Origin of the sequence: Zhaonella formicivorans (assembly GCF_004353525.1) — a bacterium.
GTDB classification, from domain to species: domain Bacteria; phylum Bacillota; class DUOV01; order DUOV01; family Zhaonellaceae; genus Zhaonella; species Zhaonella formicivorans.
This window is the reverse complement of record NZ_CP085524.1, coordinates 2787672-2845342: the sequence shown is the minus strand read 5'-3', so window position 1 is coordinate 2845342 and position 57671 is coordinate 2787672. Positions and strand designations below refer to the sequence as shown.

The following is a 57671-nucleotide window of genomic DNA, read 5'->3' as shown; positions in this document are numbered from 1 at the left end:
TTGGCCCGGACATGGCTGTCATGGCAATGGATATAGCTGCTTCAATAGCGGCTTGCTCGTCAGGAATGCAGGAATCGGTGCAGCCTGCGGTGCCGAACATGGGCAGCTTCAGGTAGTGGGCCATATCGGCCAGAGCCGACATCAGCAGGTTGAATTCGGGAGAACCATAGGAGAAAATGGTAGTTCCCATATCCATAATGGTAAAGACGCCGCCCATGATAAAGGGAGCCCCTTCGCGGGTGTTTTGGTGCAGCACCAGTCCGCTCAAACTTTCCGCCAGACCGTTAACTAATACTCCAGCCATAGTAGCAGGAACAGTGCCTCCGGCCATAACGCAAGGTGTATAGACTACCGGCAGGGCTTTCTTAGCAGCCAAAATCAATTTGGAAGCTGCTTCCCAGGCATGCTGCAGCGGTGAAATAGGTTCGGCATAAAGGGTCATAAATGGATTCTTGCGCAGTTCTTCCTCGCCGCCGGCAATGATTTCACACATTTCAATGATGTCTGCAAAGCCGTAGATGTCATGGGCAGTTGTGACAATAGGTTTGCCGGTGTTTAAGACCTGCACTTCAAATTGGTGCCTGTCGGAGATTAAGAGGGGCACATCCTGCACGATACCCAGTGACATTACAAAGTCCAGGTTGGGCAGCGCATCGATGACTTTGCAGGCCCAGCCCACCGATTCTTTAGTTGAGCGCTTTCTTTCACCGGTAAAGGGGTCATAGAAAAACGGAGTATCGGAACCTGTGCCAAAGTAGGCATTATGTCCTTCTAACAGCACATCCCGGGAACCGGTGCGGCTGTTGCAAAGTGTCACCCGGTGCGGTACTGTTCTCAAGGCCCGGTCCACCAGGTAGGACGGAATTCTGACACGAATACCGTCTACGTAGCAGCCGGCTTTCTTTAAAATTTCCAACGCCTCGTCATCGTGGAAAGTAACACCGGTACGCTCCAGCACTTCTTCTGCAGCCAAAAATATTTCTTCGCACTGGCTGGGGGAAAGAATGCTTAACATGGTGCTGGCGTTTGCTTTATAATTACTTCTGGTTCTCATTTATAATCGCTCCTTTCTATTCCTAATGCCTCACTTTAGAGAGTTTATACTTATTTCTTTTTTCGGGTAGCTTCCCTGGATTCGGCCCTTTCCACAATTGCTTTAATCTCCGCTAATGTTTTTTCCGGCAAAGGCTCAGGCCGGTGGTTATTGATAATATTCTGAGTCTTTTCCTTAACACGCTGCGCCATGGTCTTGCCGCCATTTGCTTTCCATTCATCGTAACGGAACCTGTTCATCAGTGTAGGCCTCCAAAACTCAGTCCTAAAATATTTCATGGTATGTTCTTCACCTAAGAAATGACCCCCTGGACCTACACAATCTATCACATCAACTGCCATTGTCTCATCATTAACCTGTATTCCCCTTAGAATTCTTTTGACCATTCCAATAGTTTCATCGTTCATAACAATCAGCTCTAGAGAGCCGGTAGCACCATATTCTAATTTGCCGCTTTTTTGAATAATGTTGGAGCCGCTTAAACCCCCTACTAAGAGTGAGGATGCTGCTTCCAGTCCCATCTGGGCATCAAAACATTTTGAATCGGAACAGCCAGCTATGCTGCTGCATAGCAGTCCCAAATAACTTGCTACGTTAGAAAATCCCGCCGCCAATAAGCTGGCTTCAGGAGCTCCGTAAGAGGGCATACCATCGGAAATATCTACAGTCGAAACAATACCTCCCATGATAAAAGGAGCACCTTCTCGTGCTAATTGGCTTACCACTAACCCAACCAAATTATCTGCCAACGCAATTAAAATTGTTCCTGCCAAAGTGACGGGAGCTACGCCACCGGCAAAGGTACTCGGAGCGTAGATATTAGGGATGCTATTCTTGGCCGCAAAAATTGTCTTATCAAGGGCTTCTTCAAAATGGCGCAAAGGGGAACTAGTTTCGGTATAGAAAATAATAAAAGGGTTCTGTTGCAGATCCTTTAAGCTTCCTGCAACAGCCGCAGCCATATCCAATATGTCCTGGCATTGTTTTACCCCATAGGCCGGTTGAATAATGGGCTTAGTTGTATTCCTGACCAGCGCCTCAAAAGCATGTACATCGGCCAAGGTTGGAGTAACGTCCATACAGGTGCCCAGTTCCATGGCAAAATCCATGTTTGGCATCGCATCAACTATCCGGCCAACTAGTTCAACATCTGATTTTTGCGGTCTTCGCCTTTCCCCGTTGAAAAAATCTATAATAAATTCGCTGCCCGAACCAGGACCATAGTAAATGTTATGATCTTCCAAGAACATGGTGCGCACCCCGTTACGATCGCTGATGACAATACGGGAAGGGACTGACCTAATAGCTTTTTCAACCACATATGAGGGAAAACGCACTCTAGTTCCGTCTACCCAGCAACCACCTTTAGCCAAGAGTTCCAGTGCTTCTTTACTATACACATCAGCACCAGTCCTTTCCAAAGTCTCCAGTGCACCTAAATATATCTCTTCACACTGGTCATCGCTCAACACTTTAAACTGAGGAGTCTGATTCACTTCGTAATTTGCCCGGACGTATAAACTTTTTGCAGTCATCAGTTACCACCCTTTCTGGTCTCTAAATTTTACTATTGTGTACCTATACACTAAGCTTTTTCCCACTATTTCTCCTATATGTCCACCTCCCGAAACTTACCTTAATTAAAAATGTTGCATTTTTTTACCAAATATTTTCATTCTACTGAAGTAGCAAGTTCTGTGCCAAAAATACAGTGAAAAACAAATTACCTCTAAAGCCAGAAAATACCGTAAAAAAAAGAAAGTTGCTCTTTATGCGGGCAACTTTAAAAAAGCAATAATACAAAATTTTTTGATTAAAATTAATAATTTTTTAAGCCTTAGCTAAAATTACAAAAATCATCATATTTCCTTACGTTTTTAGGAGCATCTATTTCGTCAAATACAATATGGCGTACATATAAAACTCCACAAATCAATAAACAAATTGCAAATAAATGCTCTAAAATATATATTGCTGTTAGGCCCATTAAATAGTCACCTCTTTAAGCACTTGTATTATTTTTATCTTCTTCTGCCTTGCTAAGATAAACTGATTCAACTTTACAGTATTTAAATTTAATAACATTGAATAACTAGGACTATATAGCTACAATTATATAAATCTCTCCCAATACTATACAGAGGCCTCGCGTTCTATCTCATGATATTGAGATAAATTTAAAGTAACAGCTATTTTATCAAGTACAGTATAAGCAATAACAGAGGCCACAATCCCGTTAATAGGCGGTACGCCCGGACTAAACTTTGCAACTAATGCACCAATTATATACGCAGATATTCCTACATAGTTAAATTTCTTAAATTTTACCTGAGAAAGCTTTGGATATTGCCTTTTATTCTTGATAAAGAAATCTGCCATGATCACGCCGCCAATAGGCGGAATAAATGTCCCCAGGAGAATAATATACGGGACTAGCCAGTTATACATGCCGGCAATAGCAAGCATAGTACCGATTGCAGCACCACCCAGGTTAAAAAGCCGGCGATTTTCTGTCCTAAACATATTGCATCCTGCAACTGAAAAGTTATAAATAGTATTATCCTGCGTTGTCCATACATTCAAAAAAAGCATTACTAAGGCAGGAAGCCATAGACCCTGTAGCAGCAGTACTTCCACAATATCAGGCTGCTGATAGACATATCCCCCAAAAGCACCTGCAAATATCATCAGCCCATTTCCCACAAAGAATGCTGCAAGACTAGATATTATTGCAATTTTTGCGCTTTTAGAAAACCTACTCCAGTTAGTAGACTGCGTTCCGCCACTGACAAATGTGCCAAATACTATCGTCAATGCTTGAGCAAAAGTTAAGTGCTCTTTTGGTACGATTTTAACTAAGCCTTCTAGTCCACCGACATCCCTGACAGAAATAATAAAACTCCAGATTATCAAAATGGTCATTGCCGGGACTGCCACTACCGATAATGCCTCTAATCCGCGGTACCCAATGTACGCTGTCCAGCAAAAGGCAAACCCAAAAAAAATCATAAAAGGTATTAATAAACTTTCACTTAGCCCCAGCATTTTAACAAAAACCATGGCTATGGTAGCTGTCCCCCAAGCATACCACCCTATCTGAGTAATTCCAAATACAAAGTCGGGCCACTTGCTGCCCCAATCGCCAAAACTGTAGCGTGAAAGAACCACAGAATTGTAGCCGGTTTTATATGCTATATATCCAAGTATGGCTACATAAATCCCAAGCAAAAAGTTTCCTATGAGCATAACTCCAACCAAATCAGGCCAAAATTTATAAGATACGCCCAATTTTCCACCGGCCCACATGGTAGAAGTAAAAAATGTAAAACCCAGTAATACAGTAGCCATAGAGTACATTCCCTTACGGGCATGTTCTGGCACTTCGCCTAATGGAAAATCTTGCCCTTCAGCATCACCTTGAGTTATCATCTTTTTTACAATTTCAGTGCTCATTTGCAACCCTCCTATTTTTAAAATTATATTATTGTTCTCATTTTTCTGATTTATTGGTCAAATTCTAAGACAATTCACTAAATTCTTTTGTCAGAAAAGAACTTATTTTTTCTACGACATTGTCTACAATAATTTTTCCTTTATCAGCAGAGCTAGACCTAGCAGTGTAGAGAGAACCAGAAGATGGCAATAATGAATCATGCAAAGGGAAACACTGGTAAGTCGGTGGATTAAAACTTTCATCAATGCTTAATTCTTGATGGACCAGTTCAGGTGCAAAATACATCATCAAAGAAGTTTCAGTAATGGCAGCATGCTCTAAGGCCCAACCGCGGAATTCAACTTCATCGAATATTTTCGCCAATAAATCAGGGTCTATATTGTCCCACCAGTTGCCAAGCAATACTTTAGGAAAAGCGTTTTTTGGGTTACGTAAAATCAAATCACAGGCTTCGGCTATAAAAGCTTCGTTTTCATAATGTGCATCCAGAATAAAGATCTTTTGCCAGCCATCAGCTAAAAACTCCGTTAATATATCTTTGACTAAAGATGTAAAAGTGGCGCCATTCAGATCAATGGTTCCAGGGAAAAGGGGCCCGCCGCCGCTGCTAGGCTGGGATTTATAGCCATAAGTTAGAGTTGGTGCGACAACTCCACCTACTTTTTCTGCAACCCGTAAAGCAAAGTTTGAAGCTATTATAGCATCTACACCGAGCGGCAGGTGAAAACCATGCTGTTCAGTGGAACCGGCAGGAATTATTAAAATACCATCTTTGGCTTTGGCTTGGTATTCTTTCCAGGTTAAGTTTTGGATTAAATAAGCATTCAAATTAGATATCCCTCCCCTTAATTAACATAATATAAAATAAAGCCTGACAAGACTTAATAAGATTTTCTGCGTTCCAGGTCTGCCGCGCTCCTGATGTAAACATAGAAGTCATTGTCAGGCTATGAAAACTGCAACTTGCAGCTCAACTCACTTTACAGAAATTATTTTTTCACAATATTATGCTCTGGGCCAACGGGGAAGCCGGTAATATTTTCTGCTCCGTTTTCTGTAATTACTAGGATGTCATGCTCGCGGTATCCACCTGCCCCTGGTTGTCCCTCAGGAATCATAATCATAGGTTCCATGGAAATGACCATGCCTGGTTCTAAGACAGTTTCAATGTCTTCGCGCAGTTCAAGCCCTGCTTCACGACCATAATAGTGACTGAGTACTCCGAAGGAATGGCCGTAGCCGAAAGTACGATACGGCAATAAGTTGTATTCACGATAGATTTCGTTTAATTCAGCGCAGACGTCTTTACATTTGATGCCGGGCTTAAGAATTTCAAGGCCACGCTTATATACAGCTATATTTATTTCCCAATATTTCATATGGGCATCAGATACATTCCCAAAGAACATAGTCCGCTCCAGAGCAGTATAGTAACCGGCAATCATAGAAAAAGTGTTGAGACTTAAGATATCTCCGTTTTGAATTTTTCTGGTAGTAGCCCAGTTGTGAGCACCATCAGTATTGATGCCCGACTGGAACCATACCCAGGTATCTCTTAATTCTGCATGGGGGTAGAGCTTGGCAATTTCACGGGTCATAGCCGCTGTGCCGACAAGGGCCAGTTCATATTCAGGCACCCCTTCGGCAATGGCTTCTTTAATTGCAAATCCTCCCACATCACATACATGCGCGCCGTTTTTAATATGTTGAATTTCCTCGGGGGATTTAATCATCCGGTGTTTCATTACCGCTTGGGCTACATCAACCAGTTCAAAATCAGGGAATGCATCCTGGATTTTTCTCCGCAGGTCTATTGTCATGTGATCCTCTTCAATTCCCAGACGACCCTTTTTAATACCAGCCTCCTCGCAAATGATTTTTTTGCAGGCATACTGGAAATTGTCCCGCTGCCAGTCGGTATAAACGATATTGTCGTCATAACTGCGACGCCAAGGCATGCCGGCATCAATATTTGCACTAACCGTTACATGTTTGTCTTGAGTGACAATAAGGCCGTAGTTCCTACCGAATGCCGTATATAAAAAGTCGCTGTAATAGTTAATGTTATGGTAAGAAGTAAACAATACTGCATCAATATCATTTTCAGCCATAAACTGACGTAGCTTGGCATTGCGCCGGTCCATCTCCGTCCTGGAAAAAGTGGGCTTGACTTTTTCTCCGTTGCGGATAATTTTAGTCCTTTCCAGATCGCTCATTTGCAACATATTGTTTCCTCCCCGGTTAATTTTAATTAATTATTTTGAAAAATGTGATAAATATAGCACCTAGCTTTATCCAGTACCCATCTAACTAACCTCCCCCTATTAAAGTTAATAAATCCCAAAATTTTTCTGTCACGCATAGTAATTAGCAAATCTTGTGCCAAAATAATAATAAACTTAGTCTTTTTTCAATGCTTGTTGTATCAAAGGCAAACAAAAATACCCAAATAAATTGGGTAGCATTTACAAGCTTATTTGTAAAAAATTTTTACTTTAAATTCAAAAAATTTTGCATTTTAGTAAATTATTAAGCTGCTTTAAGTTAAGCCGTACTTTTTTAGCTTATAGTCAAGGTTTTGCCGGCTTAAGCCTAATTTTTTTGCCGTTTTATTTAAATTACCATTACTATCTTTTAATACATTTATAATGGCTTCTTTTTCTACAGCTTCCACAAACGACTTCAGATCCTTCCAACCTCTCTCCCTGGCCAATGCAATATCAACTGCTTGGCCTGGGTCTTGTAAAGAATTTACGTTGACTTTTTCAAAAAGCAGATATGGCAAGTGTTCTTTTGTTATTGTTTCCTCCTTATCAATAAGGTTCATGGCATGTTCTACAGCATGCCTTAATTCCCTGACATTACCAGGCCAGGAGTACTCCAGAAAGATTTGTATGACTTCATCTGAAACACCGCGTACCTTACGTTTAAAAACGCTGTTATAATAATTGATAAAATAGTCGGTCAATAAGGGGATATCTTCCCGCCGCTCCCTTAAAGATGGTATTTTAATTGTAACCACGCCTAAACGGTAAAAAAGGTCCTGCCGGATTAAGCCCTGCTCAATTGCTTTAATTGGGGATATATTCAGCGCGCTGATTATTCTTGCCTTAACAATCCGTTCTTTGGTTTCTCCCACTCTCCTTAACCTGCCAGTTTCCAAGACTCTTAGTAACTTTGACTGCTGGCTAAGATTCATGGAGTTCAACTCATCTAAAAACAAAGTACCGTTTGCAGCTTCTTCATAAAGTCCGGCCCGTTCTATAGAACCAGTAAAAGCTCCTTTAGCAGTGCCGAATAAAATCCCTTCCAATAAATTTTCAGGTATGGCCGCGCAGTTTAGGGATACAAAGGGACCATTGATGCCGCTTTCGTTGTGAATGCTTTGAGCAAATAATTCTTTACCTGTGCCTGTCTCCCCAAAAAGCAAAATGGGGGAATCAGTTTTAGCGGCCTTACGCGCTATATTAATGCTGTTAATTAACAAAGGGCTCTGCCCAATAATCTGCTCAAACGTGTAACGGGCACTGGGGTCTTTGGCCAATGGTACTTCTGCCGACTCGTTATTGATAATATTCAATAGTTTTTTAAATCTAGTTATGTCTTTTGTTATAGTTAATGCCCCTATTAGCTCATTTTTATAAAACATGGGGTATGAACTGCTTACAGAAACTACGCGATGGCCCTGCACTGTGGTGTAGTCCTGAAAAACATCAAGGACCGGTTCACGATTGCGCAAAGCCCGTAAAGTTACGCTGGTATGTTCATTTAATTGAAAACATTCAGTAATATGCCGGCCAATTACAAAGTCCCGTTCAAGTTTGTCGAGTTTTTCATTAGCTCTGTTATAAAAAACCATGTAACCCTTTTGATCCACAATAAAAATACAGTCGTCCAATAAGTCTAGCATTGCTGTAAACGTCTTTGAAAGGTTAAGGCTTTCTACTTCTATCGGCTGACCGCTCACTGGATTCCCCCCTTCAAAGCATATATTAAAAAATTCTACTGATTCCATTAAATTCCTTTCTGTGCTGCTGACCATAGCTAAGACCTGTCACTTCTGTACCCTAGCTTTTATAATTTACTAACTGACACAGATTGATTACTTTAGCAGCTTAAGTAGAATTTCAAGTTTTAATCTATCTATTGGGTCCTCCAAGTCCACATTAATCAGTTCTTTTATCTCGTCTATCCTTTTTCTTACTGTATTTATATGGACAAAAAGCTGTTTTGCCGTAAGACTGTAATTCATCTGGCAGCCAAGATATGTTCTTAACGTTTTTAATAATTCTTTATGCTCATCCTTTATAAACAGCTCATTAAGATCTTTTAGCATAATTTCCATCTCATCTTCTTTAATATCTAGCCACGCAAATACTCCTAAATCAGAGTAGACAAGAAAATCCTCATCAGGGTATAAAAGCCTGCCAATGGCTATGGCCTGCTCGCTTCTTATATAATTCCTTTTTATTTCGTAAATACTGGTGCTTATATCTGCAATACCATACACTAAACTAATATCCTTAAATTTTTGCATTAATTTTTGTTTTAATTTTTTTGCGGCCCCTTTGATCAGCTGCAAATTTTTGTCCATAGAAGTTTTATCATCCGCCTGAATCAGAAAAACACAGCTGTTTTCGTCAATAACAGCCATTCTGGTGCTCAGTTGATTAATACTGTTACTGACAGTATTTTTCAGTTCCTCCATATAGCCTGTCAAATTTACTGCTTCATTTGTCTGCTTCATTTCCAGCAAATAGTAGTTTTTATTTGCGTCAATACCCAACTCTATTGCCCTTTTGACCAGCACCTCATCGTCTTTTATATGCCCTGCTATAATTTCAGATATGAACTTTTCAAATCCCTTGTCGCCTATGTTTTGTGCCACCAGTATTTGCTCATACAGTGACTGCAGCAGCAGAAAACCGATCCGTAAGGCAAACTGATCAAAGTAGTCTATCAGCCCGGTGGCCTCAACTACGACAAAATATGCCTTTACTTTGTCTCCGACGGAAATTGGCACGGTAATCCAGCTGTAAGGTTTCTCGTATTTTGCATCATAAAACCTGTATCTTACCATCTTTAAATTATCACACAACAACTCTTGAGTAATGCTGAATGAAGGATTCCAAAAGTCCTCTGTTTTAAGGCCATCAGCTAAGAATTTAAATTTAGGCGAGCTGTAATACGCCTTTTCACGATCTAAATCGTAGAGCATAGCTGGAAAATTCATTTCTTTTTCAATTTGCGAAAGTATCTTATTTATTTTACGCACCTGGTAAGGTAGATCGGTAAAGCTTTTAGGATTGATTTTGCCAATATTGAACTGCCTTATGTTTTTATTCATAACCAGTACATTAAGCTGGTTCATGATCTCCATCCAGGAAGGCTCCTCAGGTATACTGATAAGAGGTATATCATATTTGTTAAACGCTGCCATAATGTGTTCCGGGATATTTTTTATAAATCTCCGCTTTAGGCCTAGTCCTGAAATTTCCTTAAATTTATCTGTTTCAATATAGCTTTCAAACAATCCAGGGTTTTGTTGAAAAATATAGCCTGAAGATATAACCCACTCTTTGCCCTTGGTCCAGTTAAAACCGTCAGGTGCATCTAGTATCGCCACGCCCTGGACCTGCTTATCCAAACCCCCATGGCCTGCCAATACCTTAAAGCCAATAAAAAAATCTGTTTTTAAAATCTCCCTAAACGACAAGCCCATAATTACCGCCTGCCCTCATTGCCAGTTTATTAAGTACATTATACATCATTATGCATAGTAGCCAAGCCCTGGCTATTACCATCCCAGTAAATTATGGTTAAACATAAATGCACTAAGTTTCTATAGCTTAGTGCATTTGTTTCTTAATATTATTTATTGCTATTTTAACGGGCTAACATACTTTCTTCTTTCCGTCCGCTTATTAAACTCAGCTTTGGCAGCGTTTACTATGCTTGGGTCGTTTAACAAGTCATACATAATGCCGGACAAAACTTTAGCTGCAAAATGCATTCCTTTCATTCCTATAGATGAGCCCGATGAAGCCGTCGCCTGCCAGGAGTGATTAGCTACCCCCAATGGAAAACAAGCAGTAAGAAACAAGTTCATCGGCATGATCCAGGATACGTCCCCGCTGTCTGAGGAACCAGCAACTACCACAGAATTTGCCTTTTCCTTTTCTAATACCCCTTGATGGATATTTGCTTCTTCACCGTTAGCTTCAGGCATAAGTTTTTTTGTTTCACCTGCTACTGCTTGCGGGTCTAATGTCTCTTGAAGAGCTTTGGCAAAGGCCAGTTCTTCCTCAGTATACTTAGGCGCACCTATTTCCAACATGTTTTGATAGGTTAAATCAAATAGCACTTTATTAGGCAGCATTTCATAGCAACCGCTAATCACTTCATAGTCTACCGTGGTTTCTGTCATCATGGCTGCCCCCTTGGCCACCTTGAACAGTCGTTCCGTTATCTCTTCTACGTCCTTTCTGAAAGGTGCCCTTACATAATACCATGACTCAGCTTCCTTTGGCACAATGTTCGGTGCCCCGCCGGCATTGGTAATAGTGTAATGGATGCGGGCTTTTTCTATGACATGTTCCCTTAAATAGTTTGCCCCCACATTCATAAGCTCTACGGCATCCAAAGCGCTCCTCCCTGCCTCCGGTGATTGGCCGGCGTGAGACGATATGCCATGAAACCTGAACTTAATGGAATTCATTGCTAAAAATGCATGTTCCAGCGCAGTGTTTGCAGCCATTGGATGCCAGCTTAAGGCCAAATCACAACCCTCAAAGGCGCCCTTCTTGATCATCTTTACCTTACCTGCTAATGTTTCTTCTTCAGGACAGCCGTAAAACCTGATTGTCCCACTAAGCTTTGTCTCTTCCAAATATTTTTTGACTGCCAGCACTGCGCCTAATGCCGCCGTACCAAGCAAATTATGCCCGCAGCCATGACCAGGGCCGTTTTGCTTTATTGGGTTAAATTTTGTATCAACTGCCTGTGACAGTCCGGGCAGCGCGTCATATTCTCCCAGCACTGCAATGACCGGAGCACCACTGCCGTATTCTGCTATAAAGGCGTGTTCCATGCCCTCAATTTCCTTGACTTCAAAGCCATTTTCCGCCAGTAATATCCTGAATAAGTCAGCAGACTCCTTTTCTTCCCCTGAAACCTCCGGATTGCTCCATATTTTATGGCTTATTTCATTTAATTCATCTTTTTTCTGCTCCAAATAGCATAATACGTCAGCCTTTTGCAATTTTAATCCTCCCATGCAATCCTATAATTTCTTATTCTTATAGAGTGCTGCGGCAATAGCTATAGTACCAAATACTGAGCCTAAAGTGACGATGTAAGTAGGCCGTCCTGGTAAAAAGCCAAATACCCCTGCATTTAAGGCAATCGTAAGCAGTAATCCTATTCCCAATGCTATGGGAGCCAATTTTAGCCTCATCAGGGCAAATTGGACAAAAACAGCTCCAAATAACGATGGCAACAAGTAGTTAAATGCATTAATCACATTTTTAGGCAGCTTGGCTAGAATAGCAGCTCCTGCCAACACCCCAAACGCCAGAATAACAATATTTACAATTACTGATACTGCCATTCCCAGAGTTGAGATAATCGTGCCCTCTTGAGTCCCCGGTTCCACTCCAGCCACTTTTTGCGAAACTGCCGCTGTGGGTATCCTAAGATTTGAGATATTCCCCGTAATAAATGCCATATATGTTCCTGCTACGCCGATTATTGGGAAATATGAAATTGGTTCTATAACCCAGTTAATACCTACCGCACTGGCAATGGCTATAAATCCTGCAATGATTGCGCCTGCCGGCGGCATAATCTTAAATATTACCGCAAGAACCAGGGCAGGGCCAAAGGAAAGCAATACACCCAGCCAATTGGTCAGTTTACCCCATTTATTTATATAAGGTAAATATTCGCTTTCAAATACTTGTTTGTTATTTTCCATGTTGCAATGCCCTCCTTATTATAGGACTAAAATGCCAAAGCTACTAGCATCCCGCCAAACAGCGCTATTGCCAGGGCCCACTCTTTCAGCCATTTGATTTTTTTCTTGTCTGCTAACGGGGACAGAACCAGCATGATCGCCCCTCCTGCCAGTGCCGCAACGGTATTTTTATTTACTGCAGCCAGATGTCCTGATACCAAGGAACCAAAGGAGCCCAGCATAGCTGCAATTGATATTGCCTTAATAAGACCTTGATCGCCTTTGGCTATTTTTGCTTGGACCTTGTCCATTTTGTCGGCAGTCAAGGTCGCAAATATAATCCAGCCTATTGAACCGAGGATCATGGTCCAGACAGCGTTGGCAAAAGCCACGTTTGTCATTTGGTCTATACCCATTTTTACTCCTGCCGCTTCCGTACCAAAGCCTGCTGCCATCAGCTCAAACATTACCGATCCTATGAATGACAACCTCATCCAGGCCATCGGTCCACCTACGGTGACAAGCAGTGACAATAGCCCTGTTAAAATAACAAATGATGGTCCTATGGACGTGATCAGGCTGCTCTTCATGGCACTTTTCATTTGGTCTTCTGTTAAACCGATTCTCTTGCCTGTTTCATAGGATTTCTTGGCAAAGATAACAGCTTGAAATAAGACCAAAATTATTGCCAGGGCAGCTGCCATCCACATAGGAGCGCTATTGGCAATCTTTAAGTAATCCATACCTATTCCTTCCCCCTTAATGTATTGTTTTTGCTTATGTACTAACAGTAATATTTTCAATTATGTCGTTCAATGTAGAAAGTTACATTATTTATTCGAAATTATGAAAAAATTTTCATTGAAAAAGCTTAAATACGGGCTTTTAATACACTTGCACAATAAAACACCCCCTAGAAGCTAGAGGGTGTTTTGTAGAGCCCGCTTTTATAACTGCAATCCTTTTTTACTAAGGCTAATCTTTTCAGCTTCGCCATACCTTCCTCGCTGCCCTTGCTGCGGCAGGAAATTATATAGCCTAAAGGCCAGGGAAAAAACGCAGAGGACCAGGCCAAAGGGCAGCAGGGTTAAAAGATACTCTACCAAGGTAGGTGCATAAGGCCAAAAATTAGCAAAAACCGGCAGCCCTTCCTGGAACTGACCCAGGGCAATAGGGCAAGACCACCCCTCCACTTCCATCCCAGGGAGGGTAATGTTTAGGGGAAACTCGTTAAAAGCAGGGTACATCAGCATCATCCGGTGGACAAAAACCCCGATAAAGAGCAAAATGCTGCCCAGGATGAGAGAATTAAAGGAACCGTTCCCCTTTTTGGTAAAGAAATAAAGCATGGTAAAAGCCGGCAGTACCAGTTCTGCCGAGTAGAGCCATCCATAACGGCCAAAAAGCAGGTGTAAAAGGTTCTTAGCCTCATGGCTGCCCCACCACCAGTGCATCAGCAAATCTACGGAAACAAGGAAGAAATGCACTGCCAAGGCGCCTGCCACAATCCGGGCCAAGGTTTGAAAAGCTCCCCCGTATTGGGCAAAGTTGTCTTTCCCCACCGCCAATAGGGCAATGACCATGACCAGGGCAGTCCCGGAAGCCACCGCCATAGCAATAAAATCCGGGGGTAGGACTGCCGTGTTCCACCAGCCTCGGGAGCCTTGGGTAGCAAAAATCAGGGCGGTGACTGTATGAATTAAAATGGCAACCGGAAGCCCAACTACGGAAATCCTGCGCGCCCACTTGCGGGAGACTTCCTGAACCTGGTCCTGAGAAAGCTTTTTTGTCCAGCCGTTCAGAAAGCCACGGCCCTCTTTTTTCCAGTCCGGCAGCAGCTGGACATAGACGCTTAAGAAAGTCAGAACCATGTAAGTTGTAATCACAATCACGTCCCAAATCAGGGGTGAGCGAAAATTAGGGTGCAAAAGCAAATAGTAAAGCCTGTCTACCCGGCCCATATCAGGCAAAATCATGGCCGCAGCCCCCAATGTGCCGGCAAAGGCGGAAAGAGAGGCAATCCTGGTAAATGGCTTTAACTGTTCGATGTTAAACAAATATACTGAAGAAGATACAATCAAACCGCCGGCAGCAATTCCTACGAAGAAAGCAAAGGTAGCAATGTACAGCCCCCAGCTGAAAGGGTTGCGCATGTTAGTTACAATTAAGCCGTTTAAAAGTTGATATCCCCAGGTAAATAAACTGACCAGCAGCAGTGCTAAACCAATACCCAAAGCAAAATTATTCTTTTTCAACCATTCCACCTCCTATCGCCTCGGTTTGGTAGGTGCAAGATAAAAAACTTTGGGCGATGTGCCCAGTTCTTCCAGCAGCCGAAAGGTATGCCTTTCCCGCACCAGGCGGCTCACTTCTGAATTGGGATCATCCAAGTCCCCGAAAATGCGCGCATTAGCGGGGCACCCCCGTACACAGGCGGGAAATTCCCCCTTTTCCGTATACTGCACGCAGAAAGTGCATTTTTCCACTACACCTTTGGGGCGGTCCTGGGTATAAACCAAGCGGCCTTCCTTATCTCTGTAATCGTCAGGGTGGCCGTAATCATACCCTTGCATATAACCGGCCTTGGCTTTTGCCTTTTTGGCATCCTCCCAGTTAAATTGCCGCACTCCGTAGGGACAAGCGGCCATACAATAACGGCAGCCGATACAGCGCTCATAGTCAACAAGCACTACGCCCAACTCATCGGTATAAGTGGCCCCAACCGGGCATACCTTCTCACAGGGGGCGTTTTCACACATCTGGCAGGAGACAGGCAAAAAGTTCATCTGCAGCCGCCCCTCTTTGCCGACCGCACTCTGGTGCCAGCTGCTGCCAGGCGTGAACACCCGGTTCCACCAGGTGCCGGGCGGCTGGGCATTATGCTGTTTGCAGGATACCGCGCAGGAGCGACAGCCAATACAGCGGTCCAGGTCAATCACCATTCCCAGTTTCATTGCATTCCACCTACCTTTCTCACATCCACGAGACACTCATTCCAGGCCGTATTGGGAGCCCACATCCCCGGGACAAAGTAAGCCTCATGGGTCGGTTTGATGAAAGGGTAAGTCAAAGAGTTGTAGGAAGCCCCCTGCAGGTAGCGGCTCCACCAGCCTTGTTCAAAGACAACTACCTGTCTCCCCACTCCCGGGTCCAGGACAGCATAACCCTGCACTTTACCCCGGTCATTATAGAGTTCTACGGGCTCTCCCTCTTTGATCCCCTTGAAAGCAGCATCCTCGGGATTTAGCCAGACCCTTGGCTTGCCGTCCTGCAGTTCATTCATCCAGATATTGTTGGAATGGGTGGAGTGCACCCGGTAGATGGCATTGCGGGTAATGAGGGAAAACTTATATTTTTCCCTGGCCCCCGGGTTTAACGCATACTCGCTGTCCACAAAGGGCGGCTTATGCACCGGCAAGGCCTCACCCAGTTCCAGCATGATGTCCTCATCTTTGTAAAACTCAATGCGGCCGCTTTTGACAAACTGGGCCGTTTGTTCCAGTTTGGCGGGCAGGCTGACCGGAGGAAAGGGACGCTTAAAGTGTACCTGCTCATAAAAAGGAATTTGGCGGTAACCGGGCACCTCCGATTTTGCCCGCACCGGCCCTTTTTTCAGCTGCTTTAGGGTAATGCCTTCCACAGTAGGACCGCCGGTCTCGAGGAGCAGTTCGATTACTTTTTCAGCCGCCTGCTCATGGTCAAGGCCGGGGAAAAAGTGTTTTTCAAATTCCGGGTTAATTCTTTTGGCCAGTTCCCTGGCAATCCAAAATTCCGGCTTTCCTTCATAAACAGGCTTAACTACCGGCTGCTGCAATTGCAGGTAAGGGTGGACCGGAGAAGCTACCAGTTCCGTTTTTTCGTACCAGGAAACACCGGGCAGCACAACATGGCTGTAACGGCAGCTGGTGGACATCTGGAAATCCATGGTGACCACCAGTTCCAGTTCCCCTTCTTCCACCATCTGCCGCAGCCGGTTGGCCATATTGTGCTGGTCAAAGGGGTTACCCCAGCCTATGACGAGAGCCTTAATCCCGTTCTTGGGCCACTGGGCTTTCATCTGCTTCGTTGGACCGTGTAAGATGTACAGCCAAGGAAGCCAATTTTGCTTTTTGCCTTCGGGAACCCACCATGCTCCTAAATTTAAACGTACCCGGTACTGGCCCGCATAAGTGGATATCCCTGCTCCCGGGTTGCCGATGTTGCCGGTCAGGACAGGTAAAAGCGCGATAGCCCGGCCTTTCAAATCGCCGTGATACCACTGGTAATTGCTGGCCCCGTAGACGATATGCAGCGGTTTGGTGGCAGCCATCTCCCGGGCAAGGCGTACAACCGTATCTTTCGGCACGCCGGTTTCCCGCTCCACGTAGTCGGGAGTATAGACGCTCAAGCTTTCTTTTAACAGCTGAAAAGCCGGTTTGGCCTTGACCTTTTGACCGCTCTTTAATTCCACTTCTATTTCGCCTTCCAAGGCTATATTCAGTGGCAAGTCCAGCTTTTCCGGGTGGACAGCCAAAAACTCTCCGTTATACGCCACGTATGATTCACGATAGGGCGGTACGTCTGCCGGTTTTGACAGGCCCTTGACTTCTTCCGCTTTGAGGCGCTTCTGGTTGTCAATCCGCACCAAAAGGGGTAAATCGGTATAGGTCTTAATAAATTCAGCATCGTATAATTGCTCTGCAATGATCACCCGTGCAATTCCCAAAGCCAGAGCAGCGTCACTGCTGGCCTTCAGGGGCACCCACTGGTCGGCCTTGGCTGACGTGGGAGTGAAATTTGGGTCAAAAACAACCAGTTTTGCCCCCCGGTTTCTTGCCTCTACCAAAAAATGGGCGTCTGGCAGGCGTGTAGCCAAAATATTTGAGCCAAAAACGGCTACATAGCGTGAATTAAGCCATTCTAAAGGCTCCAGTTCCTCGGTTTGCACGCCAAAAGTCATGGGCCAGAACATAGGCAGGTCGCCGTTTTGGTCGTAAGGATGGACCAAGTTCCAGCCAGCCAGGGTAGCCAGAGCAACCACAGCCCCTTTATGGACATAGCCGGTCCCCCCTACCTGAAAAATCACTGCCACCGATTCCGGTCCATATTTCCTGGCAATTTCCTGCAAGCGACCGGCGGCGTAATCCAGGGCCTCATTCCAGGATACTTCTTTAAATTCTCCCTTACCGGGCTTTCCTTTGGCAATGAGCGGTTTCTTAATCCGGTCGGGGCCGTAAATCAGGTTCATCATGGAAAGGCCTTTCAGGCAGCCGCGGGGGTTATACTCGGGCTCCGGATAATCTGCTGCCTGAATAATTGTCTTAATTTCCCCGTCCACCACCTGGGCAATCATCCCGCAAGCCCCGGTACAGTTTGGCGAACAGGTGGTCCGGATATATTTCACTTCTTTCGGGGCTTTACCTTCTGCTGCAGCTTTTTGCACAAATTTAGCCGTCCCGGTAGTCGCCAGCAGGGCCCCGGTTGCTGCCGAAGCCTTTAAAAACTGGCGGCGGGTCAGCTTAAATTTCTTTTTGTCCAACTTCAAACACCTCCGATTCTGGTTTTTTGGAGAGCAAGGACAACGTAAAACAGGCTGTTAAAAATTTAACAAAGTTGCTTATCTTACTCTTGTAGCAAAAAACGTGCCAAATCGCTCCCGCTCACAGGTCCCGTCAAATCAATGCTTATGGGCGATTCCCTCACACTCAGTCTCTATAAATCGCGAAAATGTCTCTAAAAAATTAGAACAAAATAAAAAGAGCAGGATTTCCTCCTACTCTTCAACCTTTTCAATTTTACAGGCGGCAATTTTGAAAATGGGCTGTTTGGAAACCGGGTCTACCCAATTTAAGGTCAGGTGATTGGCCGCCTGCTTTAACCCCTGTTCCCCCGGGTCCAAATCCCCAAAATGAAAAGGCATAAACAGCTGGCCGGGGGCCACAGTGTTTTTTAGCAAAGCCTTCACCTCAACCCAGCCGCGCCTGGAAGTAAGGCGTACCTTTTGCCCGTCCCGGATGCCAAGCTTCTCCGCATCGGCAGGGTTGATTTCCACAAACCCCTCCTCCGCCAGGCAGTGCAGTTCGGGAACCCGTTTGGTCTTGGTCCGGGTATGAAAATGTTCAATCATACGACCGGTATTTAGCCAGAAAGGATAGTGCTCATCAGGAACTTCGGGGGGCGCCTCATAGTCCACTGCCCACAGTTTAGCCCTTCCTTCAGGGTCGTTGAAAGGTCCGTAAGCCTGGGCCACATCCGGTCGGGTAGGAAAAAATCCGTCAGCATACAGGCGGGCTGTCCCCGGGTGTTCCTCCGATGGGCAAGGCCACTGCAATCCTCCCTCTTGTTCCAAACGCCGGTAGGTCATGCCTCCCATGTCGTTGGGGCGTCCCCGGGAAAGCAGCTTCCATTCTTCAAAGGCCTCCTCCGTATTTCGCCAGGGGAAAAGCTTGGCGGCGCCCAGCCTCTTGGCCACTTCCAGTAAAATGTCAAAATCCGCTTTGGCCCGACCGGGCGGTTCTACAGCCTTATACCCCACATTGACCCGTCTTTCCGCGTTGGTGTAAGTACCGGTCTTTTCTCCCCACTGGGCGGCAGGCAGGAAAATATCGGCATAAGCGGCTGTTTCCATGGGGTAATAAATATCCTGGACCACCAGGAAAACCTTGTCCAGCATTTCCCGCACATAACCCTGTTGGGGCAGTGAAACGGCAGGGTTGGTACCCATGGTCCAAAGAAATTTCAATTCACCCCGCTCGATCATTTGCATCATCTTCATGATATCGTTGGTTCCGGCAGGAATTTTCCCCGCATCGACCCCCCAAAAGTCAGCTACTTCCTGTCGATGCACAGGGTTGGACTGATTGCGGAAACCCGGCAAGGAACCACTTCCCCCTACCTCCCGGTTGCTCATGGAGGAAGCTTGCCCGGTAAGGGAAAAGGGCGCAGAACCCGGTTTACCGATTTTGCCGGTAATGAGATGCAGGTTGTTGATTAGGGTTACCGTCTCCGCCGCGGCCATGCTCTGGTTAACCCCCTGGCAAAAGACGGTGGTGGCCGCAGGCGAACGGCCAAAGAGCAGGGCCGCCTCTGCAATTTTACCGGCGGGCACCCCCGTCAGTTCCGCAGCCTTCTCCGGCGGGTAGCGCCTGACCACTTCCTGCAGTTCCCCAAAACCGGTGGTGTGCGCAGCAATGTACCTTTCATCTATTAATTTCTCTTCCAGCAGCACATAAGCCATGCTGTTCAACAAAGGAACATTGGTCCCCGGACGCAAGGCCAGGTGCAAATCTGCCACCCGGGCAGGCAAGGTGGTGCGGGGATCGGCCACAAGCAATTTAGCCCCGTTTTTTTGCCGGTTCCGCATGATGCGTCGCCAAAGCTGGGGATGCATTTCGGCCGGGTTCGCGCCGCAAACAAAAATCAAGTCTGCTGCATCCAGGTCCTCGTAACAGCCAGGCGGCCCGTCAGTGCCAAAGGAACGGGCGTAGCCATAGACTGTTGCCGCCATACACAGCCGGGTATTGGAATCGATGTTTGGGGTGCAGAGAACCCCCTTGGCCAGTTTGCCCAGGGTGTAATACTCCTCCAGCAAAAATTGGCCCGTGTGGTAAATGCCAATAGAGGTAGGGCCAAAGGCCCTGAGATTCTGCTGCAGTTTTTCCACCAGCAGCCCCAAAGCCTCATCCCAGCTAACCGGTACCAGCCTGCCTTTTTTGCGTACCATGGGCTCGGTAGCCCGCTCCGGATGGTGCAACACCTTCCATTCGTACAACCCCTTGACACATAGCCTGCCCCGGTTAACGGGATAATTAGTATTACCCTGCACCGCCACAGCTTGGCCCTGGCGAACGCCGATATACAGGCCGCATCCGACCGCGCAGTAGCCGCAGGTGGAATAAACCCAGTGGTCAGGAGTTACGCCGGCTGAGGACCCGGTAGCAGCGCTGCTGTCAAAACATGATCTTATGGCTCTCCTCAGTTCACTGTCCATAACGGCCCTCCTCGCTAACAGTCGGTAATAGCATATTTTTTCAGCTTTTGATATAAGCCGGAGGGGTGAATACCCAGGATTTTGGCCGCTTTCTGCTTATTTCCCCCGGCCAGCTGCAGAGCTCGCCGGATAGCTTCGATTTCCGCGTGGGCAACAGCAGCGCCTAATTCCAGACTACCGGCTTTTGTTCCCTGTTCCAATAAGATGCCGGGCAGGTGATGAGGCCCGATGAGCTGTTCCTCGGGGTCCAAAAAGTTAAAAGCATGTTCCAGGACATTTTCCAGCTCCCGCACATTGCCGGGCCAGGAATAGGATAGAAAAATTTGTTCCACTTCGGGCTCAATGCCAGCCACTTTTTGCCCGTAAGTACGGCCCAGTTTATCGATAATTTCCCGGGTGAGAAGCAAAAGATCATCGCGCCGCTCCCTGAGGGGAGGAATATGCAAATTTATAACCGCCAAACGGTAATAAAGGTCGAGACGAAATTGCTGCTCGTCAATTAACTTTCGCAAGTCCCGATTGGTGGCCGCAATTACCCTGACATCCACTGTAATAGTTTTGCTGCCGCCAACCCGCTCAAAAGTTTTCTCCTGTAGCACCCGCAGGATTTTTGCTTGCATAGCCAGGGGCATGTCTCCTATCTCATCCAGAAAGATAGTGCCGCCGTTAGCCAATTCAAATTTCCCCGGTTTACCTCCGCGAACCGCTCCCGTAAAAGCTCCTTCTTCATAGCCAAAAAGCTCTGACTCCAATAGGTTTTCCGGAATGGCGGCACAGTTGATTTTGATAAAGGGTTCACCGTTCCTGCGGCTGGCGTTATGAATGGCCTGGGCAAAGAGGCCCTTCCCGGTCCCGCTTTCCCCGGTAATAAGGACATTGGCTTCCCCCCGGGCTACCCGCTGGGCCAACTGCACCAGTTTTTTAATTGCGAGGTTTTCCCCGCGAATTGCCTCAAAGGGTGAACGGGAACGCCGCAGTTCTTTCAATTCCTCTTTATAGAACATCAGCTTGCTTTCCAGAAGATGAAAACGTTCCGTCAAATCCTTCAGGTCCTGATCTTCAAGACTTTCTTTGGCTACCAGTTTGCTTAAGCCCCCTAAAACCTCATTCCCGCTTTTGATAGGCACTTCCGATAAAAAAAGGGTGCGTCCCCGGTAGCGGACACCGGTATCAAGAAATGCCTCCCCATGGCGCATTACCTCGGTCATACGGGTAAAAGGCACTACTTTTTCAATGGAAAGACCTGTTGCCTCCTCTTGTGCAATCTCCAACAGCTGAGAATACTGTTTGTTTAACATCACCAACCGGCCCTGGCGATTGACCACTGCGATGCCTAAAGGCAGGTCTGCCAAAATAGCTTCGTAAAGGGAGATCAGGACTTGTAAGGTTTGCACTTCTTCCGCCTCGCCGCCGGCTGCGCCGGCTCCCTGCAAACAAACCAGCACACTATGAAGCTCTCCGTCTTCCAGAACAGGAAGATAAGTGATGTTTATTTTGGCTTCTTCCAGGGTCTGCTCACAGCATAAAGCCTGGCCGGTAGTATAGACCTCCAGAATCCTGGTTTCCGGGAAAAATTCCGTTAACCTGCGTCCGCTGGCTTCCGCCGGCGTAATTTTGAGCAACTGCGCTGCCCCGGGGTCCATAAAAGTAACTATGCCCCGGCGATCAACCAGGATTAACCCCGGATTAAGCAATGACTGCTGTTTTGCGAAAGCCGCGAGCATTGTCTCACCTCCGTCAGAGCCTGTTAAATTTTGCAACATTTAGCCGGCCTTTCCGCTAGTGTAGCATGCAAATTAAACCCTGTCTGTAACCCGCATCACTCCGCCTATGCTTTGGGTAGCGTAAACCAGACTGTAGTCCCTTCCCCTAGTTTGCTTTTAATGCCAATTTTTCCGCCATGATTTTCAATCACATGTTTAACAATGGACAAACCTAAACCGGTGCCGCCCAGTTGGCGGGAGCGTGCTTTGTCAACCCGGTAAAAACGTTCGAAAATCCGGGGCAGGTCCTCCTTGGGGATGCCTATACCGCTATCCTGCACTTCCACCCGTATCTCCTTTTCCTTGGGAACTGCCGATACCAGTATCTTTCCACCCGGCGGAGTATATTTAATTGAATTATCGATTAGGTTTAAAAATACCTGGTAGAGCCAGTCCCGGTCCCCTTTCACCTTAGGAAGATCTTTTGGAACGATAATCTCTAGCTTTAGGTCCCCTTTGTCCAGCCTATGGTTTAATTCCAAAGCAATCTGGGATACAAGCGAGTTCAGTTCTACCGGTTGCATCACCATCTTGACCTTTTTTGATTCAATCCTAGCCAAATCCAGCAGATCTTCCACCAGCCTGTTCAATCTTTCGGCTTCCTGATCAATGATGCTGACAAACCTCTTGCTGGCTACAGGGTCTTGCAAAGCGCCATCAAGCAGAGTTTCGGCAAAGCCTTTGATGGCAGTGAGTGGTGTACGCAGTTCATGGGAAGCATTGGCCACGAATTCGGTCCGCATTTGTTCCAAACGACGCATGGCAGTGATATCATGCAGCACGATCAGCACGCCTTTTGCCCTGCTCTCACCGGGCAAGGGGGCAAAGTAAGCCCGCAAGAATCTCTCCTCAGGAAAAATAGTCTGCAGGTCAGCAGTCACTACCTCTTCTGTTTTCAAGGCCTCCTGCATTTTTTCATTTAAATGATAATTGCGGAGCACTTCCAGGTTATGCTTGCCAGTTGCCTCTTTTGCTTTAATGGCAAAAATAGCTTCCGCAGCCGGGTTGGCCAACAAAATCTCCCCTTTGGCATTTAAAAGCAAAACACCGCTCACCATGTAGTTCAGCACCGTCTCCAAACGGTCTTTGGCAAAGGAGAGCTCAGCCACTTTTTCCCGGATGGTGTTTGCCATTTCATTAATTATGGCCCCCAGCTGTCCAATTTCATCGTGGGAACGGGGGTAAATTTTCAGGCTAAAGTCACCGGCAGTTATCCTGCGGGCCACTCTGGCTATTTCCTGCAAAGGCTCAGTAAGACTTTGCGCAAAACTAATGCTCAGCAAAATTGCCGCGAGAGCCGCCAAAATTGTTCCGGCTAAGAGCAATTTAGTCACGGCGAAAGGCACGAGTCTCGCTTGAGCCAGGGGGACAGCCAGCCGGATTATTCCCAGCACAGTGCCGTCGACAAAGATAGGCTTGGCCACGTAGAGCAGGTTATCATCCATTGTTGCGCTGTGCCTGACATCGGTACCCAGGCCCTTATGCAAAGCTTGTTGTATTTCCGGTCGTTCCAAATGGTTTTCCATAGTCAGGTAAGAGGAACGGGAGTCGGCTAAAACATACCCGTTTTTATCGATTATGGTTACCCTGGCCCCTATATTTTTGTCCAGACTGGAAGCCAAAGGGTTGAGCTCCGCCGGGCCACCGGCCTGGAGCTCCTCTACAACTAATTCACTGATGACTGACGCCTGCTTGATCATTTCCTGCTTTAAACTTTCCCGGTTATAGTCCCGTAAGGAGTACTCCAGAAAACCGCCGGTGATGAAGAGGGTTGTCAAAATCAGCACCAGGTATGTGACAATCAACTTTGAGCGAATGCTGGTGAACATTACTCTTGCTCCTTAAATTTATAGCCAACTCCCCGTACTGTCAAAATGTATTCCGGATTGCCAGGAGTGGGTTCAATCTTTTCCCGCAGGTGTCTGATATGCACATCGATGGTCCTGGTATCGCCGAAATAATCGGCCCCCCATACCGCCTCGAGCAAATAATCCCTGCTGAAAACCCTGCCCGGGGATTTGAGCATCAATTCCAGCAACTGATATTCGGTTAATGTTAAGTCTACTTCCTTGCCTTTAACCAATACCCGGTGCTGCTCGGGGATCAGCGTTAAATCCTTTAACTTCAGCTCACTGCCGGTTTTGCCAGGATTAATTTCTTCTACGCGACGCAATATAGCTTTAACACGGGCCAGCAATTCCCTGGGGCTGAAAGGTTTAGTCAGGTAATCATCTGCCCCCAGTTCCAGCCCCAGCACCCGGTCCAGTTCAGCCGTCCGGGCGCTTAGCATTAAGATGGGCACTTTGCTTCGCTGCCTAATCCGCTTGCAGACTTCCAAACCATCTATACCCGGGAGCATAATGTCCAAAATAACCAAATCAATTTGCTCGGCTGCTACCGTTTCTATAGCATCCAGGCCGTTATCGCAATGTACGGTTTGGTAACCTGCATTCTCCAAGTTGAATTTCACTAATTCCACAATAGTCGGTTCATCGTCCACGATCAAAATTTTATGGGCCATAGCCATCCTCCCTTGCACTCCCATGTACCATGTATAAAGTAAACTTTCAACTTTAGGATATTTTATACCCAATTTACGCTTGTCCACGGTTTTTCTACAGAATAATATTAACATACTTACCAATACTAAACCATATGATGCAGAGGTTGTGGGAAGGCGGGTTAAACATGGGTGAAAATACGCTGCTGGATGCGCTCAACTGGTTCCTGCTGCTGGAGAAAGGACAAGTGGAATTCTACCACCATCTCAGTCAAGCCACGGATGATGCCGAACTGTGCCACGGTTTGCAGAGGTTTAAAAAAGTTGAGGAGGAACATGTAAAAGTAATTGCTGCTAAGATAAACATCCTGGAACTGGACCAAAGTCGTATAAAGAAAGCATTAGGTGCCGTTGCAAGCGCCGGTCTACCAGTCTTTGGTCAAATCGTAGGCAGGGTTTCCAACCTGGCCGGAATGGCAAACATGCTCAAAGCGGGTTATTTGACGGAAAAACTGGCTATCAGGGATTACCGCAAGCTAATCAATGCCGTAGATGATGCGGAAATTCGAGATATGCTCTGGAGCAACCTGATAGACGAAGAAAGCCACTGCCTGTGGCTTTATAAAAAAGCAAAAGAGCTTAAGAAACAACGCCTAAAAACGTGAACTTAGGTTACAACCTATTGCTTCAACGTCTTCACCCAGAAGCCTCCCCGGAAATTTCTGGGCTCGTGGGAGATGATAAAAGCCTTTTCGCTGATGGAATCCACCAATTTAAAAAGGTGGGGCTCAAACTTGCGTTTGGTGAGCACCTCCAAGACCAGCCTGGCTCCGTCTCTCCCTTCAGCCAGCCAGCTGGTCACTCCGTATCCTTGCTCGCGCAGCATCTCCGCTAACTGGCTGTCCTCTTGCCCGGTTATTATTTGGACCGTCACGTAGCCCAGTGCTACCCATTCCTCAATTTTACTGCCTACCAGGACACCTATGGCGTAACCAACGCAGTATGCTGCCAAATTTTTGGGGTCATCGAGATTTTTTAACACTAGGGATAAGCCGGTCATATAGATGAAAACTTCTACGGCGCTAATCATGGAAGCCAGAGTTCTTTGCCCTTTTAAAGTAAATATCATGCGCACCGTGAAAAAAGATACATAGATTATTTGGATTCCCAAAATAATTAAGATCATCATCATTTTTAGATTTCTCCCCTCGATCGTTTTCCTCTGCCATCTTATCACAGATCCGGTGCAAACCGGGTAGAAAAATGCGCATACAGTAAAAGGTAGCTTTTTCAAGCTACCTTTTAAAATTCCAGGCTTCCGTATTATATTTTTCCCGTTCCAACTTTTGGGCCAGTTCCTGTTCTGCCGGCGTTAAGTTTTGCTGTTCCAAGCTAACACCCAAACCTTGGGCAAAGCCCGTGGTAAAAGCTTCCACTGCCTGGCTGTAAGTGACCTCTCTGCCTAAAACCTCATTGACTGCACAAGCCTGGGACTTAAACTTTTCTGCCAGTTTAGCCCTAAGGCCTTCATTGGAAAATTTTAACACAGAAAATAACTTTTCCGCATCCAAACTCAATGGAATAGAACCATGCTGGAGAATAACACCGTGCTTTCTGGTCTGGGCGCTGCCGACCAATTTACGCCCTTCAAAGACAATTTCGTACCACGAGGGGGAATCAAAACAGGCCGCTGTTCCTTTCTCCTTCTTCACATGGGAAGCAATCTCGGCTTGTATACCCAGCTTAGCAAGGCCGGCAACAATCCCCCGGCTGATCTTCAAATAGGATTCTAACACAGTGCCGGAAACCACCGGATTATCTTCCCTGGCCACAATGCTGTAGGTTAATTCCACGTCATGCAGGATGGCCCGCCCACCGGTAAGCCTTCTGACGTAATGGAAGCCTGCTTTTTGGCAGGCTTCCACATCAATTTCCCGTTTCATGTCCTGGAAATAGCCTATGGTAACCGTAGGCGGCTGCCAGGCATAAAAACGCAAGGTGGGCGGTACATTCCCCGCGGCATGTTCCAGGAGGATAGCTTCATCCACCGCCATGTTCCTGAAACCACCGGCATATCCTGTGTCGATAAGTCTCCACTGTTGCATCTTATACCGCCTTCCTCAATAATAAAAAACTAACTTCTCTTGGCTGGTTGGAATGAGTCAGAGAACCGTCCCCTGACTCATTTGGCTTTCTTCCAGCGCAGGTCCGGCTGGCGGGCAGCCCTGACTTCGTCCAACCTGCCCACTACGGTGCTGTGGGGAGCAGTCCGTACCAATTCTGGATTTTCTTTGCACTCCTGGGCAATTTTAGCCATCGCTTCCGCAAAACCATCCAAAGTTTCCTTGCTCTCGGTTTCAGTTGGTTCAAACATCATAGCTTCCTCCACAATTAGCGGGAAGTAGATGGTGGGAGGATGGAAGCCATAATCAAGCAAACGCTTGGCAATATCCAGAGTATGAACGCCATACTCCTTCAGGTTCTTGGGAGTTACAATAAACTCGTGTTTGCAGTGCCTGTCAAAAGGCGAATAATAATATTGCGCCACCAGCTTTTTCAGATAATTGGCGTTAAGCACGGCGTTTTCCGTTGCTTCTTTTAAACCTTCCGCTCCCAGAGCCCGGATATAGGTATAAGCTTTTACCAGCACCCCGAAGTTGCCGTAGAAAGCTTTCATCCGTCCGATGGAATAAGGCAGATCATAGTTTAAATAGTACTTATCTTCATCTGCATTATACTCCACAGTTGGTTTCGGGAGATACTGGGTCAAGAATTCCTTGACACCTACCGGACCTGCTCCCGGTCCGCCTCCGCCGTGCGGTGTAGAGAAGGTTTTGTGCAAATTCAGGTGGACCACGTCAAAGCCCATATCGCCGGGACGAGCATAGCCCATAATAGCATTGGTATTGGCACCATCGTAGTACAAAAGTCCGCCGGCATCGTGCACAATTTTGGCAATCGCTTCAATATTGGTTTCAAACATTCCCAATGTACTGGGGTTAGTAAGCATCAAGGCCGCAGTTTCTTCGTTGACAGCCTGTTTTAAAGCCTCCAGGTCCACATCGCCATCGGCATTAGACTTTATTTCCACGATTTTAAAACCTGCTACTGCAGCTGTTGCTGGGTTTGTACCATGGGAAGAGTCGGGGACAATCACTTTTGTCCTTTTAGTATCGCCACGGTGCTGGTGGTAAGCCTTAATGATCTTCAGGCCCGTCAATTCCCCATGGGCACCTGCTGCCGGCTGCAAAGTCACTTTAGCCATCCCGGTGACTTCCGCCAGGTAACCGGCCAGCTCGTACATCATCTGCAAAGCCCCTTGAACAGTCTCTTCCGGCTGGTAGGGGTGAATCCTGCTGAAACCGGAGAGTCTGGCCATCTCTTCATTGACTTTGGGATTGTATTTCATAGTGCAGGAACCTAAAGGGTAAAACCCTGTATCCACACCGAAATTTTGCTGCGACAGCCTGGTAAAGTGACGCACCACATCCACTTCACTGACTTCAGGGAGTTCCGGTGCTTCCGTTCTCAAATACTCCTGGGGGATAAGGGCCGAAACTTCTTGTTCAGGCACATCAACCGCCGGCAGGGAATAGCCTCTACGTCCCGGCGAAGAAAGCTCAAAAATCAGTTTCTCTTTCACTTACATTCCCCCCAATCTTGCAGCCAAGAGATCGATTTCTTTCTTGGTCCTGAGTTCAGTGACACAGAACAGCACTGCATTATCCATATCCTTATAAAAACGCTTCAGCGGCAGCCCGCCCAAAATCTTATCCTTTAAAAGCTCTTTATTGACTTCATCCGGACATTTCGGCAGTTTTACCACAAATTCCTTGAAAAAGGGCGCCCTAAATACCGGCTCAACCCCGGGAATGGATGTGATTTTGTTAAAAGCATAATGGGCCTTTTGTAAAGATAGGTAGGCCATTTCCCTTAAGCCCTCTTTGCCCAGGGCGCAAAGAGTCATATTGGCCGCCAAAGCGCACAAGGCTTCGTTGGAACAGATGTTGGAAGTGGCCTTTTCCCTGCGGATATGCTGCTCCCGGGCCTGCAGGGTAAGCACAAAAGCCTTTTGTCCTTTATTGTCTATGGTAGCCCCTACAATCCGACCAGGCATACGGCGTACATATTTCTCTTTGGCAGCAAAGAATCCCAGGTATGGCCCGCCAAAGCTGATGCTGTTCCCGAAGCTTTGTCCTTCGCCTACTACAATATCCGCGCCGCATTTGCCCGGGGATTCCAAAATTCCCAGGGACACCGGGTCAACCACTGCCACTACCAGCAGGGCGCCGTTGGCGTGAGCCAGATCTGCCAAACTTCTTAGATCTTCAACATTTCCAAAGAAGTTGGGATACTGGACAATGATGGCTCCGGTATCTTTGGAAACAAGAGGCTCAAAGCTGCTGGCGGGAGAAACCCCTCCGGCGTGCTCCGCCACTCTTATCTCAATACCCTGCCCGGAAGCATAGGTTGCCAAGGTTTCCCGGTATTCAGGGTGAACAGCACTGGAGACAACAACCTGGCTTTTGCGGTCGCAAGCCATGGCCGCAGCTTCAGCCAGCGCGGAGGCGCCATCGTACATGGAGGCGTTAGCCACATCCATGCCGGTCAATTCGCAGATCAGCGTCTGGTACTCGTAAATTGACTGCAGTGTGCCCTGGCTGATTTCCGGCTGATATGGAGTATAAGCCGTGTAAAATTCAGAGCGGAGCAGCAGTTGATCTACAAAGCTGGGTATATAGTGGTCGTATGCGCCGGCGCCCAAGAAACTGATGTAATCGTCTATTGTTTCGTTCTTTTTGCTTAAGCCGGAAACAACTTTTTTCACTTCAGGTTCGGACAGGCCTGCCGGAATAGCCATTGGCTTTTTAAGCCGCAGGCTCTCCGGAATATCGCTAAACAGCTCCTCCACAGAACTGACACCGATAGCGGCGAGCATGGCCTGCCGGTCTTGCTCGGTGTGTGGAACATATTTCATTTTTATTCTGCCTCCTTGAGGAATGCCTCGTACTCTTCGGCGGAGAGCAGGCTTTCAAGCTGTCCTTCATCCTCCACTTCAATAACGATCATCCAGCCTTCACCATATGGGTCGCTGTTAATCAATTCAGGAGAATCAAGCAGTGCTTCGTTGATTTCCACCACTTTTCCACTTACCGGAGCGTATACATCGGAAACAGCTTTTACGGACTCCACCGTGCCGAAAGAATCGTGCTGACTGATTTCATCTCCAACTTCCGGCAGTTCCACAAAAACTACATCGCCCATAGCTTCCTGCGCATGATGCGAAATACCGATTCTAGCCTTGTTTCCTTCTACCTTTACCCATTCATGGTCCTTAGTGTACTTGAGATCGCTTTTAATCATTTTATTTGGCCTCCCTTTTATAAAATGGTGTACGCACAATTTGTGCTTTTACGTCCTTATTTCGGATTTCCACAGTGATGGTTTCGCCAATCTCCGCGTATTTGGTATCGAGAATCGCCAAACCCAAATTCTTCTCCAGGGTAGGAGAGAAACTGCCGGTTGTCACATGACCAATCTGCTGCCCGTCTTTTTTCACGGGATAGCCGGCACGGGCAATGCCGCGCTCGATCATCTCAAAACCGACCACTTTCCTTGGAATACCTGCAGCCTTTTGGGCTACCAAAGCATCCTTGCCGATAAAATCTTCTTTCTCCAAAACAACAAACCTGCCTAAACCTGCTTCCAACGGAGTGACATCCTCCCCTAACTCATGGCCGTAGAGAGGCATTTTAGCCTCAAAACGCAGCGTATCCCTGGCCCCTAAACCACAGGGCAAGATATTATCTCCTCCTGCTGAGAGCATCTTATTCCAAAGCTGGACTGCTTTATCAGGCGGACAGTAAATCTCAAACCCATCCTCGCCGGTGTAACCGGTTCTGGAAATGAGACAATCCACCCCATCTACCTGCCCGTATGTAAACCAGTAATTTTTAATGGCAGACAGATCGGTAGAGGTCAAGCCCTGTAAAATCTGCTCGGCATAAGGTCCTTGAATGGCAATTTGGGCTGTATCTGCTGATTCGTTTACAATTTCCACATTATAACCATCTTTGTGTTGGGCAACCCAAGCGTAATCCTTGTCGGTGTTTGAAGCATTTACAACCAACAAGTATTCGTCATCTGCCACTTTATAGACCAGCAGGTCATCTACAGTGCCGCCGCTGGGCAAACAGAAAACAGCATATTGAATCTGGTTAATGCTTAGTTTGCTGGCATCATTTGTAATCAGCTTTTGTACCAACTTTAAAGCATCAGGTCCTTTTACCCTGATTTCACCCATGTGGCTCACATCGAATAAACCGGCTTTAGTCCGGACGGCCTTGTGCTCTTCTAAAATGCCGCTGTACTGGACCGGCATATCCCAACCACCGAAATCCACCATCTTGGCGCCAAGGGCCCGGTGAACTTCATTTAAAGGGGTTTTTTTCAGTTCGGTCATCCATAAACACCTCCTAAATTTACACTAATCAGTCAGAGGACACATTTCTTCATGTGAAAAATATGTCTCTAAGCAAAATTCTACCCTACTATCATTTAATTATTTATCGCCCCCAAACCGGTGCCTATTTTCTCTTCAACCAAGAATATCTTACCAGAAATGGTAAAGAAAAAGAAAAGGACAAGAGAAAATAGCACAAATTTTAGTTTTGGATTCCTTCACTAATTTGAAGTTCTCCCTTAACCTGTGCTACTTTCCCCTGTCCTTTTACCTGAGAGATTACTCCGGAAAATGCCGGAGTTTCCCCGTTGGTGTCCTACTGGCGTCTTGCCCGCAGCAGGACCTCTCCAGAGGCTGTGTCCGATGACGGTACTTTTGCCTGAGAGTTTCCCCATAAGTTAGCAGCTAATGGGTTGCTCCTTCGGCGCCCCTTGTCAGGGTCTCTCCCGCCACCGTTCATCCACATCTTTCTAACTATAATTATATATCAAATATTTTAAAAATTTACAATGGTATCTATTTAATTTTAGCTAAAAATTTGAGCTAAATTTTAAAAAGAATTGAATAGCAACAGCAAAAATCAACATCGGAAACCGGAGTAATAAAAAATTCTTAGCAAAGCCTTTTTATTAAGTTTTTTTACAATATTCGACAAGATCTTACTATTCCCTTTCGTTTACACAAGTTAATTTTTTCACTAGCTTTTTCCCCCCTGTTTTTGCTCTAAATCTACTGCAGGTTGAATTTTCGGCAGTAAAAATGTCGCGGGAATTTTTATCAGTTCCTGTGGCATACTAAATTAGAATTTTTTTATTACGAGTAGGAAAGTATATTCTTTTTTTCGGAATAGAGAGGAATGGTTAGATGTTCACCAAATCCAAACCTCCTCGTTTAATACCGGGGTCCCTTGGCCTTGGGATAGGTATAGCTGCTGCCGCGCTGGGGGGACTGGGGCTAAAATATCTGGGACGAAAAACAATAGAAAAGTTCAGCCGCAGCGCTATACATACCATTATGACCGATCTTTACAACGAAAATATCTGGGAATTCATTTCTGCTACCACCAGGGTAGGGCCCCAAACCATTGTCGAAGCCAACATGCGGGCAGAAGAAGGCAAAGTTGTTAACCGCCCCCTGGGTACCCCCAGAAAATTTCCTTCGCTGGACAGCCTGATGTTTACTTTCGCCCAACTGGCTAAGCTGCCCACGCCCGGTGATGTCCCCATCGACACTTCGGTAATAATCGGCAAAAAGGCAGCCAAACCTATGTTATTAAAAACCCCGATCATAGTCTCTGGAATGGCTTACGGCTATGCTTTAAGCGAAAAATTTAAAATCGCCTTGGCCAAAGGAGCTGCAATGGCAGGCACAGCCACCAACACCGGCGAAGGTCCCTTTCTTCCTAAAGAACGGAAGGCAGCAAAATATTTAATCCTGCAGTATAACCGCGGCCACTGGAGCAAGTCCATAGAAATCTTAAAACAGGCCGATGCCATCGAAATCCAAATAGGCCAAGGGGCTATCGGGGGTGTTGCTCATACCCTTAGCGCCAACCTTTTGGACAAAAGGTTACGGGCGCAGTTTCAGGTTGCACCTGGTGAAGATGCGGTAGTTCATTCCCGCCAACCAGGCATTAATAGCCCCAAAAAACTGCGGCAACTGGTGAATGAACTGCGGGAAATCACTGAGGGAGTGCCCATTGGAGTAAAAATGGGGGCAGGCAAGAACCTTGAGCATGACCTGGATCTGGCTGTAGAAAGCGGAGTGGACTTCATTGCAGTGGAAGGAGCTGAAGCTGCCACCAAAGGTTCGCCTCCTATCCTGCAGGATGACTTCGGTCTTCCCACCGTGTTTACCATTGCCCGGGCCGGAAAGTTCTTGGCAGAGTCAGATGTAAAAGACAGAGTCAGCCTCATCGCTGCGGGCAAGCTGAATACGCCGGGAGATTTTTTGAAGGCAATCGCCTTGGGAGCCGATGCCGTATATATCGGTACTATGGCTTTGTTTGCCACCGCCCACACTCAGGTTTTAAAGGCGCTGCCTTTCGAGCCTCCCACCCAAGTAGCCTGGTACGACGGCAAAGTGCAGCATAAATTTAACGTTGAAGAAGGCGCTAAGAGCCTGGCCCGATTTATCAATTCCTGTACAGCGGAGATCCAGGAAGGAATTATAGCCTTAGGCAAGACTTCATTGCACCGAGTGAACAAGGAAGATTTAATAGCCCTTGATCCAATTGTGGCCGAGGCTACCGGGGTGGAACCGGCGTATCGACCTAAGTCTGTTTATTAACGGACTTAGGTCGAATCGTCAGTCCTTACTCGTTAGTTTTGGCAACCATAAAGTCACCAGTCCCTGGCAACGACCTTTGGCCGAGTCACTAGTCTCCAGTCATCAGTTACGTGGCTGAATTTCAGGCTACAGCACCGGTGACTAGGGACTAGGAAATGGTGACTGGTGACCGCTAACGACCAACGAGTAAGGACTGACGACGCAGGAGGGGCTTCCAATTAAAGGAAGCCCCTCCTGATACGGCCATTTACCGTCCGGCCGCGGGACCAAATTCAGCAACCCTCTTTGCAATGGGCAGTTTCTCTCAACATCCAGTGCTTGGTAAACATCCTTTTCACCTCTTTTCCCAAGTGAATGTTACCTATCATAAACCATTTTACTACCCCCGTAGGGTATAGTCAAGTTTTGTGTGAACTTTAAAATTAATTTTACTGCCTATTAATTTTACTAACCTGAGAATGCTAAAAAAAAATCCCGATGTAAAAAAAGCAGGAGTTTTTAACTTTATGTCGAAGTAACAGCTTAGCAAATAGCCTGTGAGGTGACCTATGGATATAGGGGCATTAAAACAGCAGGTTATGAAAATCTACAATAACATCAACCAGGAATTATTCAAGACTGGGGTCAAACGCCAGCGGGTAGACATTATCGGTAGGAAAATCGTGATTTTAGCAGAGCACCAAAGGGTGCCTGCCCTCCAATCGCTGGATACAACCCAGCGGCAGCTTACACGGGTTATGGATATGGCCCTGCTAGATTTGTACAAAGAGGAACTGCATAAGCAAATTGAGGCACAATTATCCTTGCCTGTCAAGCTGGTTTTAAAGGACTATGATCCTTTTACCGAAATTGCCGGTACGATTATTGTTTTGGAAGATGACGCGGAATAATTTAATATAGCGTCTTCCGGTCCTCTGCCTGGAGCAGGCACAGGGCTGATCGACTAAACCGCTGCTGGTAGACGGAACTCCTTTGGAGAGCCTTAAAACCGCAGGTTTAAAACACCTAGCCTTATTAAAGGTCTATTAGGTGTTTTAAGCCTGCGGTTTTTTTGTCAGCCGATTTGACGGTCGCGAAAGCCCGGGATCTCGCGGCAGGCCAAATGTTACTGGCTGAATATAATCTTGCTAACAGCATGGAGGTGATTAGTTTTTACTTTTGCTCCCTTTATCACTATTTGTAGGAGGTTATACCATTGACAACACTCGTTAACGACGTACTCGAAGCGCTTAACCACATCACCGGCGGTCGTGTAGTGACCAGCATGGATCAAGTAGCTGCAGCCAGCCATCCTTTCGTGGTGATGAAATCTTCCAATATTCCCGGCAAAAGTGTCATGGAGTTTCCCGGCCTAGTTTTTGGCAACCCCCAAGCTCAGGTCAAGAAACTAGCCGTAACAATGACCCTTACGGAATCAGCCATTGAATTGGCGGGAGCCACCGGCGTGGATGTCATAATCGCCCATCACCCGATTGCCGATGCGGCCAATTCCGGAGGGGTACCTTTAAAATATTATCTTTCCTTATACAACATTGCTGTCATCGAATTGCACGAGGCATTTCACGGTTTGCACCCCGGTATTCCATACCTGCACGGGCATAGGACCCTCCATGTGGACATTGCTTATGCCGGGCTCCCAGGCAATATCCTCTTTGTAGGACAAGCCCTGGAAGAAATCAAGACAGCCGGCGACATCGTCAGCAGGTTAAACCTGCTCATGGACAAAGCCACGGAAGAAAAAATGCTGGAGCGGGAGAAAGAACTGCGGGACAGCTGGGCCATGGAAGAAACCGTGGTGGCTACCGGGCCAAAAATCTTAAACGGCAGCCCTGATTCCCCCGTTAAAAACATCCTGCATATTTTTCCCCATACCGGTTTCAGCCCTGCCCACTTAGAAAAGGCAGTCGGTGAATTCCCGGAAGTCGATACTGTACTTGCCAGCATCAGCAGGGTCCGCCCCGACAGCGCCCTGGTGGCCAAAGCAAAAGAATTGGGTTTAAATTTCATCGTTGGAAATTCCCATGCGGTGGAAATTTTTGAAAACGGCTTGCCTTTAGCGGCAGCGGTACAGATGCTTCTGCCGGAGGTTGAGGTAGTGTTATTCAGGGAAAGGGTTACCGCCATACCGGTCGCCCAGGCGGGAAACCCGAATATCAAACGCTATGCAGCTGAAATAGCAACAAAGTATTTGGTTGAAAAAACATCTTAAAAATAAATCAAGGAGGTAAAAATTATGTCAACACTGGAAAGAGAACTGACCCAAGGCAAAAAAGCAGTTTCCCGGATTGAACTTGTGGGACTTATTATGGTGGCACTTTCAATTTTTGGTCTTTTAGTTAACCCTGGTTTCATAGCCGGTATTTTTAACGCCATGGTTGAGCGCACCGTACCCGTAATTGTGAACGTTTACATTACCGGCACTCTAGGTGTAACCATCATCCTCAGCGTAGTCACCGGGAGGATCCTGGAAAGACTTGGTTTTACCGATGCACTGATCAGAATCTTCACCCCTATCACCAAGTTAATGGGCATCAACCCCACGGTAGTTATTCCTGCAGTTTATAATATCCTCGGTGACATCAACGCCGCTGGGCGTATTACCGGCCCTACTTTAAAAAGGGCTAAAGCTACCAAGGACGAACAAAAAATAGCCATTGCCACCATGATTCAGTCCCAGCAGTCATTTTCCACTTTTATGCTGGGAATGCTGGCCATGACTGCCGCAGGGATCAAAGTCTTCCCGGTCATTGTTATCGCCGTGTTCTTGCCTTTGGTCGTAGTGCCCTGGCTCTTGAGCCGGACAATTTACCGCAATACTGAAGCAAAGTCACTGGTGCACATTGACCGGTTCACGCCTACTACCGGCGCCCTGCCTACTCTGTTTGGCGCCGCCCGGGAAGGTGCAGAGCTCTTATTCCTGCTCCTCATCCCTGCAGCCGCTGCTATTTTTGCTATCATCGGAGCTTTAAACTATATCGGCATCTGGGGACCTATCGAACAGGGCTTAACAGCTGCCTTGACGGCTCTCTCCATCGATCCGCAAACAGGTATTCAGTCTATCCTGGTTTCGCCGACCCTAGCAATGAATACCTTGAAAGATACGGCAGCAACATTAAACCCCAAACTGGTAATCGGCTCCTTTGTATTGGCTTCTTCTGGATTTCCTCTCCAGGTAATAGTTGGACAAGTACCCGCAATCTGGGCCAGCGGATCCGACCTGACAGAGCGGGAAGCTATGGAAGCAGCTGTCTTAGGCGCCGTTATGCGGATTGTTACCGCTTTCATCCTGGCTTTGGTGCTAACCCCACTGGTAAGCTAGGAGCCCTTTTAAAAACAAGCATGGCCGCGCTCGCCATGCTTGTTTATTAATCTTATTTATTTCACCATTTCTCCAGTCGCTCCCTAAGTAACTCAGTCAATTCCACACTGTATCTCCCCGGAGCTGTTTCCATTACCTCTAAAACCGGGCAGCATAGCGGAATATCTAATAAAATCCTTCTGCCTGCAGCAATTAGTCTTAATCCAAAAGAGGCTATAAATGAATCCCTGTCTGGAATTAAGTCAGTGCTTAAAAGTAATCTAAACCGGGCGGATAAAAGTTCTGGTATAACTGCCACCTTTGCTTCTTCCGCTTCCCAGGAACCAAGACCGAAGAGTGTCCCCCTAAAACCATACTCCGCTACTCGCCCGCTGGCTGCAACTCTTTTATTCCGTAGCACAAATCCGGAAAAAGCATATTTATCAAATCCCGAAAAACCTTGTATCAGTTGATGATTACCGGTCAAATCGATCTTGAAGCAGCTATGGGGATAAATCTGCACTGCAGTTTCGGCAATTATTTCTACCCCCACTTTCATCTCCTTCACCCTCTTCCCTGAAGCTTTAGTTTACATTTATGCCGGGAGCTCACAAGACATGATGGTAACAGTTACAAAAACAAGCGTTTCTTCAGGTTGCGTTTGAAACGGCATAAAGGAATCTTCATTTAACCGAAGCAAACCTTTAGCGCTGCTTGACGCACAATGCACATCCTGTTTAGTGCCAGAGCAAATTACATAGGAGCAATATCAGAAGAGGGAAGTGGAGAAATATTCCAACAAAAATATTAGAGCAAGCTATCTGCTTGCTCCAGATGTAAAATCTATGTAAACCCGGCAAAAACCGGGTAGCATTCGCGCCCCGCAAGGAGCGCGTTTATTAGGAGGTATAAAAAAGGAGGTCGAGTATTTCAATTAATAAGTTAGCAATAAAACCTTAAAATAGCCTGAGAACTTTGTTAAGTTTCCGTTAATGTTTAACCCCCACCCTCCGAATGAATAAGCTGTTAGTGAATACATTCGGAAAGAGGTGCTGCAATGAAACGAATTGTCATAGATTTGAACTCCCGCCACTTATCCTGGTATAAGGGCAACTCCCTGATCAAAACCTACCCAGTGGCTATTGGCAAGCCGTCCACCCCTACCCCGACCGGCAGCTACCAGGTGGTAAACAAAATTATCAACCCGGGCGGAGTTTTAGGCACTCGCTGGATGGGGCTTGACATTCCCACCGATGACGGATCTTACGGTATCCACGGCACCAACAACCCCACTTCCATCGGCCAGGCCATTTCCAACGGCTGCATTCGCATGTACAATCACGATGTGGAAGAATTATTCCCCCAGGTAAAAATTGGGACTCCGGTGGACATTACGGGGTCCTACAGCGGCGTCCACTTTAATCCCCCCGGGGACAACTTAACCCCTGGCTTAAACGGCAAAATTTATATCGTCCGCCCTGGCGATTCCCTCTGGAAAATCGCCCAACTTCACGGGGTAACACTAGAGGCATTGATTAACGCAAATAACCTTGCCAGTCCGGATCTTATCTACCCCGGCCAAAGGATTATAATTCCTGCCTACCTTTCTTATTTACCAAAATAGAATTAATGTGTAAAACAACGGTTCCTCCTAAATCGATGCATGCCCCATGAAACCAGTCAGGACTAACTTAATGTATTATTAAAGCAAAAGAACTTGAAAAAATCCCCTGCGCTCAATCACCAATTGATTGCAACGCAGGGGCAAGAGTCAGTCATTTGTTACCTTACTAATTCTTCAAACTGTCCTGCTTCCAGCTTCCTGATTTTGGGCAGGCCAATCAGGTTATTAAAGTCACCAAAAGGAATCATTTGAGGTATTAAATGTTCTGTTGTCCCTTGCCGCTTAAGTTCTTCCATTAAGTTTTTCACCGCTTGAGCTGTAATGTAAGTGGAGGAAGTAGGATAGATTACTATTCCGTAACCTAATTGCTCCAACTCTCTGACATTTAATAAAGGAGTCCGTCCGCCTTCCACCATGTTGGCCAAAACCGGCACTCTAAAACTGGAGGTTATTAATTTCATTTCTTCTACTGATTCAGGAGATTCAACAAATATCACATCGGCGCCTGCTTGTTCGTAGGCTTTACCGCGTTCAATTGCCTCCTCGATGCCGTAGACCGTTCTGGCATCGGTGCGGGCAATAATAACGAAGTCCTTATCCGTTCTGGCTGCTACGGCAGCTTTGATTTTCGCCACCATTTCTTCTTTAGGTATTACTTGCCTTCCGGTCATGTGGCCGCACTTTTTGGGCGCAACCTGATCTTCAAGCTGAATGGCTGCAGCTCCCGCTTTTTCGTATTCCTGTACTGTCCTGATTACATTAACCACGTTGCCGAACCCTGTATCCCCGTCGCAGATCACCGGAATCAGCACAGCACTCGCTATGTTGTTTACCCTCGTCAGCATTTCAGTCATGGTCAACAGCCCCACGTCGGGCTGCCCTAAATGGCTGGCGGCTTGGCCATACCCGGTCATATATACAGCGTCAAAACCAACATGTTCTATTATTTTGGCAGTAAGTGCATCATGGGCGCCTGGCGCCACTAAAATTGAGTCAGCTTCCAATAACTGCCGCAATCTTTTCCGTACATTCACGTTGCTTGCTCCTTTCCGTTTTTACTGGAGGCTAAAATATTCCTTGGCAAATTCGAACGTTTCATTGGGATAAATTTCACCCATTGCACCTATTGCATACATCAAATAATTTTTATCAATGATAATTTGAGGCTTGTGCGGCAACAGAGAAATACCCGGATTGGACAGCGCTTTCTCTATAATTCTGAAAGACTTTTCAAGAGAAGAATGAGTAAATATCCCGCCAACACCTATTACCAATTTGACTTTTCTTAAATCCCTGCCAATAGGAGTCCCTGGCGTCACGCCTAATATGGGGTCGTACTCCCTGGCCAAGTAACCGGCATGACGCTTCAAAGCAATTTCCAAGGCTGTAATAGCCATAGCTTCATCGAACATCTTTTCTTCTTCAGATGTACTGATATGCTCGGGGTTCTTTTCAACGAACGAAGCATAACTTATCAACCTCTGCCAGTTCTCTTTGCCGGAAAGCCCGACTTTCTGCAAAATGGCCTCCGGTCCGGCGGTCTCCACAATTCCCGTAGCGCTGACCCGGAGTCCCAGATTTCCTTCCACCGTGCGGTAGGAAACCTGCTTCTCGTTGTTAATTACCAGGCCTTTTTCCTCATCCGGCAACTCCCCCAAGGAGGGGAGCAAAGAATGGACATCAGTGGTAGCTCCCCCTATGTCCAATACCAATAGATCTCCTAATCCGCCGGCGTTATGGGTCCCGGCAGCTAAAAGCTCGGCACCCAAAAGCACTGCGCCAGGGGTGGGAATTACTTTGCCGTTAGTTACATTCTCTTTTAACTTACCCAGCCCTTTTGCCCGCGTTATCTGGCGGATAAACTGCTCATGGATAGCCTGGCGGGCAGGCTTCACTTTTAATTCATGAATAGTTGGCATTACGTTAGCGACCCTGACATTTTTGATATTGCTGTTGTTTAAAATAGCTTCCACTTTGGGCTGGGCTGCAGAGTTGCCTGCAATAATGACTACGGCGTTAACCTTGCTTTCAACAATCACTTGCGTGTTCTCCAGTATAGATTCTTGATCGCCGCCGTCAGTGCCGCCCGCCAGCAGGATTATATCCGGATTAATCTCACGGAGCACTTGTACTTTAAAACCAGGTTTATCTTCATGGGATAAAATCTCCAAGACTCTTGCGCCGGCGCTCATAGCCACCTCTTTTGCAGCTTTAGCAGTTACTCGGGGCATAAAACCCATGGCAACCATGCGCAGCCCCCCGGCTGCGCTGCTGGCGGCGTAAACTTCATCGGCTGCAAAATCAGGTAGATCAATGGCACAGGTTAAGTTGTATTTGGCGTTTTGTAAACCAACTGTAATATTTTCCACAGTAGTTGGAGTCTGCGCGCGGCCGAGATAAGTCAACTTACCTTTTTCACGAATGTTCGCTCCACATAGAGTCTCTAAACGTCCGCATTAGCGCCAAATCAGCCAGTAAGTTGATGCCGGCCACGTTGATCTGTAGCCCGCTTAGCTCCCTGGGGAGTCCTGCCAAAACAGCCATCCCTTCAGCCAAGAGGCACATGGATAAAGCCATTCCGTCAGTGCCCTCAATATTGTTCAGGTGTTTATGGGAATCTAACTGCACAAAGATGTTGTTTTCCGCACATATTTGCAGCGCTTTATAGCCGTTAAGCACCTTGGTCCGGTAATCGAGAATACCTCTGCCCCCGAAATGTACATGTATAACCGGACCGATATCGGTCCCGTCAAACCAGGGCATTTAAAATCGATAAGTGGACCTATAAAAAATTATCCAAACTGCCAGTGTTCTCCTCTCTTGCTCCTAATGATAAAGGTTAAAATTTTATTTGACTGTAATAGTCAAGCACCATATCTTGACGGCATATACATAACAGCCCCGACGTTCAGCATCTCAACACTATAAAAAATCCAGACCTAAATTGTTTGCATTGCATTTTAGCCATCCTAAAAAAGGCTGTTGGTGATCCAACAGCCCAGACCGTCGACAAAGTATTATTAGACCTCGCAAAATTGTAAACCTTGTACCGCTGCTCCAAAGACTATCGCCAAGAGCGCTTGCTGCTTAAGCGTTTGACTTCCAGCGGCGCGGTGACGCGACATCCTATCGCTCCACCGCTCTCGCGGCGTCCGTGCCGCTCGTCCGCTTCCAGTCAAACTCTTCGCAGAGCGCTCTAGGGCTTGTCATAATGTCGCAGCTACACACAATGGATTACAATTTTTGCATTTGTCTACAAGCTGCCGCTGTTGATGACTCAACAGCCCTGTTAGATCCAATGCCTTGAAGAAAACAACATAAACCTATTATTTACTACTTTTCAGCTTCCAATAAATAACTGTCCCGGCAAATACAATCAGTGTCAGGCTGACCAGCTGGGCCACCCGAATCGGTCCCAGCATCAGGCTGTCGGTGCGCAGCCCCTCGATGAAAAAGCGTCCTACCGAGTACAGAGCCAAATAACTGAGAAAAACGACGCCTTCTGGCAGGTTGTTGCGGCGCCGCAGCCAGAGCAAAAACAGAAAAACAGCTACATTCCACGTAGATTCGTACAAAAATGTAGGATGATAATACTGGCCGCCGATATACATGCCCTCTTGAATAAACTTGGGAAATTTGCTGATAAACTCGTAAGATACGGGTCCCCCGTGGGCCTCCTGGTTAAAAAAGTTGCCCCAGCGACCGATGGCCTGCCCCAGGATGATACTGGGAGCTACTATATCTGCTATCTGCCAAAACTTAAGATGGTGCTTACGGATATAATAATACCCTGCCAGAACACCACCAACCAGCCCTCCATGAATGGCAAGGCCGCCATGCCAAATAGCAAAAATCTCCGCCGGGTTACCGGCATAATCGGTCCAGCTGAAGATCACGTAGTATAACCGGGCGCCGATGATGGCCGCCGGGGCAGCCAATAAGACAAGGTTAAGAATGTGCTCCGGATCAATGCCCTTTCTGGCCGCTTCCCTGTAGGCCAGATAAGTGCCAAAAGCCAGAGCCGAGCTGATTAAAATGCCGTACCACCTGATGGCCAAAGGCCCTATCTCGATAGCAATCGGATTCATTGGATACACCTCACTTATGCTATTTATTATGATTAAGAAGCGCGGTTAAGTCAAGTTCGCAACCGATTAAAGGAAAAAGCGCAAGCACTTGCCAGCGCCTACGCCCTCTTCCTAACCTGTTTCATATATTTTACTACCAGCTCGTCCAACTCACAGCTTTTTTGGTAGACATCCTTATCCAGCAGGGTAACTTTCGGACTCAATGCCAACTTTGTTAATTCCTGCGATTTAAGGCTGATTAATTTAGCAAGTTTATCCCCTTTCACTAGGCACCTCCTCGCTCTCTATTCCTGTCGATAAAACACCATATATCGTTGTATTATATCTACTCTTCGCTATATGTAGTATAGTTCGACATGACCTGGAAATAACCTGCTAAATTGTGACTTTTTATGGAAATTTTTTTATTCTTTATGGAAATAGACGATAAACTGTGAATAATGTTCCTAGCCATATTTGTAGGCAATGCCGAAACCGCCGCGGGGATTGCGCCAGTCGATATTGTCATGGGCGCAGCCATAACGGCAAGTGCCGCATTCCACGCAGCCTTCGTAGGCAGTTTCGATAATCTCGTCTTTGTCATTCCAGGCATAAACTTTGGCCGGGCAGATATAGGTGCACGGTCTAGTCTCACAATACTTGCAAACTTCCCTATCCTTGATCTTAAGATGGCTGTGCTTATCAGCCTGGTAGCGATTTAAAAACAGTTTATCTTCCAGAGATTTCATCCCATCACCCTCCACAGCCGGTAAAAGTCTTTAGCCAGCTGGAATTTGGAACGTTTAGCCGTCACACCCTCCATAATTTTACGCTGTTTTTCCTTTTTCGGCACATTGTCTACAGTGGTAAACTCTCTGGCTACAAAGTTGGCCAGCTTAGGATATAATGTAAAAAGATGGTCATTGGTCTCAAAAAACGCGGAAGCGTTTTGATATTTCTGCAAGTCCTTTAAAATAAAGCTGTCTTTTAATTTTTTCTCGTAGAGGGAAAGAGTGGCACTGCTAAAGTCACCCCGTTCCCTGGCATGAATAACAGTCTCGGCTGCATACTTTCCTGACATCATGGCCATATTTGAACCTTCCCGGTGGATCCCGTTGACCAGCATAGCCGCATCACCCACTACCAGGAGACCGTCCCTATAAAGCTTGGGTATAGCATTATAGCCGCCTTCAGGAATTAAATGTCCCGCATATTCCTTGGTTTCCCCTCCTTCCAGGAGCGGTTTTACCACTGGATGGTTTTTCAGCCTTTCCAGGAGCTCGTTGGGATTCCACCTGTTCCGTACTACCTGGGAAAGCAGCGCGCCGCAGCCAATGGATATGGAATCCTTGTTGGTATAAATAAATCCGGTGCCCACCATGCCCTGAGTCGATTCCCCAACCAACTCGATTGTGGCGCCTTCATTTGGCTCCAGGTTAAACCTGTCCTCAATCTTCTCTTTGGGCAAAGCAATAACTTCCTTAACCGCCACCGCCAATTGGGCGGTGTTTAAACCATCATGCTGCAGGCCAGCTTTCTGAGTCAACATGGAGTTGACGCCTTCTGCCAAGACAACTACATCGGCCCGGACATCGCCGTCGGCTCGCCCGGTACGGACACCTACCACCTTGTTTCCTTCGTAGAGCAGATCTTCTACCACCGTTTCCGTAATGAGCAGCGCTCCAGCTTCCACCGCTTGCTTGGCAAACCAGCGGTCAAATTTAGCCCTTAAGACAGTGAAGTTATTATAAGGTTCCCGACCAAAATGTTTTCCTTTATAACCAAGGGTTACAGCCGAATCCTGGTCCAAAATCCACAGCCGCTGTTCCACCACCGGCCGCTCCAGGGGAGCTTCCCGCCAGAAGCCGGGGATTATTTCCTCCGTAGGATGACGGTAGAGTACCCCGCCCATGACGTTTTTCGAACCGGGGTAATCACCTCTTTCAATTAAGAGAGTATTTATCCCGGCTTTTGCCAAGAGATAGGCTGTAGCTGTCCCTGCCACGCCGGCACCCACTACGATGCAATCAAATTTTTCCACAGCCATATTTATACCTCCCTCCCGGCAGTGCCGTTTAATTTTTGCCTGAATTCCTCAGTTAATGCAGGTACAACCTCCATGTAATCTCCTACTATCCCGAAAGTAGCGACTTTAAAGATTGGGGCTTCCGGGTCTTTGTTAATCGCCACAATCACATCGGAAGTCTGCATCCCAACCAGGTGCTGGATTGCCCCCGAAATACCGATGGCAAAATATACTTTAGGGCGCACAGTTAAACCCGTTTGCCCCACCTGGTATTCCAACCCCAACCATCCGGCCTCCACCGCGGCCCGGGAAGCGCCTAAAGTCCCGCCCAGCACGCCGGCCAGTTCTTCCAGGATTTTAAAGTTTTCTTTGCTGCCGATCCCCCGGCCCCCTGCCACAATGATTTCGGCTTTATCCAAATAGACAGCAGCGCCTTTTTCTTGAACCAGTTGAATGATTTTTGTCCTGATATCTTCTTCTTTTAGTCCCAGTTTTTCTTTGATAACCTCTCCTTTCCGAACTTGGCCTTTTTCCGGCATAGGCATGACCCGGGGACGGACGGTAGCCATCTGGGGCCGGTGGTTTTTACAGACAATGGTAGCCAGGATATTCCCCCCAAAAGCAGGACGGGTTTGCAAGAGCAGCCTGGTACCGGGATCTATGCTCAGCTCAGTGCAGTCGGCTGTAAGGCCGGTCTCCAAGGTAGTAGCCACAGCACCGGATAAGTCCCTGCCCAAAGTGGTGGCCCCCATTAAAAAAATTTCCGGCTTGTATTTTTGTACTAAGTCCACCAGCCCCTTGGCGTAGGGTCCGGTACGGTAATCCCGTAAAACCGGTTCATCGATAACATACACCAGTTCCGCTCCGTAATCAAAAATCTCCTGCGTCAGGTTACCCACTTCATGACCCAGCAGCACGCCTGCCAACCTGCCCCCTGACTGCTCAGCCAATTTCTTTCCTACACCCAAGAGTTCCCAGGACACCGGCGCCACTTCTCCTTGTGCCTGTTCGATGAACACCCAGACATCCTTGTATTCACTTAACTCGGCATTATTTTTTGCTTCAGTTGCACACATCGATAAACACCCGCCTCCAACTGACATATTGGCCATCAGCTTTCAGCTGTCAGCCTGCAGCTTGATTATTAAATTGTTGCACTTCCCAGCAATAGCGGCCATAGCCATCCTTGCAAAGTTTTTTTAAAGTGGCTACATATATGACCAAGCTATAAGCTGATGGCTGGCGGCTGGTAGCTGATAGCTACTTATCCGCTATTATTTTCGTCGTAACCAGCTTCTCCACCAATTCTCGGGCCATTTCCCGGGGAGTGCCTTTCAGCATTTCCCCCTGGGGGCGCTCCGGCGGAGGAAAAATTTTACGTACCGCAGTAGGCGAGCCTTTAAGCCCAATCCTGCTCTCATCCAGTCCTAAATCATCTTTACTCCATATCCTGGGCGTAAAGCGCACCGAACGGAGCAAATCAGGCAAGCTGGCGTAACGCAGTTCGTTGATATCCTTTACTACAGTTAACAAAGCGGGCAAGGTAGCGCTGACTATTTCCCGTTGCCCTTCCAGCTTGCGGTGCACAATAATGGTTTTTTTGTCCAAGTCCAGGGACTCAATTTTCATTACATAAGTTAATTGCGGCCAACCTAAGCGGGCTGCGATCCCCGGCCCTACCTGGGCCGTATCACCGTCAATAGCTTGTTTGCCGCACAGCACCAAATCTACAGGTTGCTCCCGGTGCAATTTCAAAATTCCTTCCGTCAGTATTAAACTTGTTGCCAGCGTATCAGCCCCGGCAAATTTACGATCGCTCAAAAGAATAGCTTCATCGGCGCCAAAAGAAATAGAGCGGCGGAGCACTTCTTCCGCCTGGGGAGGCCCCATGCAAATTACGGTCACCTTACCGCCGTAAATTTCCTTAAGCTGCACCGCAGCTTCCACCGCATGGGCATCATAAGGATTGATAATGGAAGGTACACCTTCACGGACTAGAGTATTGGTTTTCGGGTCGACCCGGACTTCAGCCGTATCGGGGACTTGTTTGACGCAAACAACAAAATGCATTAAGCTTCACCTCATCTATTATTATCTGCACTATCAGCAGTTTAATGTAAAATCTGCGTTTTTTGTATGCTAAAACCAACTTTCCTTGCTTACGCAGGCTTAACCGTTCTAAAAGGCTATGCGCCGGAAAGTAAATTCTGTAAAAAGTCAACTTTTGTACTGTACCTTCATAAGTTAATAGCATAAAGAAAAGTTGGCTTTACGCCCACCTGGCTTCCCGGAAGTGGGAGCCAAAACTAAGCTTGCACTCATTATAAGGAGGTTGACATGGGATTGAATTTAGACGATTTATTTGCCCAGGCCAATAAGTTTAAGGAAAGCATGGCCCAGGCCAAACAGCTGTTGGACAGCAGAACTATTGAGGTATCAGGCGGACATGGAGCAGTAGTTGTGGTTATCTCAGGTTTAGCCAAAATAAAGGTAATACGTCTGGCTCCCGATGCTCTCACTTTGCTTGGTCGGGAGGGGCTGGAGTCTACTCTCGTCAGCACCGTTAACGAAGCTTTCGACCGCTCAAAAGACCTGGCTGCCAAAACCATGTCAGAATTAACCGGCTTTAATCTAGAGAATATTTCCGAATTATTCTAGCAAATTTCACAAAATATCCCCCATACCGGCCCGTTAAGGGCCTTTTTTTTTTTACTAATTCCTCACCCCTCTGCCTGAACCGAATACTAATATACTAAGGTAGATCTTAAAGAGAGGGGAGCGTTAATGGATAGAATAGATAGGCTTTTGCGCAGAAGCCGCTATGACATAATGAGTGTTTCCAATGTGGTGGGCGTAGGCAAAGGTTTAAAAATGGTCAGGGGGGAAACAACAAACGAACATTCCGTAGTTGTCCTGGTCAGCAAAAAGATGCCTGCCAGTGAATTAAAAAGAGGAGAAAAAATCCCCCCTAAAATCTATGACGTGTCTACTGATATTATCGAGGTGGGGGAAATCCGTCTCCTGGGGAGAACCGACTATATGCGGCCCGCTCCTCCCGGCATCAGCATTGGACATTATCTGATCTCCGCCGGGACTTTCGGGGCGGTGGTTAAAGACAGCGCCACCAAGAAACCGCTTATTCTTTCCAACAACCACGTCTTAGCCAACAGCTCCGACGGCAAAGACGGTCGCTGTAAAATAGGGGACCCGATCTATCAGCCGGGACCCTACGACGGAGGAACAAAAGACCAGCTGATCGGCTATTTGGAAAGGTTTGTGCCTATCCAGCGGGAATACGTCCAGTCCGAATGCCCGCAGGCAGCAGCAGTTGAATGGGCGGGCAACAGGATTATCAGGCTGGTTCGCCCCAATTACAGGATGTCGCTACTTAAGAGGTCCGCGTCTGATAATTTGGTTGATGCCGCAGTGGCCACCCCCGTTTCTCCCGCCGCCATAACTCCGGAGATCCTGGAAATAGGTCCGGTGAAAGGGGTAAAAGAGGCCAAACTGGGCATGAAGCTCAAAAAGAGCGGTCGTTCCAGCGGAATTAACACCAGCACAGTGCAAGTGGTAGCCACCACCCTGAAAGTTAGCATGGGTGATAATGACAATGTCTATTTTACCGACCAAATAGTAGCAGGCCCCATGGCCAGCCCTGGCGACAGCGGCTCACTTGTTTTGGACGAAGATAATAACGCCGTGGGCCTCTTATTTGCCGGTTCCGACCAATCAACAGTGATTAACCGCATCCAAAATGTAATGGAACTGCTGCAGATTGAATTCTAACGACCTGCTCCAGTTGCTGCAATAAGCAAAAGGGCCGCCATTAGGCGGCACTTTTACTATATTGCCAAGTTCCCTTCCGGCTGGTTAATAACCTTGAGGATCTGTTCTTCATCACCTGTTAAAGCATTGATATATATTAAGTAGAGTTCATTCCCCAGCTTGCCTTTAACCTCGTAGGTGAAGGCCTCTTTGCCGTTGTCCAGGGGAATTATTGCCTTGCGTATATTTTCGATTTTTACCCTGGGGTTGATTTTATTTTTAACTTCGGCCTCGGTTAATTTTGCTTTTGGTATATCCCGCTGGCGGTGGGACATAAGGTAGTTAAAAGCTTCAAACCCTACTACTTCGCCGTTGTCGAGAGCGACTTTCACCTTAACTAAATCAGGATAGACTACCACCCCTTGCTGGCGGTAAGCATAAGAAATCACCTGGGTATTGCCCTGCCGGATTGTGTAAGTAGCAAGCATATCGGGATAGCCGTTTGCTTCAAGAAAACGGGCTGCCTTGGCTTCTGCTTCAGCGGCGGACAAGGTCGCTTTGTTAACTGTCCTGCTGTTAATCATCGTAATGGGGTGTCCACCTTTTTTGCTTAGGTCTACAGTGATGAGGCCCGGCGCATCGGCAGGATCAAAGGTAAAAGTATAGGCAGCTATTTTGCCCCGTACTGTGCCGGAGTGAACAACATTGTACCCCTGTTTTTTCCCTTTGTTTAAAAAACTCCTGGCTAATCCGGCCGCCTGGCTGGAAGTTACCTCCTTTCCGGTCAACCCCTTGGGTTCAATCTTTTCCAGGTGATCCGAGAAGGGACCGTCGTAAATCAGCGCCGGTAAACCCTGAATTCGCTTTTCAATCTCCACGAAATTGGACAAATCGTTGGGCGCTTGCGGCTCCGCGCTGGCGGGCCGCAGCCAGTCCCCGGTGAGACCCCTGGTCCACCTGAAACCTTTCTGGTTAAAACGGCTCTCCATCTGGTGCAGGTCCGCGCTGAACCTGCCCACTTCCTCGTAAAGCTTGGTCAGGCGGTTGTAATCTTCATTGGTAAGCTGTTTGCCGTTGGCTCCTGCCCGCGCCAGGGAAAAAGCATAATCGCCCAGTTGGGCCAGAAACTTACGGCTGGCTGAGAGATTGATGTCGGTAAAAGGCAGCTGTGCCAATGAAACTTGGGCATCTGCAGCCCTATTCCAAATTTCGGTTAAGTACAGGATGTTATGCCGGGGGGAACCTGAAACAAGACTTTTGCCCAACAGCACCCGAGTTTGTTCTACGTGGCTAATCACATTATAAAATTCCCTTTGATAATCTGCTTCCAGTGCATTGGCCAGCCTTTCCTTATTAGCTCTTTCCCAGAACCCCCAGCTGACCAAGCCTGCCAGCACCAGCACCGCCAGAATGCCAAACAACATCTTCCGCATTAAATTAACCCCCTCCTCTTATATACCGAAAACGTGTTTTCCGATTTGCCTTACTATTTTCCGTGTCCAGATCCAGCCGCTCACCGGTTTGTAAGGGTTCCAGAAATACAGGGCGCCATAGGTCGGATCCCAGCCGTTTAAAGCATCTATGGCGGCTCTCCTGGCAGTGTTCAGGTCGCTGACCCGCCAAATAAGGCCGTTGGAAACACTTTCAAAGGCATGGGGCTGGAAAATAACCCCGCTGATGGTATTTGGAAAAGATGCATGCCGGACTCTGTTTAACAGCACTGCAGCTACAGCCACCTGGCCTTCATAGGGTTCTCCGGTTGCTTCCGCCGCTACTAACCTGGTCAAGAGATTCACCTCGTCGTTCCTTTTGACTAAGGACCAACCACCCTGGGTAGGAATAACGTCTGGAAATTGTTCCTCCTCAAAGACTGAATCCGTCACTGAAGATTTGCCCTCCTGCCTCGAAGGATTTTCTTCCTGACCTTTGCTCAATAATGGAACGGACAGGATTATCCCGGCCAGCAGGATAAATACCGCAACTGTTTTCCAGGAAAGATATTTCCGCAAATTTATCCCCCTCATCCAAGAATTTTTTTAGCCAACTTTACGTTTATTTTGGTTTTGTTGGCAGGAAATTATTCTATCCCTGAAAAGAAAAACGGCTTTGTCACCAGTTTTTGTCATTCACCGCAAACTCCACAGGCACATAGTATGGATTAGAAAACCATGCGGAGGAAGGAGGCTGAAAATTACGTGATGTTTAACCCCGATTTTCTCAATTTATTACAAAGCGTCGAACCTTTTCTAGGTCCCACAGGTAAAACTGTTACTCAACTAACGGGCCATTTTGCCGAGCTACTTAGCAGCCAAACGGGACAAAAGGCTTTACAGAGCTTCTCGGCCATTAAACCTAAGGCCCAAGTAAGCATTATGCCTGCAGATACCGATCCCGCCCAGTTGGAGGGAACAAATCCCTTTGCTTTGTTTTTAATTCTCATTTTACTTATCTTTGCCACCCAGGGCCCTGAACCCGCCGGCCCGCCCGGCGATGCTAGGGGGGATTTAAGTGCAGACGGAGCTGAATCAATCCCAGGAAAACATGGAGATGGTTCGCCCTGTTTAGAGTAATTTGCATACAGCCACACCCAGTGTGGCTAGTTTTATGTTTTGAAAAGTTTTTGTCAACATCTGTTAGGTCGGTGAATATATTAACTACAAGCCATCAAAAGATCATTACAAGGAGGTACGGACTTTGGAAAAGAAAAAAGATGAAGGAGTTGATCTGGTCGCCGGTCTGTTCAGCTTACTGGAACAACATCCCAAGCTCTCTACGGATAACCTGCTGGCCCTGTTGAGCTTATTAACTCTCTTAAGCATAGTGAATCTTATTAAGCCGGTAACTATCCAGCTGCCCGCCACAGGTCAGGGGCAGCCTTTGAATTTGGATAACACACTAATGAATACCTTGACCGGACTCTTACATAACAAAGGACAAGGAGGACTTAACCCGAGCGACTTGGCCGGAATGCTGGCTAAAAACCCTAACGCCATCGCAGCCTTAATGAACATGCTTTCCATGATCAAAGAACAAAAAACAACCCCTAAGAGCGAAGAAGCAGGCAAAAAAATTGCGCACGATGATACGCACAACATAACAATAAAAGATAAGAGTTAAGCCGTGCAAGTGTGCACGGCTTAATTCGTTATGTTTGCTAAAGATATATGTTGTTAACGCCAAGAGTTGCTGAATAATAAAAGAATTAAAATAAGAAATACCACAAATGCTGTCCTCTTGCGATAGTTTATACTGCTTCCGGGGATTGTCCCGGCAGGTTTTGGCTCTGAACCCTCTCCCTCTGCCGGTACCTCTCGGGGGTCACTTGCGGTGGGACCGACTTTCCCGGCCCCCAGCTTTGGTTCTTCCTTGGGATGTACCTCGGCAGCAGCATGCCCGTTAGCTTCTATCTGCTGTAAAAGCTTCTCCAAATCACTGCTCATCTAAAATTCCCTCCTTCTTCCCAGTTACTATATACTATTAGCCCCAAAAGAGCATTGCCACAGGTAAATTAAGTAAAGAGAACTTGGTCTGCGCAACCAGCAACAGGTAAAATTACGGTGGCATTTTGACCGTTGAAGCGAACTAGCAGTGAGTCGCCAGTTCCTAGTCGCAGTAGCAGCCTACGGCTGCGTCATTAGTCATTAGTTTTTAGTACTTAGTTGCATGTATGACTTTTGCAGAAAAGCCAATGGCTAATTGCTGAGGGCTGATAGCTGGCGGCTGAAAGCTAACGACTAACGACGGCGTTAGCCTGCTGATGGCTGGCAACTGGTGACTAAAACTGTTGGCGACTGATGACTGATGACTGGGGACTAACGGCGCCAGGGACGCCGCAGGGAATTTTCATTATAGTGCCAATTTGAAGGTTTTGCGGATCAAGGCAAGGGTTAAGCTCCATAATTGCCTCCACCGTGGTGCCGTAACGCTCTGCCAGTTTCCAGAAAGTATCCCCCGGCTGAATCTTATAAAACCTGATGCTGGGACGGTCCACCACTGCCCGCACATATTCTTCGGCTGGTAAAACGGCAGCCTCGCCGGTTACATCCAATATAATGCCGATTTCCCTTGTCTGTGTTACTTTGGCCTTTACTTCCACCACCGCCGCCTGATCCCAGGAATACTTTTCCGGTTCAAAATTCTCGCAGCATTTTTCCGGGTAATCGGGCGGTATCAAATCCACATTTTCCACCCTGCCCTTTACCGCCACATTCATGCCCGGTTGGGCGCCGGGGATATCGACAAAAGTTGAAAAAGGCTCATCCAGTGATTTCTCCCAAACCGCATCATCACACAGACCAACAAAAAAGATCTGCTTATGTAGGATGCCTTCCACAACTACCTGATCGGGCACCACCCTGGTATCTTTTCTTTTGAACTTCACTTTGGCATCGGCACTCATTATTTTTTTGACGGGCTGCTGGAAAGTTATGTCTCTCTGGATATCCACCTGACTGGTGGCCGAACCCACCACATTTTCACACTTCAGAACACCTTTGACTGTCCTGATGTTGGGGCCGGTTACATCCTTGACAAATTCCAGAGGCAGATCCGCCATGGCTTTAACGGCTATTTTAATAATTGCTGTCCGACGGGCTTGATTTTTGATATCGGGTTTCAGTTCAACTTCCGCGCACTCCACCATAGCGTCCGCTGTCACATCCATGCCGGGCCGGGCTCCCGGCAGTTCGATTGGTGCAGTCCACTCTTCGTCGACACTGGTTTCAAACATCCGTCCAGTGCCCTCTTCGATATAGAAAATCTGCTGATGCAGTTGCCCTGAAACTTCTATCCTATCCGCCACGACTTCTGTAGCTATATCTTTCACCTTGGCCTGTACAACTTTTATTTTGGCTACTTCCCGCGGGAATTCAATATCGGCCACTGCCTTAACCTGCTTAGACGCCTGGCCAACCACACTTTCCACGATACACTTGTCTTTGACAATATTCAGAGCCATTCCCGGCGCTAACACGTCGGTAATTACATGGGCATTGCTAACCCTGCTAACTCGTACAAACAGTTCAATGGTAACATCCTGCCTCCAAACCGTAGGGCTATCGTCCCCCCCTTCGGTTTTTTCCGCCTGATCAACAAACTCCACCCTGGCGTCAACGGTTACAGCACATTCCGGTGTACACCCGGAAAAATCCATAAAGTGGGAAAAAGTTTCAACCACCGGCAGGTCGTACACTCCCCCGGCCTCATATTCCACTCCGTCGTGGCGCCCGCCGGCCTCGGGTACCCAGGTAACCTGCTTATGTAATTTCCCCTCAATAAGTAGTTTGTCCTTAAGCGGCTTGGCCGCTAAATTTGTGATCTCAGCATGGACATCTTTTATTTTCTTTACTTCAACCGGAAATGTAAGTTCTCCTTTTAAAGTAACCTGGCTGGTATATTCGCCCACAACTGTTTCAACCTGTACTCTTTTTTTTACCAGTTTCAGGTTAACAGCCAATTTTACCCCTCCTTCCAATTGTTTATCACAATATATGCGAAAAGGAGAAAATTGTGCTTGCCTTACTCCGGAAATTGCCGAAAAATTCCCGCCACCGGCGGGTTAACTTATCCTCAGGTGCCGCAGTATTTTTTCAGTTCACTCCTTAATTCCGCCACGCTGGAAAGAATACTTTCAGCCATCCTGAGAAAGATTTTTGCGGCTTGCTCATTGCCTGCTTCCCTAGCAAAAATCTCACAGCTCCTGGCCAAATCTTCCCCGCTCCTGATAGCTTTGCGTAAATTATCCTTTAACGCCATACCTTCACCTTCTATCAGAGTTTTAGCCTAAATCCTTTGCTTAAGGGATCAGGGGCTAAAGTTAACTCCAGTTCTTTAATCTCACCGGATCCCAAAGTAATCTCTAGGGTTTGGGCTATGTATCCCCTTTTCATTGCTGTCAATTCGTAGGTGTCGGGGTAAAGGGGCAAGAGAAAAAAGCCTTTATAATTGGTACGGGCCCTGAACTGCTGTTTCCCGTCGCTGGCAATTATTCTGGCCATGAACAGCCCGTTGCCGTTTTCATCCATCAACCTGCCCTTAATTGCTCCCGGCGATGTGGGCATATCCCGGTCTCTATTAGGGCTCCCTTGGAGCGCAGGTAAAAGCGCCGCGCCGGGTGAGGAGGATGCATCCTCTTTCGGCTTTTCCTGGAGAGGAGGGCATACGTCACAAACATCCGCCTTTTGGACTTCGTCCTGAGTACAGAGTTTTGGGCATACCGTGGGGTTGACAAAAGGCTGGCACACTTCACCCGAGGACCCTTCTAAGGGATGGGGGGCAAACTTGCGCACACACCGGGCAACGCATAACCTCTGCAAACCATGTTCAAAAACTAGAAACTCTTTTTCCACAATCACTTTTAAGCGGGTATTCCATCCCTGGCAGACGGTCTCGCGCTTCTCAGCTTCCAAAGCCGCCTCCACCACTTCCAGCTTCAGGTTGGTTGCGCAAAGCTTAGTTTCCAGCCTGATGCCCTCTTCACAAACAATCTCCTGACAACCGGCAGCCACGTCGGCCAAGGGAATATGAACCCTAAAAGGGATAGCGGTGCGCTCTGCCTCAGCAATTGCATGACCATTGTTATAAGTGAACCACACCCGTACATCGTAAGTACCTGTAATTCCGGCACATTCACCGGCCCTGGTAAGCGAGGCTATGTAAAGGTTGGAGACCAGCGCCTGAAAAGGACAGGCATCGGCCGGAATACAAGCTCCCCTTGTAGTATGGCAGAGGTAATGAATGTTATGAAAGCATTTTTGCCCCATCCGGCAGACAACATCCTCCACATCGGACCCGCATCGCACCTGGAATTTGCCTGTTTTGTTGTCCACTTCCGCCCCTCCTTCAACAGCCCGCACTGCTGGCTCAAATACTACTATATTATATGTGGGAGCGGAAAGCTGTGACTTTGCATAGTGTAAAAAATAAAGAAAACTTGGCTTGCGCCAAGCCAGACTACCCTCAAAATGTTAACCCTTGTGTCTGCTGCTCCGGGATGACTTCGCCAAGAGCGCTGCTTCTGCTCATCGTTTGACTTCCAGCGGCACGCGCTGACGCGGCGTCCATGCCACTCCAGCGCTCTCGCAGCGTCCATGCTGCTCGGCCGCTTACAGTCAAACTCTTCACAGAGCGCTCTATGGCTTGTTATATGTCGCAGCTACACACAATGGGTTACAATTTTTCATACTTATGATGGTGTTGCGACAGCAGCATGGACGTCTGTCGACAAACTATTATCAGCCCGCATCAGAAAGTCGATAAACTTTCTGATTGGCCAAAAAAAGTTCTCATCTTCGCCCATATACCTGCCGTAAGTGAGCACTGTCCCCATTCCCAGTGAGAGCTTAAAAAACGATAATCCCAAGGCTGTTAAAATAGTCGTCCCGGTTATTTTGGAAAAATCAGGCTTAAATAAGAATTCCAGGCCTTCCATAGCATTAGAGAGCGTCAAAGTCATATCCTGGACCTGACGGAATATAGTAATTGTAGTAAAATCGTTAGGTTGGGATGATTAATGTCTAATAGGTTAAAAGCTGCCGGTGCAAGTCTCCTGGGAGCGGTCATCCTTGTCGCTCTATTGTTTTTATTGAGGACAAATAATCAGACAGCACCAACAGCTGTTGTTGGTATCACCGGTTTAAATACAAGCCTACCAATCGAGGACAAACACCTCTTACATGATTTAGAGCATACCTTTAAGCGAGCCTCTCCCTCTACCAGGCGGTCAGGTTATGTGGTCGCTGGTAGATATGTGTTACTCTCCACTTCCGGCAAAACTGAGAAACTTTACTATCTCAACAACAAATTAGTACATGGAACTAAACCAATTATTCTTGAACTGAAGCCCCATACCTCAGCTGCATTAGAAAAATATTTTAAAATTTTAGGGGTGGAATATTATGGAGAATACCTTCCCTGGTCTGAAGCAAGGAAATTATTACCCAAAAATGGTACAGCCACTGTAATCGATTTTGAAACCGGCCTTAAGTTTCGGGTCCAGCGCAGGGCCGGAAGCGAGCATGCCGATGTGCAGCCATTAACCGCCCTGGACACCATGACCATGAAAAAGATTTATAATGGCAAGTGGTCCTGGCGCCGCCGAGCGATTATTATTCAGATTAACGACCGCCGAATAGCCGCATCTATGAATGGTATGCCCCATGGAGCCGGGGCTATCAATGATAATGATTTTCCAGGACATTTCTGTATTCATTTTCAAGGCAGCAAAGTTCACAAAAGCAGGAACCAAGATCTTGCCCACCAGTTGATGATTGCAAAAGCAGCAGGTGTTCTAGAAGAAAAAATATGGCAGGCCTCTCCCCGGGAACTAATTGCAATCTTTTATACTGCCCTGAAACAACACGATTGGGGCATGGCCAGCCTAACACTGCGTTTTACCAGTCCAGAAGAATTTGCCGAAATAAAAACAAATTTAGGCCGTATCGACGATATTAATACTTTTACGATTGACACAGCTGACTCAAGCATTGATGATCTGTTTTTACCGGTAGCGACAACCGTAACCTGGCGCAAACCGGAAGAAAAAGCTTTTACCAAAGCCAGTTTATTACTGCTTCTCACCAGAGATGACTTTACAGACCGATGGTATATAAGCGCGACTACCACCAAATTACCTCTTTAAGAGAACAAAAAGGACGGCCCTCTTTGCATCGCATACAAGAGCCGTCTTTTCTGTAGCCAGGATTGCGCTTTAAAAATACCTCCGCATTTAAACTGTTTATATAAGATAAATGACTTCAGCTATTACATGGCCTGGTTGGCCTTACAGTAGTCTGGGGAGGCGGACAGACGTCGCAATTGTCGGGGAAAAAGACTTCATCATCCACACAGAAGGATGGGCACTCCGTCGGCTTGACAAAAGGCGGACAGGCCGGGCTAATCGTTCCCGGCGGCGGAGGTGCACAAGCCTCAGGTGGGCAGACCGGAATGCAAAGGACTTGCGGTCCATGTTCGAAAGCACGAAAGATTTTCTCTACAACCACTCTAAGCCGTGTAGGACAATTATGGCAGATGTTTTCAGCATCCGGATCAGGTTCAACAGTAGCTTCCACAACTTCCAGCCGAGTGTTAAAAGCACAAACTTCAGTCTCGAATTTCCGACCGTCCTCACAAACAATCTCCACACAACCATCATTCACATTTGATAAGGGAACCTGCACGCAAAAATCAACATTGTCACGTTCTGCCTGCCCAATTCTGCGCTGTCCGTCAAAGCGGAAAAATACTGTAATATCATAACGTCCACAAATCCGAACACATCCATTGGCTCTTTCCACTGAATCAATCCTTAAATTTGTCACTAAAGCTTCAAAGGGGCACGCATCCCCCGGAATACAGCCACTGGCCGTATCCCTGGTAGTGCAAAGGTAATGGATATTGTGGAAACACTTTTCCCCAAAGCGACATATAACATCTTTAAAAACAGGCT

The 57671-nt window shown here is 47.0% G+C and carries 50 protein-coding genes, 2 pseudogenes and 2 riboswitches (2 of these 54 cut by a window edge); of the genes and pseudogenes, 11 read left to right on the top strand and 41 right to left on the bottom strand.

The genetic code is table 11. From position 1 onward, the window contains the following. The 17 genes from EYS13_RS13905 to EYS13_RS13825 form a co-directional block, all read right to left on the bottom strand. On the bottom strand, positions 1-1054 hold the 5' portion of the coding sequence (locus tag EYS13_RS13905; protein WP_227763921.1) for a trimethylamine methyltransferase family protein. The gene continues 413 nt to the left of window position 1, outside the view; only the first 1054 of its 1467 coding nucleotides appear in the window; its start codon is at positions 1052-1054; the stop codon falls past the left edge of the window. A 50-nt stretch (positions 1055-1104) separates the two neighbouring features. Continuing rightward, positions 1105-2589: a trimethylamine methyltransferase family protein gene (locus tag EYS13_RS13900; RefSeq protein ID WP_227763918.1), complete on the bottom strand. Its 1485-nt coding sequence runs from the start codon at positions 2587-2589 to the stop codon at positions 1105-1107. Between the two features lie 598 nt (positions 2590-3187). Next, positions 3188-4507, bottom strand: a complete 1320-nt coding sequence (gene codB / locus EYS13_RS13895; RefSeq protein ID WP_227763916.1) for a cytosine permease — start codon at positions 4505-4507, stop codon at positions 3188-3190. A 64-nt stretch (positions 4508-4571) separates the two neighbouring features. Then, a complete protein-coding gene (locus EYS13_RS13890) occupies positions 4572-5336 on the bottom strand; it encodes a creatininase (protein ID WP_227763913.1) in 765 nt (254 codons plus the stop codon). A gap of 161 nt (positions 5337-5497) precedes the next feature. Beyond that, a complete protein-coding gene (locus EYS13_RS13885; RefSeq protein ID WP_227763911.1) occupies positions 5498-6733 on the bottom strand; it encodes a M24 family metallopeptidase in 1236 nt (411 codons plus the stop codon). 314 nt (positions 6734-7047) lie between these two features. After that, a complete protein-coding gene (locus EYS13_RS13880; RefSeq protein ID WP_227763909.1) occupies positions 7048-8475 on the bottom strand; it encodes a sigma-54 interaction domain-containing protein in 1428 nt (475 codons plus the stop codon). Positions 8476-8610: 135 nt separating this feature from the next. Continuing rightward, on the bottom strand, positions 8611-10230 hold the full coding sequence (locus EYS13_RS13875; RefSeq protein ID WP_227763908.1) for a PucR family transcriptional regulator: 1620 nt from the start codon (positions 10228-10230) through the stop codon (positions 8611-8613). 159 nt (positions 10231-10389) lie between these two features. After that, positions 10390-11769, bottom strand: coding sequence for an amidohydrolase (locus EYS13_RS13870; RefSeq protein WP_227763906.1), 1380 nt, complete (start codon positions 11767-11769; stop codon positions 10390-10392). A gap of 21 nt (positions 11770-11790) precedes the next feature. Further along, entirely contained in the window at positions 11791-12483 is a 693-nt protein-coding gene (locus EYS13_RS16325) for a hypothetical protein (protein ID WP_265332390.1), read from the bottom strand. Positions 12484-12509: 26 nt separating this feature from the next. Then, a complete protein-coding gene (locus EYS13_RS13860; RefSeq protein WP_227763903.1) occupies positions 12510-13205 on the bottom strand; it encodes a DUF5058 family protein in 696 nt (231 codons plus the stop codon). Between the two features lie 204 nt (positions 13206-13409). After that, positions 13410-14717 carry an NrfD/PsrC family molybdoenzyme membrane anchor subunit gene (gene nrfD / locus EYS13_RS13855; RefSeq protein WP_227763901.1) on the bottom strand — a complete coding sequence of 436 codons (1308 nt, stop codon included), beginning with the start codon at positions 14715-14717 and terminating at the stop codon, positions 13410-13412. A 12-nt stretch (positions 14718-14729) separates the two neighbouring features. After that, positions 14730-15416, bottom strand: a complete 687-nt coding sequence (locus EYS13_RS13850) for a 4Fe-4S dicluster domain-containing protein (RefSeq protein WP_227763899.1) — start codon at positions 15414-15416, stop codon at positions 14730-14732. Next, positions 15413-17980: a molybdopterin-dependent oxidoreductase gene (locus EYS13_RS13845; protein WP_227763896.1), complete on the bottom strand. Its 2568-nt coding sequence runs from the start codon at positions 17978-17980 to the stop codon at positions 15413-15415. Before EYS13_RS13845 ends, EYS13_RS13850 begins: the two co-directional genes overlap by 4 nt. A gap of 234 nt (positions 17981-18214) precedes the next feature. Then, on the bottom strand, positions 18215-20431 hold the full coding sequence (locus tag EYS13_RS13840; protein WP_227763895.1) for a molybdopterin oxidoreductase family protein: 2217 nt from the start codon (positions 20429-20431) through the stop codon (positions 18215-18217). 14 nt (positions 20432-20445) lie between these two features. Beyond that, positions 20446-22155: a sigma 54-interacting transcriptional regulator gene (locus EYS13_RS13835; protein WP_227763893.1), complete on the bottom strand. Its 1710-nt coding sequence runs from the start codon at positions 22153-22155 to the stop codon at positions 20446-20448. Positions 22156-22259: 104 nt separating this feature from the next. Continuing rightward, positions 22260-24023 (bottom strand): two-component system histidine kinase PnpS, encoded by a 1764-nt coding sequence (gene pnpS / locus EYS13_RS13830; protein WP_227763891.1) that lies wholly within the window; start codon positions 24021-24023, stop codon positions 22260-22262. Then, on the bottom strand, positions 24023-24715 hold the full coding sequence (locus EYS13_RS13825) for a response regulator transcription factor (protein WP_227763890.1): 693 nt from the start codon (positions 24713-24715) through the stop codon (positions 24023-24025). The genes pnpS and EYS13_RS13825 overlap by 1 nt, the downstream gene beginning before the upstream one ends. A 167-nt stretch (positions 24716-24882) precedes the next feature. Between EYS13_RS13825 and EYS13_RS13820 the strand changes: the two genes are divergently transcribed. Beyond that, a complete protein-coding gene (locus tag EYS13_RS13820) occupies positions 24883-25359 on the top strand; it encodes a ferritin-like domain-containing protein (RefSeq protein ID WP_227763889.1) in 477 nt (158 codons plus the stop codon). A gap of 14 nt (positions 25360-25373) precedes the next feature. Here the strand turns inward: EYS13_RS13820 and EYS13_RS13815 are convergent, their stop codons facing one another. From EYS13_RS13815 to gcvT, 6 genes are all read right to left on the bottom strand, one after another. Continuing rightward, positions 25374-25886, bottom strand: coding sequence for a DUF2179 domain-containing protein (locus tag EYS13_RS13815; protein WP_265332389.1), 513 nt, complete (start codon positions 25884-25886; stop codon positions 25374-25376). A gap of 103 nt (positions 25887-25989) precedes the next feature. Beyond that, positions 25990-26799 carry a lipoate--protein ligase family protein gene (locus EYS13_RS13810; protein WP_227763887.1) on the bottom strand — a complete coding sequence of 270 codons (810 nt, stop codon included), beginning with the start codon at positions 26797-26799 and terminating at the stop codon, positions 25990-25992. Positions 26800-26876: 77 nt separating this feature from the next. Then, on the bottom strand, positions 26877-28337 hold the full coding sequence (gene gcvPB, locus EYS13_RS13805; protein ID WP_227763885.1) for an aminomethyl-transferring glycine dehydrogenase subunit GcvPB: 1461 nt from the start codon (positions 28335-28337) through the stop codon (positions 26877-26879). Continuing rightward, positions 28338-29672, bottom strand: a complete 1335-nt coding sequence (gene gcvPA / locus EYS13_RS13800) for an aminomethyl-transferring glycine dehydrogenase subunit GcvPA (protein ID WP_277998210.1) — start codon at positions 29670-29672, stop codon at positions 28338-28340. A 2-nt stretch (positions 29673-29674) separates the two neighbouring features. Next, a complete protein-coding gene (gene gcvH / locus EYS13_RS13795; RefSeq protein WP_227763884.1) occupies positions 29675-30058 on the bottom strand; it encodes a glycine cleavage system protein GcvH in 384 nt (127 codons plus the stop codon). 1 nt (position 30059) lies between these two features. Further along, the gene (gene gcvT / locus EYS13_RS13790) at positions 30060-31157 is read right to left on the bottom strand and encodes a glycine cleavage system aminomethyltransferase GcvT (protein WP_227763881.1); all 1098 of its coding nucleotides are present in this window, start codon (positions 31155-31157) and stop codon (positions 30060-30062) included. A gap of 256 nt (positions 31158-31413) precedes the next feature. Next, positions 31414-31511: riboswitch (glycine riboswitch) on the bottom strand. Between the two features lie 3 nt (positions 31512-31514). Beyond that, positions 31515-31616, bottom strand: a riboswitch (glycine riboswitch). 405 nt (positions 31617-32021) lie between these two features. On the opposite strand from gcvT, the gene EYS13_RS13785 reads away from it, so the two are divergent. The 4 genes from EYS13_RS13785 to EYS13_RS13770 all read left to right on the top strand — a co-directional run bounded on the left by EYS13_RS13785 (position 32022) and on the right by EYS13_RS13770 (position 36765). After that, complete coding sequence (locus EYS13_RS13785) at positions 32022-33446, top strand: FMN-binding glutamate synthase family protein (protein ID WP_227763879.1); 1425 nt, start codon at positions 32022-32024, stop codon at positions 33444-33446. 548 nt (positions 33447-33994) lie between these two features. Further along, a complete protein-coding gene (locus EYS13_RS13780) occupies positions 33995-34336 on the top strand; it encodes a Na-translocating system protein MpsC family protein (RefSeq protein WP_227763877.1) in 342 nt (113 codons plus the stop codon). Positions 34337-34635: 299 nt separating this feature from the next. Further along, the gene (locus EYS13_RS13775; RefSeq protein WP_423055359.1) at positions 34636-35655 is read left to right on the top strand and encodes a Nif3-like dinuclear metal center hexameric protein; all 1020 of its coding nucleotides are present in this window, start codon (positions 34636-34638) and stop codon (positions 35653-35655) included. 24 nt (positions 35656-35679) lie between these two features. Next, positions 35680-36765, top strand: a complete 1086-nt coding sequence (locus tag EYS13_RS13770; RefSeq protein ID WP_227763873.1) for a hypothetical protein — start codon at positions 35680-35682, stop codon at positions 36763-36765. Between the two features lie 61 nt (positions 36766-36826). Here the strand turns inward: EYS13_RS13770 and EYS13_RS13765 are convergent, their stop codons facing one another. Further along, a complete protein-coding gene (locus tag EYS13_RS13765) occupies positions 36827-37303 on the bottom strand; it encodes a hypothetical protein (RefSeq protein WP_227763871.1) in 477 nt (158 codons plus the stop codon). Between the two features lie 498 nt (positions 37304-37801). Here EYS13_RS13765 and EYS13_RS13760 point away from each other — a divergent pair, with 498 nt between their 5' ends. Further along, positions 37802-38368 carry a L,D-transpeptidase family protein gene (locus tag EYS13_RS13760; RefSeq protein WP_227763870.1) on the top strand — a complete coding sequence of 189 codons (567 nt, stop codon included), beginning with the start codon at positions 37802-37804 and terminating at the stop codon, positions 38366-38368. A gap of 158 nt (positions 38369-38526) precedes the next feature. Here the strand turns inward: EYS13_RS13760 and EYS13_RS13755 are convergent, their stop codons facing one another. The 9 genes and pseudogenes from EYS13_RS13755 to EYS13_RS13715 form a co-directional block, all read right to left on the bottom strand. Further along, complete coding sequence (locus EYS13_RS13755; protein WP_227763867.1) at positions 38527-39402, bottom strand: isocitrate lyase/PEP mutase family protein; 876 nt, start codon at positions 39400-39402, stop codon at positions 38527-38529. A 21-nt stretch (positions 39403-39423) separates the two neighbouring features. Continuing rightward, positions 39424-40791 carry a glutamate mutase L gene (locus EYS13_RS13750; RefSeq protein WP_423055358.1) on the bottom strand — a complete coding sequence of 456 codons (1368 nt, stop codon included), beginning with the start codon at positions 40789-40791 and terminating at the stop codon, positions 39424-39426. A gap of 1 nt (position 40792) precedes the next feature. Continuing rightward, positions 40793-41122, bottom strand: a pseudogene (locus tag EYS13_RS13745) (cobalamin-dependent protein); the annotation flags it as partial. Positions 41123-41694: 572 nt separating this feature from the next. Next, the gene (gene lgt, locus EYS13_RS13740; protein ID WP_423055357.1) at positions 41695-42486 is read right to left on the bottom strand and encodes a prolipoprotein diacylglyceryl transferase; all 792 of its coding nucleotides are present in this window, start codon (positions 42484-42486) and stop codon (positions 41695-41697) included. Positions 42487-42554: 68 nt separating this feature from the next. Next, positions 42555-42722: an aspartyl-phosphate phosphatase Spo0E family protein gene (locus EYS13_RS13735; protein ID WP_227763858.1), complete on the bottom strand. Its 168-nt coding sequence runs from the start codon at positions 42720-42722 to the stop codon at positions 42555-42557. 180 nt (positions 42723-42902) lie between these two features. After that, positions 42903-43184 carry a ferredoxin family protein gene (locus EYS13_RS13730; RefSeq protein ID WP_227763856.1) on the bottom strand — a complete coding sequence of 94 codons (282 nt, stop codon included), beginning with the start codon at positions 43182-43184 and terminating at the stop codon, positions 42903-42905. Next, complete coding sequence (locus EYS13_RS13725; protein WP_227763853.1) at positions 43181-44482, bottom strand: FAD-dependent oxidoreductase; 1302 nt, start codon at positions 44480-44482, stop codon at positions 43181-43183. The genes EYS13_RS13730 and EYS13_RS13725 overlap by 4 nt, the downstream gene beginning before the upstream one ends. Before the next feature lie 2 nt (positions 44483-44484). Further along, complete coding sequence (locus EYS13_RS13720) at positions 44485-45537, bottom strand: electron transfer flavoprotein subunit alpha/FixB family protein (RefSeq protein ID WP_227763852.1); 1053 nt, start codon at positions 45535-45537, stop codon at positions 44485-44487. A 184-nt stretch (positions 45538-45721) separates the two neighbouring features. After that, on the bottom strand, positions 45722-46531 hold the full coding sequence (locus EYS13_RS13715) for an electron transfer flavoprotein subunit beta/FixA family protein (RefSeq protein ID WP_227763850.1): 810 nt from the start codon (positions 46529-46531) through the stop codon (positions 45722-45724). A 267-nt stretch (positions 46532-46798) separates the two neighbouring features. Here EYS13_RS13715 and EYS13_RS13710 point away from each other — a divergent pair, with 267 nt between their 5' ends. Together EYS13_RS13710 and EYS13_RS13705 are read left to right on the top strand one after the other, a co-directional pair. Continuing rightward, positions 46799-47119: a YbaB/EbfC family nucleoid-associated protein gene (locus EYS13_RS13710; protein ID WP_227763848.1), complete on the top strand. Its 321-nt coding sequence runs from the start codon at positions 46799-46801 to the stop codon at positions 47117-47119. Between the two features lie 126 nt (positions 47120-47245). Beyond that, positions 47246-48247, top strand: coding sequence for a chymotrypsin family serine protease (locus tag EYS13_RS13705; protein WP_227763847.1), 1002 nt, complete (start codon positions 47246-47248; stop codon positions 48245-48247). A gap of 56 nt (positions 48248-48303) precedes the next feature. Here the strand turns inward: EYS13_RS13705 and ypeB are convergent, their stop codons facing one another. After that, entirely contained in the window at positions 48304-49659 is a 1356-nt protein-coding gene (gene ypeB, locus EYS13_RS13700) for a germination protein YpeB (protein WP_227763845.1), read from the bottom strand. 18 nt (positions 49660-49677) lie between these two features. Then, on the bottom strand, positions 49678-50235 hold the full coding sequence (locus EYS13_RS13695) for a cell wall hydrolase (RefSeq protein WP_227763842.1): 558 nt from the start codon (positions 50233-50235) through the stop codon (positions 49678-49680). A 159-nt stretch (positions 50236-50394) separates the two neighbouring features. On the opposite strand from EYS13_RS13695, the gene EYS13_RS13690 reads away from it, so the two are divergent. Beyond that, positions 50395-50796: a hypothetical protein gene (locus EYS13_RS13690; RefSeq protein WP_227763841.1), complete on the top strand. Its 402-nt coding sequence runs from the start codon at positions 50395-50397 to the stop codon at positions 50794-50796. Between the two features lie 124 nt (positions 50797-50920). Next, entirely contained in the window at positions 50921-51343 is a 423-nt protein-coding gene (locus tag EYS13_RS13685) for a hypothetical protein (RefSeq protein WP_227763839.1), read from the top strand. Positions 51344-51396: 53 nt separating this feature from the next. Here the strand turns inward: EYS13_RS13685 and EYS13_RS13680 are convergent, their stop codons facing one another. The 5 genes and pseudogenes from EYS13_RS13680 to EYS13_RS16655 form a co-directional block, all read right to left on the bottom strand. Beyond that, positions 51397-51666 (bottom strand): hypothetical protein, encoded by a 270-nt coding sequence (locus EYS13_RS13680; RefSeq protein ID WP_227763837.1) that lies wholly within the window; start codon positions 51664-51666, stop codon positions 51397-51399. Positions 51667-52001: 335 nt separating this feature from the next. Then, complete coding sequence (locus EYS13_RS13675) at positions 52002-53681, bottom strand: SPOCS domain-containing protein (RefSeq protein WP_227763835.1); 1680 nt, start codon at positions 53679-53681, stop codon at positions 52002-52004. 113 nt (positions 53682-53794) lie between these two features. Next, complete coding sequence (locus EYS13_RS13670) at positions 53795-53980, bottom strand: hypothetical protein (RefSeq protein WP_227763833.1); 186 nt, start codon at positions 53978-53980, stop codon at positions 53795-53797. Between the two features lie 14 nt (positions 53981-53994). Beyond that, positions 53995-55053, bottom strand: a complete 1059-nt coding sequence (locus EYS13_RS13665; RefSeq protein WP_227763832.1) for a carboxypeptidase regulatory-like domain-containing protein — start codon at positions 55051-55053, stop codon at positions 53995-53997. Between the two features lie 452 nt (positions 55054-55505). Then, positions 55506-55676: pseudogene (locus tag EYS13_RS16655) on the bottom strand (sodium-dependent transporter); the annotation flags it as partial. A 60-nt stretch (positions 55677-55736) separates the two neighbouring features. Between EYS13_RS16655 and EYS13_RS13655 the strand changes: the two are divergent. Then, positions 55737-56864, top strand: coding sequence for a hypothetical protein (locus tag EYS13_RS13655; RefSeq protein WP_227763829.1), 1128 nt, complete (start codon positions 55737-55739; stop codon positions 56862-56864). 115 nt (positions 56865-56979) lie between these two features. On the opposite strand, the gene EYS13_RS13650 is transcribed toward EYS13_RS13655, so the two are convergent. After that, a protein-coding gene (locus EYS13_RS13650; RefSeq protein WP_227763827.1) for a hypothetical protein crosses the window boundary here: on the bottom strand, positions 56980-57671 show its 3' portion. Its footprint extends 43 nt past the window's final position; 692 of the gene's 735 nt are visible here — the last part of the coding sequence; its start codon lies beyond the right edge, outside the window; the stop codon is at positions 56980-56982.

Coding starts and splice junctions, on each gene's coding strand:
- ypeB (WP_227763845.1), bottom strand. CDS start 49,659: ATGCGGAAGATGTTGTTTGGCATTCTGGCGGTGCTGGTGCTGGCAGGC.
- EYS13_RS13710 (WP_227763848.1), top strand. CDS start 46,799: ATGGGATTGAATTTAGACGATTTATTTGCCCAGGCCAATAAGTTTAAG.
- EYS13_RS13815 (WP_265332389.1), bottom strand. CDS start 25,886: ATGATGATGATCTTAATTATTTTGGGAATCCAAATAATCTATGTATCT.
- codB (WP_227763916.1), bottom strand. CDS start 4,507: ATGAGCACTGAAATTGTAAAAAAGATGATAACTCAAGGTGATGCTGAA.
- EYS13_RS13820 (WP_227763889.1), top strand. CDS start 24,883: ATGGGTGAAAATACGCTGCTGGATGCGCTCAACTGGTTCCTGCTGCTG.
- EYS13_RS13825 (WP_227763890.1), bottom strand. CDS start 24,715: ATGGCCCATAAAATTTTGATCGTGGACGATGAACCGACTATTGTGGAA.
- EYS13_RS13885 (WP_227763911.1), bottom strand. CDS start 6,733: ATGTTGCAAATGAGCGATCTGGAAAGGACTAAAATTATCCGCAACGGA.
- EYS13_RS13810 (WP_227763887.1), bottom strand. CDS start 26,799: ATGCAACAGTGGAGACTTATCGACACAGGATATGCCGGTGGTTTCAGG.
- gcvPA (WP_277998210.1), bottom strand. CDS start 29,672: ATGAAATATGTTCCACACACCGAGCAAGACCGGCAGGCCATGCTCGCC.
- gcvT (WP_227763881.1), bottom strand. CDS start 31,157: ATGACCGAACTGAAAAAAACCCCTTTAAATGAAGTTCACCGGGCCCTT.
- EYS13_RS16325 (WP_265332390.1), bottom strand. CDS start 12,483: ATGGAAAATAACAAACAAGTATTTGAAAGCGAATATTTACCTTATATA.
- pnpS (WP_227763891.1), bottom strand. CDS start 24,023: ATGTTCACCAGCATTCGCTCAAAGTTGATTGTCACATACCTGGTGCTG.
- EYS13_RS13760 (WP_227763870.1), top strand. CDS start 37,802: ATGAAACGAATTGTCATAGATTTGAACTCCCGCCACTTATCCTGGTAT.
- EYS13_RS13835 (WP_227763893.1), bottom strand. CDS start 22,155: ATGCTCGCGGCTTTCGCAAAACAGCAGTCATTGCTTAATCCGGGGTTA.
- EYS13_RS13715 (WP_227763850.1), bottom strand. CDS start 46,531: ATGCATTTTGTTGTTTGCGTCAAACAAGTCCCCGATACGGCTGAAGTC.
- gcvH (WP_227763884.1), bottom strand. CDS start 30,058: ATGATTAAAAGCGATCTCAAGTACACTAAGGACCATGAATGGGTAAAG.
- EYS13_RS13690 (WP_227763841.1), top strand. CDS start 50,395: ATGCGGAGGAAGGAGGCTGAAAATTACGTGATGTTTAACCCCGATTTT.
- EYS13_RS13875 (WP_227763908.1), bottom strand. CDS start 10,230: ATGGGCTTGTCGTTTAGGGAGATTTTAAAAACAGATTTTTTTATTGGC.
- EYS13_RS13725 (WP_227763853.1), bottom strand. CDS start 44,482: ATGGCTGTGGAAAAATTTGATTGCATCGTAGTGGGTGCCGGCGTGGCA.
- EYS13_RS13840 (WP_227763895.1), bottom strand. CDS start 20,431: ATGGACAGTGAACTGAGGAGAGCCATAAGATCATGTTTTGACAGCAGC.
- EYS13_RS13765 (WP_227763871.1), bottom strand. CDS start 37,303: ATGAAAGTGGGGGTAGAAATAATTGCCGAAACTGCAGTGCAGATTTAT.
- EYS13_RS13730 (WP_227763856.1), bottom strand. CDS start 43,184: ATGAAATCTCTGGAAGATAAACTGTTTTTAAATCGCTACCAGGCTGAT.
- EYS13_RS13850 (WP_227763899.1), bottom strand. CDS start 15,416: ATGAAACTGGGAATGGTGATTGACCTGGACCGCTGTATTGGCTGTCGC.
- EYS13_RS13720 (WP_227763852.1), bottom strand. CDS start 45,537: ATGTGTGCAACTGAAGCAAAAAATAATGCCGAGTTAAGTGAATACAAG.
- EYS13_RS13705 (WP_227763847.1), top strand. CDS start 47,246: ATGGATAGAATAGATAGGCTTTTGCGCAGAAGCCGCTATGACATAATG.
- EYS13_RS13655 (WP_227763829.1), top strand. CDS start 55,737: ATGTCTAATAGGTTAAAAGCTGCCGGTGCAAGTCTCCTGGGAGCGGTC.
- EYS13_RS13780 (WP_227763877.1), top strand. CDS start 33,995: ATGGATATAGGGGCATTAAAACAGCAGGTTATGAAAATCTACAATAAC.
- EYS13_RS13670 (WP_227763833.1), bottom strand. CDS start 53,980: ATGGCGTTAAAGGATAATTTACGCAAAGCTATCAGGAGCGGGGAAGAT.
- EYS13_RS13785 (WP_227763879.1), top strand. CDS start 32,022: ATGTTCACCAAATCCAAACCTCCTCGTTTAATACCGGGGTCCCTTGGC.
- EYS13_RS13770 (WP_227763873.1), top strand. CDS start 35,680: ATGTCAACACTGGAAAGAGAACTGACCCAAGGCAAAAAAGCAGTTTCC.
- EYS13_RS13680 (WP_227763837.1), bottom strand. CDS start 51,666: ATGAGCAGTGATTTGGAGAAGCTTTTACAGCAGATAGAAGCTAACGGG.
- EYS13_RS13900 (WP_227763918.1), bottom strand. CDS start 2,589: ATGACTGCAAAAAGTTTATACGTCCGGGCAAATTACGAAGTGAATCAG.
- EYS13_RS13860 (WP_227763903.1), bottom strand. CDS start 13,205: ATGGATTACTTAAAGATTGCCAATAGCGCTCCTATGTGGATGGCAGCT.